This is a genomic window from Anabaena sp. FACHB-1391 (assembly GCF_014696755.1).
In the GTDB taxonomy this organism is placed as follows: domain Bacteria; phylum Cyanobacteriota; class Cyanobacteriia; order Cyanobacteriales; family Nostocaceae; genus Dolichospermum; species Dolichospermum planctonicum.
In genome coordinates this window covers 1-57,671 of sequence record NZ_JACJQS010000019.1, presented here as the reverse complement: position 1 = coordinate 57,671, position 57,671 = coordinate 1, and the positions used below count along the sequence as shown (strand labels likewise).

Annotated in this window: 49 protein-coding genes, 3 pseudogenes and 1 riboswitch (1 of these 53 running past the window's edge); of the genes and pseudogenes, 25 read left to right on the top strand and 27 right to left on the bottom strand. The window is 37.0% G+C overall.

From position 1 onward, the window contains the following. The 18 genes and pseudogenes from H6F62_RS11185 to H6F62_RS11105 form a co-directional block, all read right to left on the bottom strand. On the bottom strand, positions 1 to 1,108 hold the 5' portion of the coding sequence (locus H6F62_RS11185) for a hypothetical protein (protein WP_190372069.1). 44 nt of this gene lie to the left of the window's left edge; only the first 1,108 of its 1,152 coding nucleotides appear in the window; its start codon is at positions 1,106 to 1,108; the stop codon falls past the left edge of the window. Positions 1,109 to 1,815: 707 nt separating this feature from the next. After that, entirely contained in the window at positions 1,816 to 3,048 is a 1,233-nt protein-coding gene (locus H6F62_RS11180; protein ID WP_190372068.1) for a glycosyltransferase family 1 protein, read from the bottom strand. Positions 3,049 to 3,060: 12 nt separating this feature from the next. Next, positions 3,061 to 3,540: a GNAT family N-acetyltransferase gene (locus H6F62_RS11175; RefSeq protein ID WP_190372067.1), complete on the bottom strand. Its 480-nt coding sequence runs from the start codon at positions 3,538 to 3,540 to the stop codon at positions 3,061 to 3,063. 17 nt (positions 3,541 to 3,557) lie between these two features. Continuing rightward, positions 3,558 to 4,649: a DegT/DnrJ/EryC1/StrS aminotransferase family protein gene (locus tag H6F62_RS11170; RefSeq protein ID WP_190372066.1), complete on the bottom strand. Its 1,092-nt coding sequence runs from the start codon at positions 4,647 to 4,649 to the stop codon at positions 3,558 to 3,560. Between the two features lie 35 nt (positions 4,650 to 4,684). Next, positions 4,685 to 5,593 carry a hypothetical protein gene (locus H6F62_RS11165; protein ID WP_190372065.1) on the bottom strand — a complete coding sequence of 303 codons (909 nt, stop codon included), beginning with the start codon at positions 5,591 to 5,593 and terminating at the stop codon, positions 4,685 to 4,687. A 7-nt stretch (positions 5,594 to 5,600) separates the two neighbouring features. Continuing rightward, positions 5,601 to 6,860 (bottom strand): ABC transporter ATP-binding protein, encoded by a 1,260-nt coding sequence (locus tag H6F62_RS11160; protein ID WP_190372064.1) that lies wholly within the window; start codon positions 6,858 to 6,860, stop codon positions 5,601 to 5,603. 158 nt (positions 6,861 to 7,018) lie between these two features. Next, on the bottom strand, positions 7,019 to 7,630 hold the full coding sequence (locus tag H6F62_RS11155; RefSeq protein ID WP_137908344.1) for a retropepsin-like aspartic protease: 612 nt from the start codon (positions 7,628 to 7,630) through the stop codon (positions 7,019 to 7,021). Beyond that, on the bottom strand, positions 7,611 to 7,925 hold the full coding sequence (locus H6F62_RS11150; protein WP_190372063.1) for a DUF2281 domain-containing protein: 315 nt from the start codon (positions 7,923 to 7,925) through the stop codon (positions 7,611 to 7,613). The genes H6F62_RS11155 and H6F62_RS11150 overlap by 20 nt, the downstream gene beginning before the upstream one ends. 12 nt (positions 7,926 to 7,937) lie before the next feature. After that, a pseudogene (locus H6F62_RS20970) lies at positions 7,938 to 8,152 on the bottom strand (ATP-binding cassette domain-containing protein); the annotation flags it as partial. 82 nt (positions 8,153 to 8,234) lie between these two features. After that, entirely contained in the window at positions 8,235 to 8,846 is a 612-nt protein-coding gene (locus tag H6F62_RS11145) for a hypothetical protein (protein WP_242025982.1), read from the bottom strand. A 100-nt stretch (positions 8,847 to 8,946) separates the two neighbouring features. Continuing rightward, positions 8,947 to 9,414 (bottom strand): DUF29 domain-containing protein, encoded by a 468-nt coding sequence (locus H6F62_RS11140; protein ID WP_137908346.1) that lies wholly within the window; start codon positions 9,412 to 9,414, stop codon positions 8,947 to 8,949. Positions 9,415 to 9,439: 25 nt separating this feature from the next. Next, complete coding sequence (locus tag H6F62_RS11135) at positions 9,440 to 9,892, bottom strand: DUF29 domain-containing protein (protein ID WP_190372062.1); 453 nt, start codon at positions 9,890 to 9,892, stop codon at positions 9,440 to 9,442. 91 nt (positions 9,893 to 9,983) lie between these two features. After that, positions 9,984 to 10,622, bottom strand: coding sequence for a hypothetical protein (locus tag H6F62_RS11130; RefSeq protein ID WP_190372061.1), 639 nt, complete (start codon positions 10,620 to 10,622; stop codon positions 9,984 to 9,986). Positions 10,623 to 10,643: 21 nt separating this feature from the next. Further along, the gene (locus H6F62_RS11125) at positions 10,644 to 11,414 is read right to left on the bottom strand and encodes a Uma2 family endonuclease (RefSeq protein ID WP_137908349.1); all 771 of its coding nucleotides are present in this window, start codon (positions 11,412 to 11,414) and stop codon (positions 10,644 to 10,646) included. Between the two features lie 211 nt (positions 11,415 to 11,625). After that, complete coding sequence (locus tag H6F62_RS11120) at positions 11,626 to 12,462, bottom strand: ABC transporter permease (protein WP_137908350.1); 837 nt, start codon at positions 12,460 to 12,462, stop codon at positions 11,626 to 11,628. Positions 12,463 to 12,555: 93 nt separating this feature from the next. Next, positions 12,556 to 12,981: a hypothetical protein gene (locus tag H6F62_RS11115; protein ID WP_137908351.1), complete on the bottom strand. Its 426-nt coding sequence runs from the start codon at positions 12,979 to 12,981 to the stop codon at positions 12,556 to 12,558. Between the two features lie 163 nt (positions 12,982 to 13,144). After that, complete coding sequence (locus tag H6F62_RS11110) at positions 13,145 to 14,380, bottom strand: glycosyltransferase family 4 protein (RefSeq protein ID WP_242025980.1); 1,236 nt, start codon at positions 14,378 to 14,380, stop codon at positions 13,145 to 13,147. 798 nt (positions 14,381 to 15,178) lie between these two features. Beyond that, positions 15,179 to 16,810: a DUF655 domain-containing protein gene (locus H6F62_RS11105; RefSeq protein WP_190372059.1), complete on the bottom strand. Its 1,632-nt coding sequence runs from the start codon at positions 16,808 to 16,810 to the stop codon at positions 15,179 to 15,181. Between the two features lie 141 nt (positions 16,811 to 16,951). On the opposite strand from H6F62_RS11105, the gene H6F62_RS11100 reads away from it, so the two are divergent. After that, positions 16,952 to 18,094, top strand: coding sequence for a cysteine desulfurase family protein (locus H6F62_RS11100; RefSeq protein WP_190372058.1), 1,143 nt, complete (start codon positions 16,952 to 16,954; stop codon positions 18,092 to 18,094). A 94-nt stretch (positions 18,095 to 18,188) separates the two neighbouring features. On the opposite strand, the gene H6F62_RS11095 is transcribed toward H6F62_RS11100, so the two are convergent. Continuing rightward, positions 18,189 to 19,523: a DEAD/DEAH box helicase gene (locus tag H6F62_RS11095; RefSeq protein ID WP_190372057.1), complete on the bottom strand. Its 1,335-nt coding sequence runs from the start codon at positions 19,521 to 19,523 to the stop codon at positions 18,189 to 18,191. A gap of 195 nt (positions 19,524 to 19,718) precedes the next feature. Here H6F62_RS11095 and H6F62_RS11090 point away from each other — a divergent pair, with 195 nt between their 5' ends. The 18 genes from H6F62_RS11090 to H6F62_RS11010 all read left to right on the top strand — a co-directional run bounded on the left by H6F62_RS11090 (position 19,719) and on the right by H6F62_RS11010 (position 38,537). Continuing rightward, positions 19,719 to 20,480, top strand: a complete 762-nt coding sequence (locus H6F62_RS11090) for a DUF1995 family protein (RefSeq protein WP_137908355.1) — start codon at positions 19,719 to 19,721, stop codon at positions 20,478 to 20,480. Between the two features lie 86 nt (positions 20,481 to 20,566). Continuing rightward, positions 20,567 to 21,718, top strand: coding sequence for a DNA polymerase III subunit beta (gene dnaN, locus H6F62_RS11085; RefSeq protein ID WP_137908356.1), 1,152 nt, complete (start codon positions 20,567 to 20,569; stop codon positions 21,716 to 21,718). Between the two features lie 249 nt (positions 21,719 to 21,967). Then, on the top strand, positions 21,968 to 24,349 hold the full coding sequence (locus H6F62_RS11080; protein ID WP_190372056.1) for a phosphoketolase family protein: 2,382 nt from the start codon (positions 21,968 to 21,970) through the stop codon (positions 24,347 to 24,349). 236 nt (positions 24,350 to 24,585) lie between these two features. Then, a complete protein-coding gene (locus H6F62_RS11075) occupies positions 24,586 to 24,915 on the top strand; it encodes a helix-turn-helix transcriptional regulator (protein ID WP_190372055.1) in 330 nt (109 codons plus the stop codon). A 315-nt stretch (positions 24,916 to 25,230) separates the two neighbouring features. Then, positions 25,231 to 25,749: a DUF29 family protein gene (locus H6F62_RS11070; RefSeq protein ID WP_190372054.1), complete on the top strand. Its 519-nt coding sequence runs from the start codon at positions 25,231 to 25,233 to the stop codon at positions 25,747 to 25,749. 5 nt (positions 25,750 to 25,754) lie between these two features. Continuing rightward, positions 25,755 to 26,273 (top strand): DUF29 family protein, encoded by a 519-nt coding sequence (locus tag H6F62_RS11065; RefSeq protein ID WP_190372053.1) that lies wholly within the window; start codon positions 25,755 to 25,757, stop codon positions 26,271 to 26,273. A gap of 5 nt (positions 26,274 to 26,278) precedes the next feature. Further along, positions 26,279 to 26,797, top strand: a complete 519-nt coding sequence (locus tag H6F62_RS11060) for a DUF29 family protein (protein WP_190372052.1) — start codon at positions 26,279 to 26,281, stop codon at positions 26,795 to 26,797. Positions 26,798 to 27,197: 400 nt separating this feature from the next. Continuing rightward, positions 27,198 to 28,223: a type I glyceraldehyde-3-phosphate dehydrogenase gene (gap, locus tag H6F62_RS11055; protein WP_137908361.1), complete on the top strand. Its 1,026-nt coding sequence runs from the start codon at positions 27,198 to 27,200 to the stop codon at positions 28,221 to 28,223. 118 nt (positions 28,224 to 28,341) lie between these two features. Continuing rightward, the gene (gene pyk / locus H6F62_RS11050) at positions 28,342 to 29,772 is read left to right on the top strand and encodes a pyruvate kinase (RefSeq protein ID WP_137908362.1); all 1,431 of its coding nucleotides are present in this window, start codon (positions 28,342 to 28,344) and stop codon (positions 29,770 to 29,772) included. A gap of 132 nt (positions 29,773 to 29,904) precedes the next feature. Further along, positions 29,905 to 30,906: a transaldolase gene (locus H6F62_RS11045; protein ID WP_190372051.1), complete on the top strand. Its 1,002-nt coding sequence runs from the start codon at positions 29,905 to 29,907 to the stop codon at positions 30,904 to 30,906. A gap of 89 nt (positions 30,907 to 30,995) precedes the next feature. Next, positions 30,996 to 31,157, top strand: coding sequence for a type II toxin-antitoxin system HicA family toxin (locus tag H6F62_RS20965; RefSeq protein ID WP_199306414.1), 162 nt, complete (start codon positions 30,996 to 30,998; stop codon positions 31,155 to 31,157). Then, complete coding sequence (locus H6F62_RS11035; RefSeq protein ID WP_190372050.1) at positions 31,154 to 31,603, top strand: type II toxin-antitoxin system HicB family antitoxin; 450 nt, start codon at positions 31,154 to 31,156, stop codon at positions 31,601 to 31,603. The genes H6F62_RS20965 and H6F62_RS11035 overlap by 4 nt, the downstream gene beginning before the upstream one ends. A 236-nt stretch (positions 31,604 to 31,839) precedes the next feature. Next, a riboswitch (cyclic di-AMP (ydaO/yuaA leader) is annotated at positions 31,840 to 31,952 on the top strand. A gap of 158 nt (positions 31,953 to 32,110) precedes the next feature. Further along, positions 32,111 to 32,755, top strand: a complete 645-nt coding sequence (locus H6F62_RS11030; protein WP_137908386.1) for a universal stress protein — start codon at positions 32,111 to 32,113, stop codon at positions 32,753 to 32,755. Positions 32,756 to 33,013: 258 nt separating this feature from the next. Further along, entirely contained in the window at positions 33,014 to 34,225 is a 1,212-nt protein-coding gene (locus H6F62_RS11025; protein WP_190372049.1) for an acetate kinase, read from the top strand. Between the two features lie 11 nt (positions 34,226 to 34,236). Then, positions 34,237 to 34,371: a hypothetical protein gene (locus tag H6F62_RS21200; RefSeq protein WP_268904599.1), complete on the top strand. Its 135-nt coding sequence runs from the start codon at positions 34,237 to 34,239 to the stop codon at positions 34,369 to 34,371. A gap of 154 nt (positions 34,372 to 34,525) precedes the next feature. Beyond that, the gene (gene ftsH3, locus H6F62_RS11020) at positions 34,526 to 36,370 is read left to right on the top strand and encodes an ATP-dependent zinc metalloprotease FtsH3 (protein WP_028090468.1); all 1,845 of its coding nucleotides are present in this window, start codon (positions 34,526 to 34,528) and stop codon (positions 36,368 to 36,370) included. A 281-nt stretch (positions 36,371 to 36,651) separates the two neighbouring features. Then, positions 36,652 to 37,848, top strand: coding sequence for an AAA family ATPase (locus H6F62_RS11015; RefSeq protein WP_137908367.1), 1,197 nt, complete (start codon positions 36,652 to 36,654; stop codon positions 37,846 to 37,848). Further along, a complete protein-coding gene (locus H6F62_RS11010) occupies positions 37,845 to 38,537 on the top strand; it encodes a DUF4276 family protein (RefSeq protein WP_190372048.1) in 693 nt (230 codons plus the stop codon). The genes H6F62_RS11015 and H6F62_RS11010 overlap by 4 nt, the downstream gene beginning before the upstream one ends. A gap of 36 nt (positions 38,538 to 38,573) precedes the next feature. Here the strand turns inward: H6F62_RS11010 and glp are convergent, their stop codons facing one another. The 6 genes from glp to H6F62_RS10980 all read right to left on the bottom strand — a co-directional run bounded on the left by glp (position 38,574) and on the right by H6F62_RS10980 (position 44,641). Then, positions 38,574 to 39,800 (bottom strand): gephyrin-like molybdotransferase Glp, encoded by a 1,227-nt coding sequence (gene glp, locus H6F62_RS11005; protein WP_190372047.1) that lies wholly within the window; start codon positions 39,798 to 39,800, stop codon positions 38,574 to 38,576. Positions 39,801 to 39,822: 22 nt separating this feature from the next. After that, positions 39,823 to 40,749: a phosphodiester glycosidase family protein gene (locus H6F62_RS11000; protein ID WP_190372046.1), complete on the bottom strand. Its 927-nt coding sequence runs from the start codon at positions 40,747 to 40,749 to the stop codon at positions 39,823 to 39,825. Between the two features lie 145 nt (positions 40,750 to 40,894). Then, positions 40,895 to 43,186 (bottom strand): 1,4-alpha-glucan branching enzyme, encoded by a 2,292-nt coding sequence (gene glgB, locus H6F62_RS10995; protein WP_190372045.1) that lies wholly within the window; start codon positions 43,184 to 43,186, stop codon positions 40,895 to 40,897. Between the two features lie 135 nt (positions 43,187 to 43,321). After that, the gene (locus H6F62_RS10990) at positions 43,322 to 43,636 is read right to left on the bottom strand and encodes a hypothetical protein (RefSeq protein WP_137908372.1); all 315 of its coding nucleotides are present in this window, start codon (positions 43,634 to 43,636) and stop codon (positions 43,322 to 43,324) included. 31 nt (positions 43,637 to 43,667) lie between these two features. Beyond that, positions 43,668 to 44,336, bottom strand: coding sequence for a glutathione S-transferase (locus tag H6F62_RS10985; protein ID WP_137908373.1), 669 nt, complete (start codon positions 44,334 to 44,336; stop codon positions 43,668 to 43,670). Positions 44,337 to 44,434: 98 nt separating this feature from the next. Next, positions 44,435 to 44,641 (bottom strand): hypothetical protein, encoded by a 207-nt coding sequence (locus H6F62_RS10980; protein WP_137908374.1) that lies wholly within the window; start codon positions 44,639 to 44,641, stop codon positions 44,435 to 44,437. Between the two features lie 262 nt (positions 44,642 to 44,903). Here H6F62_RS10980 and H6F62_RS10975 point away from each other — a divergent pair, with 262 nt between their 5' ends. Next, positions 44,904 to 45,554, top strand: a complete 651-nt coding sequence (locus H6F62_RS10975) for a hypothetical protein (protein ID WP_137908375.1) — start codon at positions 44,904 to 44,906, stop codon at positions 45,552 to 45,554. Positions 45,555 to 45,641: 87 nt separating this feature from the next. Beyond that, a complete protein-coding gene (locus tag H6F62_RS10970) occupies positions 45,642 to 47,465 on the top strand; it encodes a penicillin-binding protein 2 (protein ID WP_137908376.1) in 1,824 nt (607 codons plus the stop codon). Between the two features lie 29 nt (positions 47,466 to 47,494). Here H6F62_RS10970 and H6F62_RS10965 read toward each other — a convergent pair whose 3' ends face one another. Continuing rightward, complete coding sequence (locus H6F62_RS10965) at positions 47,495 to 48,607, bottom strand: glutamate--cysteine ligase (protein ID WP_137908377.1); 1,113 nt, start codon at positions 48,605 to 48,607, stop codon at positions 47,495 to 47,497. A gap of 186 nt (positions 48,608 to 48,793) precedes the next feature. On the opposite strand from H6F62_RS10965, the pseudogene H6F62_RS10960 reads away from it, so the two are divergent. From H6F62_RS10960 to H6F62_RS10950, 3 genes and pseudogenes are all read left to right on the top strand, one after another. Beyond that, positions 48,794 to 49,470: pseudogene (locus tag H6F62_RS10960) on the top strand (Mo-dependent nitrogenase C-terminal domain-containing protein). A 180-nt stretch (positions 49,471 to 49,650) separates the two neighbouring features. Then, a complete protein-coding gene (obgE, locus tag H6F62_RS10955) occupies positions 49,651 to 50,679 on the top strand; it encodes a GTPase ObgE (protein ID WP_190372044.1) in 1,029 nt (342 codons plus the stop codon). Between the two features lie 281 nt (positions 50,680 to 50,960). Further along, a pseudogene (locus H6F62_RS10950) lies at positions 50,961 to 51,176 on the top strand (Uma2 family endonuclease); the annotation flags it as partial. 122 nt (positions 51,177 to 51,298) lie between these two features. Here H6F62_RS10950 and H6F62_RS10945 read toward each other — a convergent pair. Beyond that, positions 51,299 to 52,429, bottom strand: a complete 1,131-nt coding sequence (locus H6F62_RS10945) for an acyltransferase family protein (RefSeq protein WP_190372043.1) — start codon at positions 52,427 to 52,429, stop codon at positions 51,299 to 51,301. Positions 52,430 to 53,300: 871 nt separating this feature from the next. Here H6F62_RS10945 and H6F62_RS10940 point away from each other — a divergent pair. Then, positions 53,301 to 56,819, top strand: coding sequence for a DUF4347 domain-containing protein (locus H6F62_RS10940; RefSeq protein WP_190372042.1), 3,519 nt, complete (start codon positions 53,301 to 53,303; stop codon positions 56,817 to 56,819). Positions 56,820 to 57,671 lie beyond the last annotated feature (852 nt).

The following is a 57,671-nucleotide window of genomic DNA, read 5'->3' as shown; positions in this document are numbered from 1 at the left end:
CAGGATTAAACTCACTTTGTGCAACAGTAATAGACTGGCTTGCCATTTGTAGCCATTTCTGCTTTTCTGTCATATTAGATAAAGTTAGTAATAATTTGTCGTCATCCATATTGCTAAGATAGCTTAGCCAATTATGTTCTAGGCTCCATTTACCTAGAGGTGTGGAGGTTGGGGCAATAATCAAGACAGGTAGTCCTAAATGACAAAACTCAACAAGCTTGCTTGGAAAACTCGTTGATATCCAAGGCATTGTATTAATATCTAAAGGATAATTTACCAATATAGAGCTTGCGTACTGACTTAGATACTCTATGACATCTGCGTTGTTTTTAAAAGGTTCATGATAGTCTACATTAGGACAATCACTTAACAAACCTTTCACCTCTATACTCATAGGAACAATCAGTAATAGTCTTCCGTTAACCTTTGATAAGGATTTAGCTACTTTTCTAAAGTCAGGAATTTGAGCCGAATATATATTTCCTGCGTAAGCGGTTATAGGGGAAAGCTTAAATTGTTCTTTCCATTCAACAAAAGTATTTCTATTACCTTCAGGTATCGGTAGAAGAAGTTTAATTTTGCTGATTTCATTAATTTGGTATGCTCTTGATAGTTCAAAAGATACTGGCAGTATCACGGTTGCTTGATCGAGAACATATTTCCAATTTTTTTTTACGTAGTCAGCCAACTTATCTGACTTATCAACCAATTCCATTTGATCGTGAAGAATAACAATCAAGGGTATTTGCCAAATTTTTGACAAATAAGCAGAAAAAACAGAATAAGTATCATGAAGTATTGTTAATATTATAGTTGGTCTGCTGACTTTCAAAACTTTTTCACATTCTTGTCGCCAATACCAGAACCTAACTTCTTGCAATTTAGGCACTTGATATCTATAAGGAATCCACCACCACCTGCGCATCGGTATTGGAATAAGCCTCCATTCATCAGGAAATGTTAGACCATCAAAGGATTGTTCGGGTGCAACTATAGATATTTCGTATTTACTCGGTAATCTTTTTAGATGCCTATCAAGAATGACTGGACCAGTTAAACCTTGCCGAGGAGGACTTCCAAGGACACAAAGAATGTGATTATTATTCATGGGATATTAGTTTTTAGCAAATTACGCCTTATGTGAGTTGAGAAACAGGATACTATTCAAAGGTAAATATATCAATTTTCTCCATAAAGGGAGCGGTAGAACCATATTTTTTTAACTGCGATCGCTCGTAGACACATTTTATGCCAATACCTGTTGATATAGTTCAATATACCGTTTTGCTTGTAGTTCTCAACTATATTCTTTAAGGGCGATAGCGAAACGCTGCTGCAAGCAGTTCGCTCAACAATTTTCGCTCATTTTTTCCCCTTAATTGTTTATCTTATAATAAACAACGACCAATTTGAGATTTCATAAATTAGCGATCGCTTTCAATATCAACAAAGCATATCTCAATTACCGCCACCCTAGACGACAAAAGGGTATTTGATAGACTAAATGAATATTCGAGGATGGTTTTCAAGTCTTTGAGCGATAGCGAAGCGCTGCTGCAAGCAGTTCGCCTGTACTGGTTGATATAGATGCTATAATCACATTATATACCCAGTTGCGATGCCTACTGCAACCGAAGCGATCGCCTGACCTGTTGGTATAGTTTTATATATCTTATTGCTTGTAGTTCTAAAGTATATTCTTTAAGGGCGATAGCGAAACGCTGCTGCAAGCAGTTCGCTCGCCAATTTTCACTCATTTTTTCCCCTGAATTATTTATATTATCATAAACAACGACCAATTTGAGATTTCATAAATTAGCGATCGCTTTTAAGATGTTTACTATTTTTTTCCCAAACACGCACAATCATGTCAAAGGTATTTATCTTAGTTAGTTCTTCAATCCTAATTTGGCTATTTTTTATATTATCCATTCTTAATTTTTCATTGTTTAACATATTTACAATTAAATCTCCCATCTGTTCTATATTCAAAGGTTCAAAAATAAATCTTGAATCTCCAATAGTTTCTGGTAGAGAAGTAACTGAAGAACAAATCACAGGAACTTTTAAAGACATTGCTTCTAAAAGCGGAAAACTTCCCGCTTCATATAAAGTAGGAATTACTACTAAAGAACAATTTTTATATAACCAATATAATTCTGTTTCTGGTACAATGTCCACAAAAATAATTTGCTCTGATACCGTTGATTTTGATAAATTGTTTTCTATATTTGGGAAAAAATTGGGGTTCTTTTTACCAGTACAAATAACATTAATAGAGCGATCGTATTTAACTTTAATTAATTCTACTGCTTTAATTAAAGATAAATGATTCTTATGCTCCCAAGTTTGAGCAGGATAAAGGATAAAAGATTTTAAGTTACTATATTTTTGGTTATAAAATTCGGTTTCTTGTTCAGTAGGAGATGCTAATTTTATTTGATTGTAAGGAAGTGGACAAACATAAATCTTTGATTCAGTCAAGCGAAAATACTTGATCAAATCTTGCTTGACATGATCAAAAGATACAACTACACCACTAGCATATTTAAGAGATTTCCAATAATGCTCTGCTCTTGCAGCACGCTCTTCTGGAGTAAAAAATTCAGGAAAATGTAATTCTTGGACATCGTGCATTGTCACAATAAATGGATAAGGTAAATCATAGATTGGTGCTGTTTGATAAGGAACATGAAGTAAGTCAATATCTAAAGAAGAAAACCAGCTATATAAGGGATTAAGAATTAAAGGCAACTGACTATTAAGATTCAATTTATTGATAAATTTAGCTAGGATAAGTCCTAAAATTCTTCCCAAACGTTTAATTAAATTAAACTTATACGTAAATAGAGCTATTTTAGCGGTTGCTTGATATTTATTAATTAATTCAAGACAATCTTTATGTACTTCATTAGTACCTAAAATCACAATCTCAACATTATGATTTTTACTTTGACTTAACAATAATTCAAGCACACGCCAGGCATAGGGAGAAGTTCCTCCTCCATGTATACTTGCACTACCTAGCCAGTAACCTATTTTCATCATAACTATAGTTTCCTAATAGATATCTTTGTACAAAACAACATTATTAATCTTTGTCTCTTCTCTTAAAAATTGAAAACCTATAGACTTATATAATTTCTTGGCAAGGTAGTTGTTGTGGTTTACTTTTAGTAATAGATGTTTATATGAATTTATTTTACAAAAGCATTCTGCATGAGATAAAGTTAAGCGTGCTATTCCTTTACCTTGCCATTCTTGATTAACAAAAACACCATACATTGGTTCAGCATATCCTTCATCCATTCCTCTCAACATATAAAATCCAATTAATTTATCTGATTCTGAACTATCTTGTTTAAGTTCTATACCAAAAAATTTGTCATTAACAGCACTATCAAGTATTTTCTGAATTGATAGCATTTGAAAATCAAAAGGATGGAAATATTTTATATATTCGGAGGAACTATTAAGCAATAGATTGCTTAAAGACTGTGCATCTGAATTATTTAATGTTCTGAAACCAATGTATGGCATAGAAAACTACACTTAACTTAAAAAATAAACTTTTTTAGACTATCACAAATATAATCAATTTGTTCTGGAGACAAATCAGGATAACTAGGAAGATTTATCCCACGCCAGCCAATATCCTCAGCTACTTGATGCTTTTGATACTTTTGAGTATACATTGGCATAGTGTGTACAGGATAAAAAACTGGACGAGTTTCGATTCCTGCTTCTGATAAATGTTCTCTTACTGTATCCCTTTGATTAGCTTGAGAAATCAGAATCGAAATCATCCAATAAGAATGAAACACATCCCCAACTTCCTGATGAACTTTGAATTCTGTATCTTTTAACAACTCTTTGTATAGTTCAGCAATTTGACGTTTTTTTGATAAAATATCATTTATTCTTTCCAGTTGAGCTAACCCAATCGCAGCACAAATATTAGTCATGCGGTAGTTATAACCTATGACATCGTGCCAATACTCACGGTATTTAGCCAAACCTTGTCCTTTAAAATGAACAGCACGCTCAAAGATAGTTTGATCATTGGTGACTAACATTCCTCCTTCACCAGTTGTTATGGTTTTATTCCCGTAGAAACTAAAAGTTGCTATGTCTCCAAAAGTACCGACATGATTACCTTGATATTTAGAGCCTATAGCTTCAGCACAATCTTCTATCAGAAATAGTTTATGTGCATCAGCTATTTCTCTGAGAACTGACATTTCACAAGGATGTCCATATAAATGGACTGCCATAATTGCTTTAGTTCTTGGTGTAATGCTTTTGCGAACTTCTTCAGGAGCTATTTGCCAAGTATCAGGAAGAGAATCCACAAATACAGGTGTAGCTCCTGTGTAAACAATGGCATTAACTGAGGCAATATAAGTTAGAGTAGGAACAATAACCTCATCACCAGTACCGATGCCAAGAGCGACTAATGCAAGGTGTAAGGCAACTGTGCCGTTAGAAACTCCAGTGGCATATTTTACATCAACATAATTTGCAAATTCTTTCTCAAAGAGAGAGACATATTTTCCCTTGGAAGAAATCCAATTAGAATCTAAACAGTCATTAACGTATTTTTTTTCGTTGCCTACAAGTGAGGGTTGATAAACAGGAATTTTGTACATTTTTATTAAGAGTATTTGATTAACTATATTTTGTTTTATTCAAGATCCACCAAGGGTAAAGAAGATAATATTTTATTTCCTTCATCCCAAGAAAGATAAGATAAATTTCCTTTTTCATCACGAGATTCACGAAACTGACTTGCTATATACCCTTCTGCTACCGTCAATTCTTTAATAGCAGTTGGTTTTAAATCTTGACGGACAAAAAAAGCAAAAGCATTGTTACCAACACTATTACATCCTACAAATGAATATCCTTTAGCTTTTCCTAAATTATAAAGTGCTTTTAGAGAAGCTCCTGCATACAGCATGGAATAATGAGCCTCAGAACGAACAAAAGATGGATCATAGGGAATTGTTACAGCTTTATCTTTTCCAAAGATAGAGTTATATTCAATAATCACTATAGCCGGGGCTACAACATCAATAGCTTGCCATACCCAATAATCATTACCGTCAATATCAATTGACAGAATTCCTATTTCTCCTTTTATACCATTTTCAGCAATAATTTTATTAATATTATCTTGATCAATAAATGCTTGAACAGCTTTTAAATTTCGCTGCCAATATATCGAATCTTGCTTAATATAACTAATATTTTCAGGACTTCCATCAATAACTAAACCTGCCCAATTGTCATTTATCAGTAAAAATCTAGTATTGGATTCGGTATAATTCTCAACTCCAAATTCAATAAATATTTTATTAGGTATCTCAATATGTCTTAAAAGCATCTGAATAATCCCATCTTCTCCCCATTGAGAAAACACTTGAAACTCATTATCTTGTAATTCTAATTTATCTAGAGATTGTAATTGCCGAGATTCGATTCTTCCCAAAGTTTCTTGAATTTTAATTAACTTATTTTGTATCGAAATAACTTTATCAAATATAGCTCCCAATAAATTAATTTTTGCTTTAATCTTAGTAATAATATTCATAATTTGCCTATTTTATAGCTAATTCTTTCCAATGAAAATCTACAAGCACTACTCCAAATGCTAGACCTTTATACAAAGCCATATGGCTACCAGTTTCTTCGATCTCAAAACTCATCAGGGATTGGTGATGAGATAAAATTTCGACATTGGGAATATGAGAAGCAACATTAATACTATAACAGCCAGGAGCTAGAAATAGCGGAGGAATTTCAACTTCTGCTAAGTAAACTCCCTTAGAGAGTTCGGGAGACAAATGAAATGACCTATCAACAGTAAAAATTGGAATTCCAGAAGAGTTTATCACCTTAAAACCAACTTCTAATCCATTAATATTCTCTGCAAGTTCATACTCTAAGCAAACTTTTATTGGCTCTCGTACATCAAAAACAGAGCTAACATTTTCTTTTGTATCTAGTAAAGAAACTTTGTTAAACCAAAAGCGCTGATTGTCAAATTTATTAGTAATAATAATCTCTCCAGAATGTTCGGCACCATAGGTTAAATACTTACTAGTTATATGCTCTGCATCCCCCTCTGAATTAACTTGACCATTAACTAGCCAAATAGCCCTTTGGCATAGCGTTGTCACAGTAGCCATGTTATGGCTCACAAATAAAACCGTCCTCCCCTCCTTCCCCACATCTTCCATCTTGCCCAGACACTTCTTCTGAAACGCTGCATCCCCCACCGCCAAAACCTCATCCACAATCAAAATTTCCGGCTCTAAATGCGCCGCCACCGCAAACGCCAACCGCACATACATCCCCGAAGAATAACGCTTTACTGGAGTATCTAGAAACTTCTCCACCTCCGCAAACGCCACAATTTCATCAAACTTCCGCTTAATCTCCTCCTTACCCATGCCTAGAATAGCACCATTGAGAAATATATTCTCTCTCCCCGTCAACTCTGGATGAAAACCTGTTCCCACCTCCAATAAACTCGCCACCCTACCCTTAATTTTAATACTCCCTTTTGTCGGTTCTGTAATGCGGCTTAAAATCTTCAATAGTGTTGATTTTCCCGCCCCATTACGCCCAATAATCCCAACTCTATCACCCTGTTTAATATCAAAGGATACATCCTTTAAAGCCCAAAATTCCTCAAAAGCAGGATTTTCATTCTTAGCTTGCGGATTTAGTAGACTACTAATAGATTTAACCTTATTAGTAATCACATCTCGCAGTGCTGTATAGCGTTCCTGCTGTTGATGGCCAATAATATATTTTTTGCCTAGATTTTCAACGCGAATAACTGCATCTGACATAAGTATTAATTTACCAATTTGAAAATTATTGATTTGACGGCTTATATATCTCAAGATTAAGCTAAATTTAGCATTTAATTATAGAAGTAGCCAAATTACCCACCTATAGTATATTATTAGATAACTTATAACACACTTATTTTATAAGTTGCCAGTAGTTATCCCCTATATTTGAATAGGATTTTCTCCTCAGCTTGTTTAAATTCAATATCAAATAAATCAAACACAACTTCCCTACCTAATAAAACTTCCTGGCAATCCTCATTTTGTAACCAGGCCACAGGAGCAGAAAAGGTATAATCATCAATCTGCATTTCAACTTGTCGGAGTACATATTGTACACTCCCCCCTACTCCCTCTCCATTACTCAGAACTTCTCCTTGAGAGAGGGCATATCCTAAGTCTGTGCCTAAATAAAATGTAATTAGGCTAATATCCGAACCAGAATCTACAAGCATTTCCAGGAGTTTAGAATTTTGAAAAGTTAGACAGACTTCGTATTTTGGCTGCCAATCATGTTTTTTGACTGTTCTAAAACGCACTGGGAAAAACTTCACTGGCTCAACAAATTCGTTCTCGTAGATCCGCTCAGTGATGTAGTCAGAAGATTTTAAGTTCTGAAGGTCAATTTGCTGTGTCATGATTCTATAATCTTGGTGATGAGCTATTACACCATCCTTAGTGTAAATAATCCATTCTCCACGATATTGTTTTAGTTTTCGGTAATTTGCTTTACGCCATTCTTTGGCACTATTGTATTTTTCGTTCATATTTAGCTATAGGAAAGTCAGGAGACAATTGAAATTCATGAATAACTGTATCTGATGCCCAAATTTCATCACCTAAAGGTTTGTTAAAATCATCACTCATCCAAATTTTTCCTCCTTGAAGTCCAGCAATTCGTTTTTGGTTTTTTTGAGTTAGATTAACTTTTTCCGGTTGATATTTGTTGGCAATAAATTCAATGTAATCCAATATTTGTTGTTGGTTTTTTAGGGGTAAATTTTGGATTTTTTGAATTATATTTTCAGTAATTTCTTCTGTTTGTGTAAACAGAACTACCATCCTAAATTATTTTAGTTCAATGTTATCTCTAACGGTCAATTCAGAATCAAGACATATTCCTACCTTCAATAAACTAGCAACTCGACCTTTTATAAATATTTTACCACAGGTTGGTTCTGTCATGCAATGCAACTTAATTTTTTTTTAAAATTAGATTTCCCTGCGCTATTACGGCCAATAATTCCTATTCTATCCCCTTGTTTAATATCCAATTACACATCCTTTAACTATCAATTTGAAAAATATTAACTCGATGAGTTATAGATTCTCATATTAGGAGAAATGATGATAAATTTATCCATAATGTTATTATGCTAAAATACCTAATAAAACTTTACCTAAATCCAGCAAATCATCAGGAATTTTAAAAAGGTTTAGATCTTGATAGATAGTTTTTTCAACTTTATCTAATTTACCAAATTGCCACAAAGTACCAATAGTTACAGCACCATAAAATATATCTTGCTCCGTAACTTGAGATAAAGCAATTAATTCCACTGCGAGTTGAGTAAAACCTTTTGTTAAATCATCTTTTTTTGCTTCAATCACTAATAAATCATGTCTAGACTGTAATAAATAATCTAAAGTTCCTTTTAAGCGATCGCTCACTCTTAACGGATATTCAATTTTTAGCTGACAGTTACAGATAGCAATAATTTCTATTAAAATCGGAGCTACTAAAGTTTCTCGTCTAGCAGTTTCACTACTTAAACTAATCAAAGGTAAAATTTTTCTCATCTTTTCTTTGACGAGTAACAGTTCATCTATAGGTTGATCTGTTTGTGGTAAAGATAACTCTGTTTTAATAAATGAATAATCAAATTCTCTTAAAATATCATCGGTTTCATAGGGTAAATCAAAGTAGGAACTAAAAGTATAAGATTGATCCTCTTGTAAGATTTTGATTTTAGGTATCATCATTTTTTGCTGATAATTTAATTATCATTGTTTTCTTAGATTATAGAATTGCTTGATACAAGCATTTACCCTGGTTTTACCAACTACACATACATCAGTATAATTATACGATATTTGGTTGCCAATTTTCATCTATAGCTTGCTCAGGAGTACAAAATACTTCTCTAGGAAAAACCTCAGCATCCAATCCAGTTTTGACTATAGTAATGTCTCTAGCATCTAGATATGTTTCTGAAAATATCTCTAACCAGAAAGGTTTAAGACTAGGATTTCTTTTTAAAAGTTTCTGAATTTGTTTTCGTTGTTCTATAATTGTACCCTTCCATCCGCGACTATTATATTCTCTTTCTTCTTGCCAATATGCTAATTTTAATAAATGCTCAAATAATACTAGCAATCGGCTTTCTAATTCATACTTTTGAGAGTTGCCCAAATCTTCTAACTCTAGGATTAAGTTTTCCCAATCTAATTGGTCTAAATTCTGATGCTGAATTTTATGAATAGTAGTTTCTATCCATTGATATAAATCTTGATGGTATAAGGTATTTAACTCTTGTTGAGAATCTAACATAATTGATTATTTAGATTGCTTGTGATCATGGCAACCATTCAGGATTGAGAATTTCTGTTAAGGAATAAGGACAATTTTCAGGGAATATTTCTGGAGATAGTTCAGATTTACGAATGGCATTGTTTCTAGCTTTGATGTATATCTTGTTTAGGATTTTTGTACAATGGTTATAAAGAACTTTAGACTCCAATAATAAATCTAATTCCAGCCTAAAGTTATCAATTTCTTTTTCCCAACCTCTCCCTGACCAATGTTTTTCTGAACTCCAATAATTATACAATAGTAGATGAATTAAAAGTCTCAATAAATAACTTTCTACTTTAAGCCTTTGTTCGTTTCCCAATGCAGCAATTTCCTCAATTAAATGTTCCCAGTCAATATTTTCTAAATCCCGATTTTGTAGTTGGTTAAGGGTAATCCCTAACCATTCAGGATAATCTTGTTCATAAATCTGGTAATTTGCTTGTGTGGGTTGCATTTTACTTACTCAGCTACATCAGCTACAATTTAAATATTGATCGTTAACAGGAATCTCTATAAATTAATTTCTTGTTCTGCTAGTAACTATTTTAGCTAATTCTACTGATTTGTTTGAGATTCAACTCTAACTCTGACTTAATTAGACTCACAAATACACTAATAATTTTTTCTGGTTGATTGATATAATACTCATCTAAATCAACTATCACTAGATTACCAGTTAATTGTAAGAATACCCATTGATTACCATTCGTAACACAACCATAAATATTTTCAATATTATTTCCCTCCGATTGATTTAATTGAGCAGCAGCAATCATTTCAGCAATACATTGAGCGAATCCTTGTTTAAGATTATCATTTTTTGCCTCCACCAAAGCAATCACCGGAGATGTTACATATAACTGTTGAGATGATAGACCGATTAAGAAATCGCAAAATCCATTTAAACCTTGCTCAATATTAACATTAAAATCAATTCCAGAGAATAAACTAATTTTATTATCTAATAATCTTCTTACTTCAATTAAAACAGGTGCAATAATCATTTCTGATTTGGCTTTTTCTGTACTAATTGCTTGAGCTAAGGGAATATTATTTTGTAAGTATTTGATAAAAAAAGCATCAACTGTTAACTCGTCGAAAGCAGGGAAAACATTTGTTCTTTCTTCAATATTAATGCCAAAGATTTTAGTGATTCTTTCTAGAGTAAAGTCACTATAAGCCATTTCTTATAACCTTAATTTTGCTTATAAATTAATTCCTTGTTCTGCTATTAACTGTCTTAGTTTAGCTAATTCTGCTTCAGCTAAATCTGCCCGTTGTTTTTCTCTTTCTTCTGGTGTAGGCAACCAGTTATTATCTTGATCATACCAACGTAACCACTGTCTGGTTAATCCTTGATATTCTCCTTCCCATAATCCTAGACCTAATTCTGCTTCTTCTAACCATACCCCTAGTCCATTAATAGATAGCGGTTGATAACGGTTCATTACTAACCCAAAGCAGTGGAACTCGTTGGTATAGCGGTTGTAGACAAAATAATAGGGGATTCTCAGAATTTGCTCATATACTGTCCATTTATTGGGAGGTTGATTAATTTCCCGTAAGTTTTTACCTAAGTTTTTACCTAAGTCTTCGTTTTCTGTTCCTGGTGATATTAGTTCTACTACTACAAAGGGATATGTTCCTTCACACCAGGTAACATAACTTAATCTCAGTTCTGTTTGTTCAGAAAAACGAGATACTCCTAATACTGCAAACCAATCTGGTCTTTTATACCATTGTGTATGCTTAATATCATAGTATAAGTTTAGGTCGCTGGCTGTAAATACATTATCTTCTGCATAAGAAGGTGGACGAAAGGTACTACGCAATAATTCTGGTTGTAAAAGGTGAAATTCGTCTGGCAACCCTGGCTCCTCTGGATCTTCACTAGGTAAATCATACATCGTTGGCAGTGTTTGTTGAGGAGGTAATGGCTCATAGCTAGGTTTGCTATACACATCACTTTGATACATTGTTAATTATCTCCTGTATTTAATCGCTGTTGCCAAGATTCAACTATCTGCTTAATTGTCTCTTCTAAGGAAATTGTCATATCCCAGTGAGGATAATGATCACGCATTTTTGTTAAATCAGAATAATAACAAATATGATCTCCAATCATAAAATCTTTCAGGTTATATTTTTTGATTTGAATAGTATATCTATCTACTTGAGAATTTGATCTTAAATCACATCTGCAAAAGTTCGTTCCATCTTGCGGAAATACCAAATCCCACTTACTAATAATAAAAACACTAATCCCATGGAGAGAATAAAACCTGGCAAATACAACTGGGAGTTCCCACCCAAAATTGCCCAGCGGAAACCATCAATTACTCCTACCATTGGATTCAAGGAATATATAAACCGCCACTGCTCAGGAACAATGCTACTACTAAATCCTACTGGTGAAATATATAAACCAAATTGGACAATAAATGGCACAATAAACCGAAAATCTCGATATTGGACATTTAAGGAAGCTAACCACAAACCTGCCCCCATGGAAGCAGCAAAGGCAACAGCAATAAACAATGGTAAAGTTAAAATCCGCCAACTAGGAACAAAGTTATACCATGCCATTAAAGCCAATAAAATCATTCCAGAAATCATAAAGTCTACAAAGCTCACTACTACCGCACTTGTAGGAACTACTAATCTAGGAAAATAGACTTTAGATAGTAAGTTAGAATTTGTAATTAAACTATTACTACACTCTGAGAGTGAGTTGGAAAAGAATTGCCAAGGTAACATAGCAGAAAATACAAGAATTGGATAGGGCGCACCTTCTGAGGGTAATTTTGCCAATTGTCCAAATACTACTGTAAATACTACCATTGTCAAAAAAGGACGAATTAATGCCCATGCAATACCAATGGCTGTTTGTTTATATCTAACTAATATATCTCGCCAAGCTAGGAAATAAAATAATTCCCTATATCGCCATAAGTCTTGCCAATATTGCTTTTCTGTGCGCCCTGCTTCTATGATTAGTTCTGGCTGAGAAGTTGTTTGTTTCATGATTTTGACTTAGCTAACCTCGCTTTTACCATCATTTGAGCCAGATAAGCTCCATCTTGTCCAGATCCTCCACAAATGAGTGCTTTTTTCATATCAATTCATATTTGAAAAATCTTTCACACTGTTACCATTAAGTGTGCGGGATTGCCTGTAGGTAAACTCTCCCACGGAGGGATTACGATGGGGATCAATCACACCTGTGGCTTGTTGCCACATTTCCGCTGAAGCAAGACATAACTCATATTTGGATTTAAGTTTGTGTACATGATACCATCTTGTTTCCTGGCACTCTTGACACCAGAAAGCCTCTAACCACTCACCTTCTAAGGAAACTGTGGTTTTAGCCGCCACTAAAATCATCGCTTCTCGTCGGGCTATACCCCGCGCCTGTAGTTGTCCGGGTTTTTCGGCAAATAGTCCGTATTTTTGGCTAACACTATCCATATAGCAGTTATGGATTGGACAGTATATGGCTCTACGCTGAGAACGCTTCCGATTTTTGTCACACCTTTTTTGCACTTTGGCCCCCTGATCAATAACTAAACAATAGATCGCAAGAAGGTTGCATGGGAGGGACTGAGATCAACATGACCATCGAAGCCCAACTCCTGATTCTAGTCTCAGATATTTAATTTTTTTAGAGCGGTTAGATTGTAGTTATATATACTCTTGGAAAATCAGGTTAATTGCTGTGGGAGCAATTTCCATCCCTAGAATAGTTTAGCACGTTGATGTATTGTTTGGCTATAATTTCTGGCGTAAAATTTGATTGCAAATATTCGCGGGCGGACTGACCCATTTTTTCTGCAATTTGGGGATGGCTACTTAATTGGAGAATAAATTCAGATAAAGCATTACTATCTCCGTTCTCAATGGCAATACCAAATTTACCATCTGCTATTAGCTCTGGCAAGTAGCAAGTTTTTGGACAAACAACTGCTATGGGTCTTCCGGCTGCTAAAGCTGGGTAGAGTTTGCTGGGAGCAACTAAACTTTCTAAACCCTCTTCTACACTAACTAATGACAAGTCACAAGCTGTCAGGGAATATGGTAATACGCTCTTTTCTTGATAGGGGAGAAAGAGAAAGTTTTTTAGTCCTAAACGAGCTACGTCTTGAATAAAGCTTTCCCTTTTGGGGCCACCACCTATACAAACAAACTGAATAGGCTGGTTTTGCAGTTGTTGAGCAGTTGCTAAAATGGTGTCTAGATCATGACACCTGCCCATATTACCAGAATAAAGAACTGTAAATTTGTTGACTAAATTATGTTTTTTGGCAAACCAGTTGTTTTCTTTGGCTATGGGGACAATGAGTTTGGGATCTCCCCAACTGTGAATCACCGAAACTTTGTCAGCTACTTCTGGACAGATGGCTATCACTCGCTCTTTCATAGCAGGACTTAGGACAATAATGCCTTGAGAACTTTGCCAAACCTTGCGGTTGATTGCTCGCCAAAATTTTACTAACCAGTGATTTTTGGCAACTACTCCCAGGGCGATCGCAATATCTGGATATAGGTCATAAATTAAACATACATAAGGAAATTTCCATAATAAATGACTAAAATATCCTGCTACTGGTAAGAATGGAGGTGCTGAAGTTAATAAGAATACATCTGATTTGCCATAGTTCCTAAGAATATGCAGAAAAGCCCGCAGTGTAAATAAAACTCCTCCCACAGCTTTACCACGAATTCTGCCACTCCACATCTGGGTAGACCGGGATCTACGCACGAGAACATTACCTCTTTGTTCTGATGCTGGTGCTTCAGATGTAGTAAACGCGTACCCCGGTTGTCCTGTGAATACTTTAATGGTTACTCCTTGTTTCTCTAGCTCATTCACTAATTCCTCAATCAACTGTCCTGTGGCCGCATAGTCGGGCGGGAAAAACTCTGTGATCACAGATACACTCATCCAATTACTGCCAAATTCAGATAATTGAGACCCATGAACTTGATTCAATCTATTAAAGGAAGATCTTAATGGCATCTTACTGATTAAGTTATTTGCTACCATAAACACTTTACCATATAAAACCTGATGATACACATAACTATAACATAACTATATTATTTATACACATAAAGATTTCCCCGGTCTAGTGATTGTTAAATTGAGAATCTTTGTCAAAGTTTTTGGCATATACAACACTGCTTTTATTTAAAAACTACACCCAAACTCCTACAAAATTTACAGTCAAAAAACTTACAGTAAAAAAGGTTATAGGGTTTAACTTTTTTATTCTACCGTTAACCAAAGTTCTGTCAAGGTACTTGAAGCTTGAAGCTTATTTTACGTTTTTGTTCCCGAACTCCGATACAAAAAAGCTAACAGCCTAAGGAACTCATAAAAATCCATATCAGCTATAGCTTTAGCTAACTTACCATTTGCTAATATTCCAGATACATTCAAATCTTCTATCCCTATCACCGCTTGGTTTTTGCTGATATAAACTGTATATTTGCTTTATTCGAGCTGATTTTTATTTTTACATAGGTGATTGTAAATTACGTTAATTAACCTTATGTATACACCTAACACTATCACGAAAACAATCCAAGTTAACTTAAAAAAAGTTAATATTTTTTGGATACTTTGATTATTCAGTATAATGTACTACCTTTTAAGACAAAATAAACCCCGTAATAAATAAGAGATAAAAATCCGCTTTTCTCCGACCTCTTTATTGTCTGCGATTTGTTAAAAAAATATTTACCAAATGATGATTCCCTCCCATTTGGCTAAGGTTTTATCACTAATTCCTGGTATTTTGCCAACATCTTTGAAAGAAGTAAATTTTTGTTGTTGTCGGGCTATAATTATTTTTTGGGCTAACTTTTTACCAACTCCGGGAAGAGTTTCTAATTCTGCTTGAGTTGCGGTATTGAGGTTAATTTTAGTCGGAGTGGAAATTGTCGAAGATGATGGTTTTTGTATTTGGGGACATTGTTTAACTTCTGCGTCTATTTTAGATTGGATATTTGCTGGTAAACCTGTTTTTATTTTACCATAGAGCCGATTAAATTCGCGCTGAAAATGATTTGCTACCGTAGGATTTTCAATGACAATTAATATTTCATCATTGCCATGATTAGCAGCTTCAGACCAATTATGTGAACCTGTAATTACAGTTTGATGGTCAATAACTGCAAATTTATGATGTAATAAATCACCTTGGGGTAAAATGGGAACTCCCACGGTAGAAATCGGATTTTTCCAAGGATGATTATCTACTTCATCTTGACAGTTATCACTTAAAGAAAATCCCATCATATCTAAAGCTTCACTGTAGGGACGATAAGCAAATTCTGGTTCAATTAAAGCCCGAATTTGGACTTTTTGATCATGCAGGTTTTCGAGGGTATTAGCAAGTTGTTGATCAGAAAATACGAATAATGCTAAATCAATGGTTTTTCTACTTGCGGATAAAGTTTGATTAATTAAACCATTACTGCTAATATTCCAGGGTTGAGTGGGAGAAATTGGGGAAAAATTAACTGTGATTTTGCTATTACCTACAATGATTGTTTTGGGTTGACGGGGAGGTTTTTGAAGTCCGAATTTACTATCTAGTTTTCCTCCTATACCGTCACCCCACATAATATTAAACTCCTGGGTGAGTAAAGTTGCTAATTCAGGACTATCAATTTTGAGTAAATTATTATTATTTCCTAAACTACTAGGATTTGTAAAATCTCCAGAGGTATCACTCAGGGTAAAATTTGCAGAAGTAATAATCACAAAACGATGATCAACAACCACAAATTTATGGTGCATTAAATTACTACCTTTTGAACCATCCGCAGTATCATCTATTGCAGGAATTTGGGCATTTTTAATAATTACTAAAGCATCTCGTTGACTAATTTCTTCTGATGTGATTTGATGATCTTGATTGAGATCAACAAATTTCTGAAAATCTTGATATCGTTCTTGTTCCCTTTTTCCTAATTTGGCTATTTCTGCGGAAGTGAAACTACTCCAAGGACGAGAATAATTACTTTCTAAAATCAACCTAATTTTTACGCCGTCTTTTTGTTTTTGTGCTAATATTTGGGCAACTTTTGGTAAACGCAACTGTTGTACAGCTATATCAATAGTAGATTTAGCTTGAGAAATAGTATCCACAATTTGCTTTTCTAAATCGTCCCCTAAGCGAGTTTTTTGACGATAGATTTCCCGATATTCGGAGGATTGAGAATTATTGAAGTAAACTTGAATTAAAGGATCTTGTGGTAATGGTGCTAAAAGCTGATTTCCTGATTTAACTCGTTCACAAATAGTCAGGGTGAATAGCAACAAAAATATACAGGAAAAATAGCGGATTTGTGGGAAAATAGACACAGCAATCTAATTAAAGTAAATTACAGGGATTTGAATACGATTTTAATATAATAATTAAATCACAATTGGCGACTTGGTGCGAAACTTTTACCTAAAAAAGACAATGAGTAAATTATTACTCCCACTCAATGATTAATTTTTATGCAAGTATATCTAGACTATAGTGCAACTACTCCCACTCGTCCAGAAGCGATCGCTATGATCCAGACAGTCTTAACTCAACAGTGGGGTAATCCTTCTAGTTTACATGAATGGGGCAACCGTGGCGCATTGGTTTTAGAAACAGCGAGAATGCAAGTTGCGGGGTTAATTAACGCTGTTCCTCAAGGGATTATTTTTACTTCTGGGGGAACGGAAGCGGACAATTTAGCGATGATGGGGGTGGCGGGATGTTATCATGTTCCCCAGCATATAATTATTTCCAGTGTAGAACATTCGGCTATTTCTGAACCGGCGAAAATCTTAGAAAATTGGGGTTGGGAAATTACCCGTTTGGGTGTAAATCATCAAGGAAGAGTCAACCCCGAAGAGCTAAAAGCAGTATTGCGAGATAATACAGTATTGGTATCTGTGATTTATGGACAAAGTGAGGTAGGAACAGTCCAACCTATTGCTGAATTAAGTAAAATAACTGAAATGCACGGTGCTTTATTTCACACTGACGCGGTGCAAGTTGCTGGACGTTTACCGATAGATGTACAGGATTTACCAATAGATTTACTAAGTATATCTAGTCATAAATTATATGGTTGTTTGGGAGCAGGGGCTTTATATGTACGTCCGGGGGTGAAATTAAAACCGTTGTTGGTTGGGGGTGGACAGGAGGCCGGACTGCGTTCAGGGACGCAAGCAACCCCAGCTATTGCTGGGTTTGGGGTAGCTGCGGAGTTAGCAGCACGGGAATTAGAGACGGAAAGGGTGAGATTAATGGAATTACGCGATCGCTTATTTGCTATTTTAGCAGATATTCCCAGTTTAATACCCACAGGAGACAGAACTAACCGATTACCCCACCATCTTAGTTTTTATTTAGCAACTGCGGACGGGGAAAAAATCAGCGGAAAAACTTTGGTACGTCAGTTAAATTTAGCAGGTATTGGTATTAGTGCTGGTGCTGCTTGTCATAGCGGAAAATTAAGCCCCAGTCCGATTTTATTAGCAATGGGATATTCTGAAAAAGCGGCTTTGGGAGGAATTAGATTAACTTTAGGAAAACAAACAACAGCAGCGGATATTGACTGGACAGCAATGGTTTTAAAACAGGTTTTACAGAGGTTGAATTAAGAATAACCAGGAAAAGTCAAAACTCTATTGCTCAAAATGTTATTCTTTGCGTGATATACATTCATAATATTCAGCAATGCAGTCAAGTCAGTTATTACCTACCCTTACCAGAACGACGCGGTGCTGAAGAACCAGAACCAGAACCAGAACCAGACTTTTTACCTCCTGCTGTTGTCCGTGACGAAGGCTGTTGAGGGGATTTTTGGGAAACAGAACGAGGACTGCGCGAAGTACCACCAGCAGGGGCTTTACGTCCGTTAGGAATGGGTTCAGCTTTAATTTCCGGGTTGACAGCAAAACCAGCGACGACTTCTTTCGGTAAACGCTGCTGAATTAGTTCCTCAATATCCGCTAATAAATGATGTTCATCAACACAGACGAGGGAAATCGCTTCACCTTCTGCTCCAGCGCGTCCAGTCCTTCCAATGCGATGTACATAATCTTCTGGTACATTCGGTAAATCATAGTTAATGACATAAGGTAATTCGCTAATATCAAGACCACGGGCGGCAATATCCGTTGCTACTAATACCTGTAATGTCCCTGCTTTGAACTTACCTAGGGCGTGGGTTCGCGCTCCTTGACTCTTATTACCGTGAATAGCCAGTGCTTGAATGCGGTCTTCACCCAACTGCTTCACTAACCTATCAGCACCATATTTAGTGCGGCTAAACACTAATACCTGATACCATTTATTTTCTCGAATTAAATGGGAAAGTAATTGTCGTTTCCGCTCCCGGTCTACATGATAAACTTTCTGTGATACTGTGGCTGCGGTGACATTCCGACGTGCTACTTCAATCATTGTCGGGTTATTTAGTAACCCTGCTGCGAGAGTTTTAATTTTATCAGAGAATGTGGCAAAAAATAACAAATTTTGCCGCTGTTTGGGTAAAAGCGAGAGAATGCGCCGGATATCATTAATAAAACCCATATCTAGCATTCGGTCCGCTTCATCTAATACCAACACTTCCACACGAGATAAATTCACAGTTCCCTGTTGAACATGATCTAGTAGTCGTCCGGGGGTTGATACTAAAATATCTACACGGGTTCTCAATTTCTGTTTTTGGGGACCAATACTGACTCCCCCAAACATGACCATGGAATTGAGATTTAAGTATTTACCATAGTCGCGGACGCTTTCTTGTACTTGTGCTGCAAGTTCTCGCGTAGGGGTAAGAATTAATGCCCGAATTGTTGAAAATCCGTTAGTATTGTTTTGAACCTTGTGAGTAGATAACTTATGTAGCAGCGGTAGAGTAAAGCTGGCGGTTTTACCAGTACCCGTTTGCGCTCCAGCTAAAATATCACCACCGGATAATACTACAGGGATAGCCTGTTTTTGAATTGGTGTAGGCTGATTATATCCTCGCTCAGTGACAGCACGGACAATTTCAGGGGACAAGCCGAGATCAGAAAAAGACATATAACTCCAGAAATAACATCGGCCTGTCGCCGGTCACGGCTTCAGTCTTAGGCGGACGAATGGTTTAAAATACTCAATGGGCAGCAAGCACCAAGACTAGGGGCAAATGCCATAATCCCCTATGATAGCAGAATTCAATAACTATAGTGAGAGAATTAAATATTCACCCAGCGACTTTGTAAGACTTTGTAAACTATGGCTGAACTACCTAAAACCCTAGAAGATGCGATCGCTCAGTCCTGTGAAGCGGTAAAATCAGCTGTAGCTGATGGTATAATGCGGATTCAAGTTGAGTTATTATTTCCAGAACTCAAATTCATGACAGTTGCAGAACAGTTTCTCCCTTTATTTACTGAATATGAATCCGGTCTAAAAGTCTTCTTTGCTGACGCGGGTGCGGCTGCTTTAGCTCGTCGTGACTGGACATCAGCAGAGTCTAACTTAGGCATTAATCTTGTACGCGAGAAAATTTTAGATATCGGTACAGGTAGGGCTGCTTCCTTAGCAGCGAAAATTCAGCCAGAAGATGAAATTTTCCTGTTTATTGCCCCAACTTCGGTAGAAGTACCACAATTAGAAAAGCTGTGTGAAATTATAGGGGAACGCCCGGTAATTATGTTAACTCCCCGGTTGGAAGATTCTAGTATCGTCGGTATTGGTTACACAGCCAGGGAAACCCGTCGTCGCTTTATTAGTACCATTGAATCTTCTTACTATATCCGTGCTGTAGATGATCAATCTGCCCTATTTCGTTGCTATCCTGGACAATGGGAAGTATGGTTAGAAACAGAGGGAGAATATCAAAAAGTTGCGGAACTCCCTAAAAAACCATCTGGTGACGAATTAGACGCGATTCTTATGGGGGGACAAAAGGAAAACACCAGCGACGGGACACCTACTAAAAAACCCAGTCTATTTAAGAGTTTACAGCGGTTCATTAAAGCTTTAAGCAATTAGAATCACGTAGTGATGGGAAAATTGGTGAATACCTAATTACCCATTACCAATTACAATAACCAATTCCTCCATTATTGAATTTAAAGATGAAATTAATTTGTTCCCAAAGTGATCTCAGTAGTAATCTTTCCCTTGTCAGCCGTGCAGTTCCATCTCGACCAACCCACCCGGTACTTGCTAATATATTATTACAGGCCGATGCCCAAACTAATCAAGTTAGTTTAACAGCCTTTGATTTGAGTTTAGGTATTCGTACTAGTTTTAGTGCTGAGGTATTAGAAAGTGGGGAAATTGCTCTCCCGGCCAAACTACTTGTAGATATCACCTCTCGTTTACCAGAAGGGGAAATCACCCTTGATGATCAATCAGGGGACAGCAGTGGAGAAGGTATACTTGTAACACTAAAACCCAGAAGTGGACGTTATCAAGTGCGGGCTATGGGTGCGGAAGAATTTCCCGAATTACCCGTAATTGAAAACGCTGAAGCAATTACCCTTACCACTGCGGCACTTATTGAAGGCTTAAAAGGTTCTTTGTTTGCTACTAGTTCAGATGAAACTAAGCAAGTTCTCACAGGTGTACATTTAACATTAAAACAGGATACATTAGAATTTGCGGCTACCGATGGACACCGTTTAGCAGTCCTAGAAACCACAAATGAGCGTTCTGTTGAGGGTAGCGAACAAGTAGAAGTGACAGTACCAGCGAAAGCATTACGGGAACTACAAAGAATGTTAGGGCATAATTCCGCATCTGAAGAAACAGTAGATGTATATCTTGATCACGGTCAAGTTGTATTTGCTTGGGCATTTCAACGTTTAACAAGCCGGACATTAGAAGGACAATACCCCGCTTATCGGCAATTAATCCCCCGACAATTTGAACGACAAGTAACATTAGAAAGAAAGCAATTTATCAGCACTTTAGAACGAATTGCTGTGTTAGCAGACCAGAAAAATAATATTGTCAAAGTTAGCATTGATAATGCTAATCAAGAAATTACTTTATCTTGTGAAGCGCAAGATGTAGGTAGTGGAACAGAATCAATACCGGCGCAAATTTCGGGAGAAAATATAGACATTGCTTTTAATGTTAAATATCTCATGGAAGGCTTGAAAGAACTACCATCTTCAGAAATTCAAATGCACCTAAATCAAAGTTTAACTCCAGTTATTTTCACTCCCTTGGGTGGTTTAAAAATGACTTATTTAGCTATGCCCGTACAACTGAGAAATTAGATTTTATTTGTTAGAGAACGTATGTTTATCCGTTCCCTAACTTTTTTCTAATTCCCCTTGATAATATCTACTCTTGACGAGAAAAATTTTATTGCTTTTTCACCTTGGTACTAAAAATAATCCATGGTGCCATTGTCATTATATGATAATTATCAGTCTATTAGTCCCAAAAAATACTTAGCTTGTCCTGAAGAAACAATTATAGTTACAATAACCCTGTTCGGTGCAAATACCTTTTTGGAGTTGATAATGACATTAATAACCACAACCTCACCTCAGCCGTTGACAGACACAGAAATCAGCAAAATTAATGCATATTGGCGTGCCGCTAACTACCTTTCTGTTGGACAAATATACCTGCTTGATAATCCCTTACTGAAAGAAACCCTCAAACAAGAACACGTCAAACCCCGACTATTGGGACATTGGGGAACTACTCCAGGACTAAATTTGATTTATGCCCATTTGAACCGAGTTATAAAAAAATACGACCTCAACGCCATTTATATCGCTGGACCAGGACATGGTGGACCGGGACTTGTCGCCAATACATACCTAGAAGGAACATATAGCGAATATTACCCTAATATCTCTCAAGATGCTGAAGGAATGCAAAAATTATTTAAGCAATTTTCCTTTCCTGGTGGTATTCCTAGTCATGTCGCTCCTGAAACCCCCGGTTCTATCCATGAAGGGGGAGAATTAGGCTATGCTTTAGTTCACGCTTATGGTGCAGTATTTGACAACCCTGATTTAATTGTAGCTGCGGTTGTGGGTGACGGAGAAGCGGAAACTGGACCTTTAGCTACTAGTTGGCATTCTAACAAATTTATTAACCCTGTTACTGATGGTGCGGTGTTACCAATTCTGCATTTGAATGGTTATAAAATTGCCAACCCTACAGTATTAGCACGGATACCTGATGCAGAGTTAGAAAGTCTATTTATCGGCTATGGTTATAAACCATACTTTGTTGAGGGTGCAGATCCTACGGAAGTCCACAAACAAATGGCGGCGGTGTTAGATACAATCATTCCTGAAATCCAGGGTATTCAACTAGAAGCGCGAGTACATGGGGTTCAACAAAGACCACAATGGCCAATGATTATCCTCCGCACTCCTAAAGGTTGGACAGGTCCCAAGGAAGTAGACGGGAAGAAAACAGAAGGTTATTGGCGATCGCACCAAGTCCCTTTTAGTGATATAGCTGGTAAACCGGAACATCTGCAACTATTAGAAGATTGGCTCAAAAGCTACAAACCAGAAGAACTATTTGATACCAATGGTCAACTGATTCCCGAACTCGCAGAATTAGCTCCCCAAGGTCAGCGTCGCATGGGAGACAACCCCCACGCAAATGGCGGAATTTTGCTGCGTGATTTGAAAATGCCTGATTTTACCAACTATGCCGTAGAAGTACCTAAACCAGGAACAATTAACGCTGAAGCAACAAAAGTTACTGGTAAGTTTCTCCGCGACATCATGAAACTAAACGACGAGAGCCGTAACTTCCGCGTTTTTGGTCCTGACGAAACGGCATCAAATCGTCTAGACCCTTTATTTGAAGTGACAAATCGCGCTTGGGATGCGGAAACTCTCCCCGAAGATGACCATTTAGCTCCCGACGGTCGAGTTATGGAAATCCTCAGCGAAACCAACTGTCAAGGGTGGTTAGAGGGATATTTGTTAACAGGTCGTCATGGTTTCTTCTCCTGCTATGAAGCCTTTATTCACATCATTGATTCAATGTTCAACCAACACGCTAAATGGTTGAAAACAACTCGTCATATTACCTGGAGAAGACCAATTGCATCTTTAAATTATCTTCTCACTTCTCATGTTTGGCGGCAAGATCATAACGGTTTTTCTCACCAAGATCCGGGTTTTATTGATCATGTAATTAATAAAAAATCCGAGATCATTCGTGTTTATCTTCCCCCAGATGCGAACACCTTGCTATCAGTAACCGACCATTGTTTAAAAAGTCGTAACTATGTCAATGTGATTGTAGCAGGTAAACAACCCGCATTACAATATTTAGATATAGATTCAGCTATTAAACACACTACTAAAGGTTTAGGAATTTGGGAATGGGCTAGTAATGACCAAAACAGTGAACCAGATGTAGTTATGGCTTGTGCTGGGGATATTCCCACCTTGGAAACCTTAGCAGCAGTGGATATTTTACGTCAAAATTTCCCAGATTTAAAAGTGCGAGTTGTGAATGTTGTTGATTTAATGACACTACAACCAAAAAGCGAACATCCTCACGGTTTAAGTAATAAAGACTTTGATACAATTTTCACAACTGACAAACCAGTTATCTTTGCATTTCATGGTTATCCTTGGTTAATTCATCGTCTCACTTATCGGCATACAAATCATCAAAATATTCATGTCCGTGGTTATAAAGAAGAGGGAACAACAACCACACCTTTTGATATGGTGGTCATGAATGATCTAGATAGATTCCACTTAGTTATGGATGTCATTGACCGTGTACCAAAGTTAGGTTATCAAGCAGCTTATGTTAAGCAAAAATTGCAAGATAAGTTGATTTCACATCAGCATTATATCCAGAAACACGGTGAAGATATGCCAGAAATCCGTGATTGGACTTGGCCATATTAATAATTGAGTCATTCTGATTTTATTGGTAAGGGTTTAGCACTGCTAAACCCCTACACATCTAGGGCTTGTGTAATCTTGTAAAAGATTATTGCTCTTGATGCTAGAATGTAAAGACCAGGGTTATAAAAATATCTTTCTATGATTCAAAACACCTCAACAAACTATTGATTTAATTTACCAGCGATTACAAACAGCAATCCAAATTTCACAAACTAGACAATCATGAGATCAAGATTATGTTAGATTATACAATCAGTTTTGGCAACATATTTCAAGATTTAGGATTTGCTAATGCAGAAGAAAAACTAGCCAAAGTTAAATTAGCTTCTGTTATTGCTGATATTTTAGAACAACAACAAATCACACCTCAACAAGCCGCACAAATTTTAGGATTAGAACTTGAACAAATAAATAATTTAACTAACGGTATTCTCAAAGATTTTACAATTGAAAATTTATTAAGTTATTTAATTAAATTAGGTCAAAATGTAGAAATAATGGTAACAAATCAACAGCCAGATAAATCTCAACCCAAAATTAATGTTGTCTATCAAAAAATTGCTTAATGCTAGTTGATGTTTAATTTTTGAAAAAATCTGATATAATTAGATCAAGCCTTTAGTTATAGGTTGAGATGATCATGGAAACAATCACTAAAAAAATATAAAAAAATATATTTATTGGCAAGACGAGGATATGTTTATCGCTTACTTAGAAGAATCTCCTGATTATTGGACTCAAGGAAATTCCTTAGAACAACTCCAGGAGAATTTATTGGACTTATATCACGAATTTGACCATAATAATATTTAAAAATGTTACAAAACTCTTAATTTTTCTTTATTGAGATTAGTAAATTTCCAAGTTGAGGTAAATCAAATATGACACAGGAATTAATAGACCTCAGAAATAGTATCTTAGAACAACGTTACAGCGATGCTTTGGCTATTGTTGATGAATTAGAGGGGATGAGTAAACAAGCCATTTTACGGAATATTCAAGCATTTTTGAGAATTTTGTTAATTCATTTGATTAAAAACCAAATAGAAGACCGATTAACTAATTCTTGGGTTGCTTCTATTCGCAATTCATTGATAGAAATTAAAAAAATAAATCTCAAAGAAAATAAAAAATCCTATTATATCAATCAAAATGAATGGGATAGTTGGTTAGAGGATGAAATTGAATTAGCAATAGCTGACGCTAGTTTAGAAGTCATGAGTGGAAAATTCAAGCGTCAGCAACTTTCCCAAATGTTAAACAAACCACAATTAATATTAACTGCAACTGAGTTAATTAACCTTACCTATAATTATCAAATTAGAGAATTACCAGATATTATTGATGATTATTTAGGTAATTTACCCGGTGGTGAAGATTGGAAGTTAGGGAAAAGGTAATCAATATGACCCAGGAATTAATAGACCTCAGAAATAGTATTTTAGAACAACGTTATACCGATGCTTTGGCTATTGTTGATGAATTAGAGGGGATGAGTAAAAAAGCCATATTACGACAAATTAAATCTTTTTTAAAAGTGTTGTTAATTCATTTGATTAAAAATCAAATCGAGAAAAGATTAACAAATTCTTGGGTTGCTTCTATTCGTAATTCATTAATAGAAATTCAAGATATTAATCTCAAAGAAAATCAAAAATCCTATTATATCAATCAAGATGAATGGGATAGTTGGTTAGAAGATGCAGTTGAATTAGCTATAGCTGATGCTAGTTTAGAAATAATGAATGGAAAATTGCCAAGACAACAAATTTCCCAAATGTTAAATAAACCACAATTAATATTAACTGCAACTGAGTTAATTAACCTTACCTATAATTATCAAATTAGAGAATTACCAGATATTATTGATGATTATTTAGGTAATTTACCCGGTGGTGAAGATTGGAAGTTAGGGAAAAGGTAATCAATATGACCCAGGAATTAATAGACCTCAGAAATAGTATTTTAGAACAACGTTATACCGATGCTTTGGCTATTGTTGATGAATTAGAGGGGATGAGTAAAAAAGCCATATTACGACAAATTAAATCTTTTTTAAAAGTGTTGTTAATTCATTTGATTAAAAATCAAATTGAGAAAAGATTAACAAATTCTTGGGTTGCTTCTATTCGCAATTCATTAATAGAAATTCAAGATATTAATCTCAAAGAAAATCAAAAATCCTATTATATCAATCAAGATGAATGGAATAGTTGGTTAGAAGATGAAATTGAATTAGCTATAGCTGATGCTAGTTTAGATGTTTTCGGTGGGATGTATAATGAATTTCAATTAGCGGAAATGGTCAATAGAGCAGAGGTAATTTCTATCGCTAGGAAATTTTTAGAATTGACTTATGTATATTCTGTTAAAGATTTACCAAAAGCTATTGCTGAACTTTTAGTTCAGTTACCCGGTGGTGAAAATTGGAAGTTAGGGAAAATGTGAAATATTAATTTAATATACATACAGCAGTTACCGCTATTATAAAGTACAAATATTAGTGATAAAACTCTTGTGGTGCGGGCATCTTGCCCGCATAATATGTACCTCACTCAAGCTAAACTTGCTGTAAGACTTACTCACAATTCAGGAAGGAATTAACCACGAAGGAACGAAAAAAACGAAGATCAGAGGGTTTTAGAAATATTTTCGGTAAGTCATAACAAATATACAGATATTTCAATAATGTATCGGATCATGCAAATAACCAATGACTAATAATTAAACCTTAAAATATGCCAGTTAAATCAACTTTATGCCTTTTGTAACTGTAAGAATTAACTAAGTCGGACTAGAATTAACCCGGCCAGTTATTGCTGAAGTTCCTAATACGGGAGGTTTAATTTTGACTAAGTTGAAAGTTGGTATTAATGGATTTGGTCGTATTGGTAGACTTGTGCTACGCGCTGGTTTGAATAATCCTCATATTGAGTTTGTAGGAATTAATGATTTAGTTCCTCCCGATAATCTTGCGTATCTTCTTAAGTATGATTCTACTCACGGTAGATTAAAAAGTCAGATTGAAGCTAAAGAAGACGGTATTATTATTGACGGTCATTTTATCCCTTGTGTATCTATGCGAAATCCTGCGGAACTACCTTGGGGTAAATTTGGTGTAGATTATGTTGTTGAATCTACGGGACTTTTTACTGATTATGCTGGGGCTGAAAATCATCTTAAAGCTGGTGCAAAACGGGTTGTAATTTCTGCACCAACAAAAGAACCGGAAAAAGTAAAAACTATGGTGATGGGTGTAAATCATCACTTGTTTGACCCCGTTAAAGATTTAATTGTCTCTAATGCTAGTTGTACTACAAATTGTTTAGCCCCTATTGCTAAGGTCATTAATGATAATTTTGGTTTAGCTGAAGGTTTAATGACTACGGTTCACGCTATGACGGCAACTCAACCTACGGTAGATGGTCCTAGTCGTAAAGATTGGCGTGGTGGACGAGGTGCGTCTCAAAATATTATTCCTTCGGCTACGGGGGCTGCTAAAGCGGTGGCTTTGGTATTACCAGAATTAAAGGGTAAATTAACTGGTATGGCTTTTAGAGTTCCTACTCCTGATGTTTCTGTAGTTGATTTAACTTTTAAAACTACTAAAGCTACTTCTTACAAAGAAATTTGTCTAGCAATGAAAAAAGCTGCGGAAGGTAATTTAATTGGTGTGTTAGGTTACACAGATGAAGAAGTAGTATCTACAGACTTTCAGGGTAATTGTCATTCTAGCATTTTTGATGCAGGAGCGGGAATTGAACTTAATTCTAATTTTTTTAAGGTTGTGTCTTGGTATGATAACGAATGGGGTTATTCTAACCGTGTTGTTGATTTAATCTTATCAATGGCGAAAAAAGAACAATTAATTTAGATAATTATTCATTGTTAATTGTTAACAATCAATTAGCTTTGTTTGCCTATCCATAATTAATTGTTGTAAATAAGGGCTTAATGGGGTGTGCTACTTTACCATTATTCCTTACACAATTATGCGTCGCACTAAAATTGTTTGTACTATCGGACCTGCTACATCTTCACCTGAAAAATTAGAAGCTATAGTCAGAGCGGGAATGAATATGGCGCGGTTAAATTTTTCTCATGGTGCTTATGATGCTCACGCTCAGGTTTTTCAAAATTTACGGCGTATTGGTAATGACTTAAACAAACCTATTGCTATAATGCAAGATTTGTGTGGTCCAAAAATTCGTTTAGGAAAATTACCACCAGAAGGGTTAATGTTAGAGCCTGGTAGTGAAGTGACATTTCTTTTACAAGAAAAGGGTGAAAGTGTTGATGAGTTACCCTTACCGCTACCAACTTTATTCGCTATGATGCGATGTGGTGAACCAATTTTAATTAATGATGGTCGAGTAAAATTAACCGTTACTAGTCGTGACGCTGATAAAATTCGCGCTCATGTTAATATTGGCGGTTTGGTTTCTTCTCATAAAGGTGTAAATTTACCCGCAACTCCTTTACCTCTAAGTTCGATTACCGAAAAAGATTTAATGGATTTGCGCTTTGGGATACAATTAGGTGTAGACTGGGTGGCGGTTTCTTTTGTACGCTCTCCTCAAGACCTCGAACCTGCACGGAGAATGATTGAGGGTGCTGGTTCAAAAATTCGTCTAATTGCTAAAATTGAGAGAGCAGAAGCAGTAGAACAGTTAGATGCTATTCTAGAAGTTGCTGACGGAATTATGATTGCTCGTGGTGATTTAGGGGTAGAAGTACCTATTTATCAAGTTCCGCTAATTCAAAAAGAAATTGCGCGTCGTTGTAATCAAGCTGGTAAACCGGTAATTACAGCTACGCAAATGCTAGAATCAATGATTAGTGCGCCAGATCCTACTCGCGCTGAAGCTACAGATGTTGCTAATTCTATTTTAGATGGCACAGATGCGGTTATGTTATCTGGAGAGACAGCCATGGGTGAATATCCTATTGCAGCAGTGCAAACGATGCACAATATTGCACTACAAACAGAAACAGCATTACAAGAGGGAAATAGACATTCTTGGGTACCGAAAGCCGGTAGTTTGACAGTGACAGAATCAGTGTCTCAAGCGGTATGTCGCATTGCTTATGAAACTGGTGCTAAAGCAATTTTGTGTAATACCACGTCGGGAAGTACAGCCAAACTGGTTTCTAAATACCGTCCCAGCACACCAATTATTGCCCTTACCTCTGATTGTACCGCCTACCGTCAATTGGCTTTATCCTGGGGTGTAGAACCCCTACTCATTCAACCTGTTCGCAATGCGGAAGAAATGTTTATTAATGTGGTAGACACAGTTGTCAATAGTGGTTTAGTTAAGGAGGGAGATAAGGTTGTGATTACCTCTGGTGTCCCCATTGGTACACCTGGAACAACCAATTTAATTAAAGTGCATTCTATTGGACAGCCAATTATGCCTTGACACCTCTAAAATGGGTAGTTGATAATTCCTAATTGGGAAATCCTAATTCCCTAATTCCCTGTTTCCTGTTCCTTGTTCCTTGACCACTGACCACTGACCACTGACTACTGACCACTGACATTGGAGTATGTTATGCCTAAGAACTTACTAGAAGCACTACGGGCAGTAACCGTTGTGGTAGCGGATACCGGAGACATTCAAGCGATTGAAAAGTTTACACCTCAAGATGCTACTACCAATCCCTCACTGATTACTGCTGCGGCGCAAATGCCCGAATATCAGGATATAGTTGACCAAACGCTGCTTAAAGCTAAAAAAGATGCTGGTGTAGGTGCTAGTCAAGCACAGGTGGTATCTCTGGCTTTTGACCGTTTGGCGGTATCCTTTGGATTAAAGATTTTGCAAATTATCCCCGGTCGTGTGTCTACAGAGGTAGATGCGCGGTTATCTTATGATACAGATGCAACTGTAGCAAAAGCCCGGAATTTGATTGGTCAGTATCAAGCCGCTGGTGTTGCCAAAGAGCGGGTTTTGATTAAGATTGCAGCTACTTGGGAAGGTATAAAAGCTGCGGAAATTTTGGAAAAAGAAGGTATTCACTGTAACTTAACTTTACTGTTTGGTCTGCATCAAGCGATCGCCTGTGCGGAAGCTGGTGTAACGTTGATTTCTCCTTTCGTTGGTCGGATTCTTGACTGGTATAAGAAGGATACAGGCCGGGATAGCTACCCGCCAGCGGAAGATCCAGGTGTATTATCTGTCACCACCATTTATAACTACTTTAAGAAGTTTGGTTATCAAACTGAGGTGATGGGTGCTAGTTTCCGTAATATGGGCGAGATTACTGAATTGGCTGGTTGCGATTTGTTAACTATTTCTCCCGGTTTGTTGGCAGAATTGCAAAATACTGTAGGGGAATTACCCAGGAAACTTGATCCGGCAAAGGTAGCGGATTTATCAATTGAGAAAATTTCCATTGATCAAGCGACTTTTGAGCAAATGCACAATGGCGATCGCATGGCTTCTGATAAACTAGCAGAAGGTATTGATGGTTTTACCAAGGCTTTGATTTCCTTGGAACAACTATTAGCTGAAAGATTGACTCGTTTGGAAAGTCAGAAAGTCACCGCTTAATCAATGTCGGTGCTTTGAAACCCCTGTAGAGATGTTCTATGGAACGTCTCTACATCTGTTTTTAGTTTTTGATGATAGTGTAATAAATTGTGGTCGTTGTCAGCACGGGAAAAAGGGGAGGTTCTCGGCGGCGTTTTCTCAATGATGCGGGAGTGATTATTACGTTGCATAAACCCCATCCTCAAAATATTCTCAAACGATATCAGATTCAACAGATTATCGAGATTCTCCAAGGGGAAGAATTGCTATGAATAACATGATGCAATACAAGGATTATTTCGGGTCTATTCACTATAGTGATGACGATAAAATCTTCTACGGACAGGTGGAATATATCCGCAGTTTAATTAGTTTTGAAAGGGAAGATGTAGTTAGTCTCAGGGCTAGTTTTCAGGAAGCAGTTGATGATTATTTGGCTCTATGTGAAGAAAAAAGTATTGAGCCTGAGAAGCCGTTTAAGGGTAGTTTTAATGTGCGTGTAGGTAGCCAACTTCATCGTCAAGCGGCCTTATTTGCTCAACAACGGGGGGTGAATCTGAATAATTTGGTGACTGATGCACTGGAACGTTATTTGAAGGGGGAATCGTTGGAAAATGCTTCAGGAATTACGGATATGAGATACACTGTTAAAACATCCTCTAAGCAATTTACACAGGGAGCAGCACAGGATAATCTCAGTCAATCTAAATTACTTTGACAAAATTTCCAGTTTCCAATGATGCGGAATGTGGGTTTAATCACCAATTATGGCTAAATTATAACTTGTGAATTTTGGCTATATCAAAATAGTTTAAATCATTAAATATGGGGAAAATTGGAAAAAATTATAAATCAAGCTCTTGAATACAAGCGTATACTCAATATTCTTAAACTTGACTTTATCTCAACCTAGTGTAATACTGTCACTATATTTTTAGTGGGTAGCTTAATTCAAATTCATCAAAACTGAATTTGGAGCGGAGGAACCAAGTATTTGGGGCTAATCTTATGAGAGACACCTTCCAGTCTTAGCCCGTCAGCTAACTCCGTCAGCAATGGAAGGAACTCCCAAAATCTTGGCTGTAATACCAGTTATGATTGGGTCTTCCTTAATAAATTCTAGATTTTAGATTACAGATAAATCTAAAATTTAAAATTGTCATCCCCGCTTCTCATTGGTCAATTGTTTCAAGGGAGAGAAGTTAAAACTGTGAAAATTAAACCAATATTGGCACGTTTACAAAGTGCTATCGGTCGTGATGACCTAATTGAACAAATGGTTTTACTGCCAGGAACTCAAAAATCATGTTCTAAAAAAGGTTCAAAGGCGAAATCAGCTAATCTAATTGTTGCTTATAATGGTTCTCCTCAAAGTCATACAGCCTTAGATATTGCTTTTTGGATTGCCCACCAAACGACTTTAGCTACTAACTATCAAGTTACAGTTCAAGCTGTTTATGTAGTAGAAGAAAACTTGAATCATCAGTCTCTTGATATCTTCAAAGTTCCTGAAAATCAAGCTCAATTAGAATATCAATTGGGGAATATATCAAAGTCAGTTGCATTGGGATTAAATCGCTCAAAAGGAACAGCAATTTTACCGCAGTTAGCAAGAGAATCTAGAACTTCTCTCCAGGAAGCAGATAGAATTATTTGGCAAGCAAAAACTCTCGCTGAAGAATGGCAAGGTTCATTTAGTTCTCATCTGCGCTTTGGTAATGTTGCTAAAGAACTTAAAAAAGTTGTCCAATTAGAAACCGCTGATATTCTGTTTTTAGGCTGCAAATCTACGGATCATCCCATGATTGAAACATTAGGTAAAAATTTCCCTTGTGCAGTGTTAGGTATTCCCCATTGTCTTGATAAATAAGTAGGTTGGCGTTAAAAATTTTCGTTATGACAAGGGAACTCTTAACTGGGAACTCTTAACTGGGAACTCTTAACTGGGCAACTTTACTTTTCGTTACTTATGTCGGTTTTTTTCCGTTCACCTACTTAATCTCTTTTTTCAATGACTGGGAATTAAATTGAAATTATGAAAAAGTCACTTATACTTTAAGTGGCTTTTTTATCAATTCCTAACTTAAATTTGTCGCGGTAAATCAGTACAGGGCGTAAATCTGAATTTATGAAAATACTTGTCCTCAATGCCGGTTCTAGCAGCCAAAAGAGTTGTCTGTATGACATGACAACCACAATTCCTCCTCTAGCACCCCAACCCCTCTGGGAAGGGAAAATCAACTGGACTCAAGACAAAAATCAGGCGGAAATTACAGTTAAAACGGCTATCGGTGCAACTCTACAAGAAACTATTGTCAGTGATTCCCCGCAGGTACAATTTGCTTATTTGTTGTCTACTCTCATACATGGTGCAACTCAGGTAATTGATGATTTATCAGTGATTGATGTGGTAGGACATCGGGTAGTACATGGTGGTCAAGAGTACAAAGAATCTGTAATAATTACTGAAGATGTCAAACAGGCGATCGCTCGTTTATGTAATCTAGCGCCAGCACACAATCCAGCCGCTTTGGCAGGTATTGAAGCTATGGAAAAAAGTTTGGGCAATATTCCTCAAGTGGCAGTTTTTGATACTGGATTTCATAGCACCTTACCAGATGCAGCCGCCATCTATCCAATCCCATATAATTTCGCAGAAAAAGGTATTCGCCGTTACGGCTTTCATGGCATTAGTCATCAGTATTGTGCTAATCGGGCTGCGGAAATTATTGGTCAAGATTTACCATCTCTGCGGATAATTACTTGTCATTTAGGTAATGGTTGTTCCTTAGCGGCCATCAAAAATGGTTGCAGTATTGATACAACCATGGGATTTACCCCCCTAGATGGTTTAATGATGGGTAGCCGCAGTGGTTCAATTGATCCAGGTATTTTAATTTATTTATGGCAACAGTATAATTACTCCAGTGAAGAATTAGATAATATGTTAAATAAACTTTCAGGATTACGAGGTATTTCTGGAATATCAAGTGATTTAAGGGATGTGATAGCCGCCAAAGAACAAGGTAATAAACGCGCCCAATTGGCTTGGGATATGTACGTACATCGCCTCCGGTCTGGTATCGGCGCGATGCTGGCTAGTTTAGCAGGACTAGATGTATTAGTTTTTACTGCTGGAGTAGGAGAAAAATCCGCAGAAATACGTTTAGCTGCTTGTGAACCCTGGGGATTTTTGGGACTGAAAATTGATTTAGAGAAAAATCAACAACAACCTATTGATATTGATATTGCTACATTTGACTCAACGGTGCGAGTTTTAGTTATAGAAACTCAAGAAGATTGGGCAATAGCGCAACAATGTTACAAATTGCTGCAATAAGCTGCAATAATATGACAATGGCACTAAGCCAGACGGTACAAACAGAATTAGATTACCAGAAAAAAATTGATGGGTTAGTGGTCAGTGGTGATTGGCCTTTCTTTGTCTGGTGGAGAATGATTACAATAGAAGTCCCACTATTCTGAAATTTTAGACTTGTGGAGGATAGAAGATCATTTGTAGCATGACAAAAGGACTATTTTGAGATATCTTAAGATAAGTTAACATAATTATCATAATGTCCTCTTCCTTAGAGAAGCTACGTATAAGCAGCAAACAAGTACAGGAGAAACAACATCGGTGAATAATAAAAAATGGAGAAATACGGGGCTGTACGCGCTCCTTTTTATAGTTGTCATTGCGCTAGGAACAGCATTTTTTGACAAACAACCTCAAAACAGAGAGACATGGCGCTACAGTCAGTTTATCCAAGAAGTTGAACGGGGTAGGGTTGAGAGAGTTAGTTTGAGTTCCGACCGCTCTACAGCCCTGGTAACACCCAAATATGACGAAAAGAAAAAGATCGTTACTTTAGTTAATGACCCTGATTTAATCAATACCCTCACAGCTAAAGGTGTTGATATTTCCGTACTACCTCAAGCAGACGAAGGATTTTGGTTTAAGGCTCTCAGCAGCCTATTCTTCCCTGTGTTGCTGCTAGTTGGTCTATTTTTCCTCCTCCGTCGCGCTCAAGGCGGTCCTGGTAGCCAGGCCATGAACTTTGGTAAATCTAAAGCCAGAGTGCAAATGGAACCCCAAACCCAAGTTACCTTTGGAGACGTGGCGGGTATTGACCAAGCCAAATTAGAACTAAACGAAGTTGTAGACTTTTTAAAGAATGCTGATCGCTTTACCGCCATTGGTGCGAAAATCCCCAAAGGTGTACTTTTAGTTGGACCTCCTGGTACTGGTAAAACCCTGCTTGCACGGGCTGTAGCTGGAGAAGCTGGTGTTCCTTTCTTCTCAATTTCCGGTTCGGAATTTGTGGAAATGTTTGTGGGTGTGGGTGCTTCCCGTGTCCGTGATTTATTTGAACAAGCGAAAACTAATGCTCCTTGTATCGTCTTTATTGATGAAATTGACGCGGTAGGTCGTCAACGGGGCGCTGGTTTAGGTGGTGGTAATGACGAACGGGAACAAACCCTCAACCAGTTACTAACGGAAATGGATGGTTTTGAAGGTAACACTGGCATTATTATTATTGCTGCTACCAACCGTCCTGACGTATTAGACGCAGCTTTATTACGTCCCGGTCGTTTTGACCGTCAAGTAGTCGTAGACCGTCCTGACTACGCGGGAAGAAGCGAAATATTGAGAGTTCATGCCCGTGGTAAAACTTTATCTAAAGATGTAGACTTGGATAAAATCGCCCGTCGGACTCCTGGCTTTACTGGTGCTGATTTATCTAATTTACTCAATGAAGCCGCAATTTTAGCCGCTCGTCGGAATTTAACTGAAATTTCGATGGATGAAATTAATGATGCTATTGACCGCGTATTAGCAGGTCCTGAAAAGAAAGACCGGGTAATGAGCGAAAAGCGGAAAACTTTAGTAGCATACCATGAAGCAGGTCACGCCTTAGTCGGTGCTTTAATGCCTGACTATGACCCTGTCCAAAAGATTAGCATTATCCCTCGTGGTCGTGCTGGTGGTTTGACTTGGTTTACTCCTAGTGAAGACCGCATGGACACTGGTTTATATAGCCGTGCGTATCTGGAAAATCAAATGGCCGTGGCTTTAGGTGGTCGTCTCGCTGAAGAAATTATCTTTGGTGAGGAGGAAGTGACGACAGGTGCTTCTAATGATTTACAGCAAGTGGCCAGAGTAGCTAAACAAATGATAACTCGCTTTGGCATGAGCGATCGCTTGGGTCCAGTAGCCCTTGGTCGTCAACAAGGAAATATGTTCCTGGGTCGAGATATTATGTCTGAGCGCGATTTCTCGGAAGAAACTGCTGCTGCTATTGATGAAGAAGTGCGGAAGTTAGTAGATACTGCTTACAGTCGAGCTAAGGAAGTTTTACTCGATAACCGCAAGGTTTTAGATGAAATTGCTCAAATGCTAATTGAAAAGGAAACCGTAGACGCTGAGGAATTACAAGCAATTCTTGGTAATAACGATGTGAAAATGGCTGCTTTTGCGTAATTTTTCCTAAACTTTTTAAAAGGGTAATTCTGGTTTTTCTGGAATTACTCTTTTCCTTGTTCTCTTTTGCGAATTGCTAATCTATAGAACTCATATTTGATTCTTGAAAAAAATTAGGTATTGTAGGGTGCGTCATACTGCATAAATTCTCTCAATCAACAGATTTGTAATATCTGACGCACCCTAAGTATCTTTTCATAAATCAAATATTATTCCTATAGCATAATAAGTACCTAACAGCCGTTTTTGTTACCTTAATTCAACGTAATCAGTAAAACTATATGAAATTAGACTTTATAGAATATTGTCAAGATAAAGATTTGCCAAGTGAGTGGTGTTTAAATGGTTGTCAATTAGGTAATGTAAACTTGATTGTTGGCAAAAATGCTTCTGGCAAATCGAGAATGCTTAGAAGTATTAAATTTTTATCAGATTTTCTATCTGGTGAAGAAAAGCTCAGTAGACTTGATGGTAGGTTAAGAGAGTGGAAACTAACTTTTGATTCTCATAACGGAGACAATAAAAAAGTCTACATATTGAAAGTTGAGAATAGTCTAGTAATTGAAGAAAGTTACACTATTGGATCTAAATTTTATCTCATGAGAGATAAATCAGGTGAAGGCAAAATTTGGGCTAAACAATTAGAAAAAGAAATTGATTTTCAAACACCTACTAATGAAGTCGCAGCTTTCCATCGAAGAGATTCTATCCAGCATCCTTTTTTTGAAGAAGTTTACACTTGGGCAAATTTATTGAGGTATTACGAATTTGGAACAGATTTAGGCAGAAGTAGTCTTGATGCAATTAATACCGAAAGCGTTGCGATAATCAAAAAAAATATAGACTTCAACAATAAAAATCATGTAATTCGCATATTCAAATTAGGAGAAAAAGAGTTAGGAGAAAGTTTTATTGAATCTATCAAATCAGATATGTTATTTGTTGGTTACAGAATAGATGAAATTGGTACAAAAACGCCATCAACTTCGATTTTTCAAGAAGATAAATCCTATTTACCAGAGGTAAAACTGCAATATCTTTATGTTCAAGAAAGTGATTTAAAAGATCAAACTGAACAATCAATAATATCTCAAGGGATGTTTAGAGTATTATCTTTAATTATTCAAATAAACTACTCACTATTAGCTAAAAAGCCTAGTTGTATCTTAATAGATGATATTGGGGAAGGACTAGATTTTGAAAGGTCATCAGCAATGATTAAATTACTGGTTAATAAAGCAAAAACTGGTTTAGTTCAGTTAATTATGACCACTAATGATAGATTTATTATGAATGGTGTTCCTTTGGAATGTTGGTCAGTAATTGAGAGACAACCAGGATTAGCTAAACTTCATAACATACATAATTCAAAAGAAATATTTGATGATTTTAAATTTACTGGATTAAACAATTTTGACTTTTTTGCAACTCAATTCTATATAGAGGGGTTTGGTAATGAGGAGAATATAGAACAGTGAAAAAATTAGCTATTTTTGTGGAGGGTAAAACGGAACAAATTTTTGTCCAAAAGTTGCTAAAAGAAATTGCTGGCCAATTACATATTTCTAGAGAAATTAAATATAGAGAAAATAGTAACTCGGCTCAAGTAATAATGAAAGATACTGTTACTTCTGCAACAAAATTTTATGTTTTAATTTATAATTCATGCAATGATGAAACTGTTGTGTCAGATATGAGAGAACTATATAATTCTTTATCTATAGAAGGATATGAGAGAATAATAGGACTAAGAGATGTTTATCCAATACCTATAGCTGAAACATCTAAACTGCAAAGAGGTTTAAATTATTCTTTACCAAAAGGATCAATTCCTATAAATATAGTGCTTGCTGTTATGGAAGTAGAAGCATGGTTTTTAGCAGAATATAATCATTTTATCAAAATAGATACCAGTTTAACACCAGATAAAATTCAAGAAATTTTTGGTTTTAATCCTAAGAGTGATGATATGGAACAAAGACCTCATCCTGCTGATGATATAAAACAGATTTATAACTATGTAGGTAAAGGTTATAACAAGAGTGAAAAACAACTCAATAGACTTGCATCTAATTTAGATTACGAGTTTCTATATATCCACCTTGCTAATAATGTTCCTAGTCTGGGAGAATTTATTGGGTATATTGACAAATTCATGATCTCTTAGGCAGTATGCTTAGTGGTGCGGAGAGTTGATTTCCTTTTATCCTATTTGCAAAACTAAAACTTCTTCTCCTGGAGTAACTAAGGTTTTTCTTACTGGTAAAATGGCTAAAGCATTAGTTTGAGCTAAATTAATTAAGTTCCCCGAATTTAAATTACCACTTGTTTGCTGAAACTCATAAATACCATCATTTAATTTTAAATTACCCCAAATATAAGTTTCCATTTTTCCGTTAGATTTTAATTCGCAATGAGATTTCACTTTGATAAATTTACTTTCCCAACCCTGATTAATTCCTGAAAGTTTTTTAATTGTCGGTTCTACAAATCTCCAAAATGTGACTAAAGCCGAAACAGGATTTCCTGGTAAACCAAAATAAAGAGAATTAGGAAATGTAGCAAATGTTAAAGGTTTTCCTGGACGCATTTGCACAGCACAAAAATGAATTTCTGCTCCTAAAGATGTTAATATATTAGTAATATAATCATAATCACCTACGGAAACTCCACCAGAAGAAATAACTATATCACTATTATTAATTGCATAATTGATAGTCTCTGTCAACGCGCTAGGATTATCCTTAATAATTCCTAATGTTAACACTTCTGCACCCAAATTACGTACTAAAGCTGCTAAAGCATATTGATTAGAATCTACTATTTGTCCGGGTTTTAGAGTTTGTTTTGGTGTTACTAACTCATCACCGCTAGAAAAAATCGCCACCCGTCGACGACGGAAAACACTGATTTTCGGTAATTGTGCTGCGGCTAAAATCGCAATTTCCGCTGCATTGAGGGTAATTCCCGCTGGTAAAAGTTCTGTTCCTGCTTGATAAAAGTCTCCTTGTTTTCTGACAAATTCTTGGGGTTGAGGTCTAGCAAAAATAAAAACTTGATTCTCCTGTAAATTAGTTTTTTCCTGCATAATTACAGTATCTGCACCTTTTGGGATTATTGCACCAGTGAAAATTCTGGCTGCTTGTCCTGGTTTAATAGTATTTTGAGGTTGATATCCTGCGGGAATCTCTTCGACAATTTCCAAAATTGTGGGATTTTCAGAAGTGGAATGTTTCACATCTTCATAACGTACAGCAAAACCATCCATTGCGGAATTGTCCCAATGAGGAAAATCTAAAGAACTAATTACAGGAGTTGCTAAAATTCGGTGAAATGCTGTCAATAAATCCACAATTTCCAGATCATGTTCTTGATTTAAAGGTTGGACATGATTGAAAATAATCGTTTCTGCATCTTTGACTGATAACATAGTAAATAAATCTGTTATTTGATTACTTTTGATAAATTAAAAATACCGAACCAATAGGACCTAAATTCTCGACATATATTTTATTATTATAAAACAATCCTGGAGACATTCCCCCATCAAATAACATTCCTTCCTGAATTGTCCCTAAACAGTTATTTCTAGCAATTCCTGTTAAAACATTATCAAATTGATGGGGTAGTAATTCTTGATTGTTAGCAGAAACTTGAATAATAGAATTAGCTTTCACATCATTGACCAGGAAAATTACAAAACCTTTACTGGTAATCGCAACTAAAGAACGATTAGTAGCACCTTGACAAGCAAATTTTCCTAAAGCTTGACAAATATCTTTGAATTTTCCTTGATTATAAAATCTCCCATTACCCCCCACTATATTATAATTGAGAATATTTGTTCCTCTTCTTCCAGTTCCCATGGTGGCTTGACGTTGTTGAGGATTTCCTGATGATATTCCAAAGGAAGAACGTCTATTTTTAAATACTCCTGAATATTCAACACCGCGAGAAATATTTAAACCTTGAGGTTGATTTTTTGGATCTATATAGTCAGCATTAATGGCTGCAATTGGTGATTTACCATTTAATTTAGAATTACTATCAGTGATAATTTCTCGAAACTGTTTTGGTACATATTCTCTGCGAAATCTTCCCCTAGAATCCTTAGCATAAATCTGATGATCTAAACCGACATTGACTTTAAAATCTAACTTGGGAGATTGAGGATTAAAAATAATTACATGATTAATCCCTTTTTTATATCTTTCTCCATTATTATTAGTCTGAAAAAACTCAATACCAAATTGAGGATTTTTACCAGGACAGTTAACAGACTTTTTCGCTTTTGAATTAGCTATGACACCCTCTGAACCTGATATTAAAGCCGCTGTTATTGTCGCAATAGATATTAAAAATAATTTATTTGTGTTCATATTAACTCTAGATAATTTAGTTATTATCTAATCATAAGCGATCGCTTTTTGGAAATACAGTGAAAGTATTCTTCTTTTAAATCAGATAAAGCATTAATATAACCGCTAATAAACACATAGGGTGAGCAATGCCCACCCTAAACAACTAGCCTATCACTTGTGCTGAATTCTGTTTATCCAACTTGAGCATCAACACACCCAAAGGAGGTAAACACAAATCTAAGGAATAAGGACGATTATGCAAAGACCAATCATCAGTCCACTTACCACCTAAGTTACCCATGTTACTACCGCCATACTGACGGGCATCACTATTGAACAACTCGGTATAAAAACCCTGTTCTGGAACACCTATGCGATAGTGGGAATGGGGTTGGGGAGTAAAATTACAAACCACAATGATAAAATCACTGGAATTTTTGTCACGACGGATAAAAGAAACTACACTATGGCTGTTATCAGTACAGTCAATCCACTCGAACCCTGCTTGGTCAAAATCTTGACTGTATAAAGCAGGTTCAGAACGGTAAAAATAGTTAAGAGACTGGAAAAAATCTTTTAACTGTCGGTGTGGTTCATACTGTAATAAATGCCACTCTAAATCAGCCCAAACATTCCACTCACTCCATTGTGCAAATTCCATGCTCATAAACATGGTTTTCTTACCAGGGTGAGCAAACATATAAGTAAATAAACAACGGATATTAGCTAACTTTTGCCATTGATCACCCGGCATTTTACCGATCATATTACTCTTGCCATGGACGATTTCATCGTGGGACAGAGCTAACATGAAATTCTCACTGTGGTTATACCACATACTAAAGGTAATGTTGTTTTGATGGAACTGACGAAACCACGGGTCCATACTGAAGTAATCCAGCATATCGTGCATCCAGCCCATATTCCACTTTAAGTTAAAACCCAATCCCCCTGTATAGGTAGGCCAGGATACCATTGGCCAAGATGTGGATTCTTCTGCAATGGACAGTACACCAGGATAATAACTAAACAGCAGGTGATTAACTTGACGTAAAAAATCCGCAGCTTCTAAATTTTCTCTACCACCGTATTCGTTGGGCAACCATTCCCCTGCTTTCCGGCAATAATCAAGGTAGAGCATGGAAGCAACAGCATCAACGCGAATGCCGTCAATGTGGTATTTATCAAACCAGAATAGGGCATTGGCCACCAAGAAATTACGGACTTCATGACGATTGTAGTTAAATACTAAAGTCCCCCATTCCTTATGTTCACCTTTGCGGGAATCAGCGTGTTCATACAAGTGACTACCATCAAAGAAGGCTAAACCATGACCATCTTTAGGGAAGTGACCAGGAACCCAGTCTACAATTACACCGATGCCATTTTTATGACATTCATCCACAAAATACATAAAGTCTTCGGGAGTACCAAAGCGGGATGTAGGCGCAAAGTAACCAGTTACTTGATAACCCCAAGAACCATCAAAAGGGTGTTCGGCAATGGGTAGAAGTTCTAAGTGGGTATATCCTAATTCCTTGACGTAGGGAATGAGTTTAGCTGCTAATTCCCGATAAGTCAGAAACCGGGCGCCGGTTTTTAGTTCGGAAACCACAACTACAGCTTCATTTTCCCCATTGGGTAATTTGGCTGGTTCAGCACTAGCAGCGTGTAACCAAGACCCTAAATGGACTTCGTACACGGAAATAGGTTGGCTGAGGGGGTCAGTATGTCGGCGCTTTTCTATCCAGTCTTCGTCATTCCAGGTGTAGGAATTTAAGTCTGTAACAATAGATGCTGTTTTCGGACGTGGTTCTTGCTGAAAACCGTAGGGATCAGATTTTTCGTAAATATGTCCTTCAAAATTTTTGATTTCGTATTTGTAATGTTCTCCTACACCGATTTCGGGAATAAATAATTCCCAAACCCCTGTGTGTCCTTTCCGCATTTGGTGTTTGCGTCCATCCCACAGGTTAAAATCTCCTAATACAGAGACGTTGCGGGCATTGGGTGCCCAAACCGCAAAATAAACGCCTTTAATACCATCTACTTCTGTAGTATGCGCTCCCAATTTCTCATAAATGCGGTGATGATTGCCTTCACTAAATAAATGCAGATCAAATTCTGTTAAGTGGGCAGAACGGAAGGCATAAGGATCATTCACAACCCGCTCATGTTCCCCTTCTTTAATCCGTAACTGATAATTTTTCAGTTCTGCGGTTTCAATGGTACATTCAAAAAAGTGAGGATCATGCACTGTGTCCATTGGGTATTCTTTCCGCTCTTCTGGAACTACCACCCATACAGCACTGGCATTTGGTAGGTATGCTCGCACTGCCCAAACAGTTTTACCATTTTGCTCGATGAGATGAGAACCCAGGATTTCAAACGGATCATGATGTTGATTGTGAACGATGCGATTAACCTGTTCAGGGGCGACCGTGGTTATGGACATGAAGCTACCTATGTGATATACGATGATTAGCTAAATCTAATTTTTATCTCTTTATATTCTCGCATCTTTAGTCATTAGTCATTAGTCATTGATTATTGATCATAAATATTACTTATTGTTTATCCCTTTTCTTCACTAAATATTTAAAAATGGGAAAATTTGTAATAATACCTTCCGTATTTGTAACAGAAAAAATTGATCGCGGATGGTAGCATTTAACCGTGGTGGCGGACTAATTTCCATTTGTGCTTCTAATTGGGCATATTCGGCCGGCGTAACCACTTTACCATCAATGGGCGATCGCGCTGCTAAAATAATTTCTGTTCGCAATATCTCCTCTGGTATATCTTCTTGTGGTGGTAATGCCATTACCGTTTGACCATAATGACCTACTAAAACGACCAAAACACTAGTAGTAACACTCAGAATAAAAAAAAGTATGGGTTTCATCTATCAAACCTTCCGAATCCTGCTTTAATTTCTAAAGTCCTGGTGGTAATGGTTCAGAGCATAATTGGTGGATATTGATAATGCGTGCAAAAACCTGCGGATATTGCTGACGATAATCAGGAATTAGTGCTAAAGGACTCAACAAAGCTGCTGCGGCAATATCAGCTATACTCAAACGGCCACCCACTAAATAATCGCTATTTTGCCAATACATAGATAATACTGACAAAGCATTGGCGAGTCTTTTTTGAGCTAATTCAACAGTAGTATCATTAATACCATATTGTTGTCTAACTATTTTAATCACCATTTGGCTAAATAGTGATGGGTCAATTGCTTTACCCTCACCAGCGCGAAATTGATAATATACAAACCTAGTAGCCGTACCTATGCTTTCATCTAACCAATCTTCTAACATCGCAGCTTGACTTTGCTCTGCTAAATCGGTTAAAAATAGAGGAGGTTCAGGTTGATAACTTTCTAAAAATTTGCAAATTTCCGTAGAGTCAGCAATAGCTTCAGGTTGTCCTATAATTTGGGGTAATAGAACAGGTAGCGTCGTTAACCCAGTTAACGACTTTACCTTCAAGATATGTAGCCCTGGGGTGAGATCTTCAGTTTGATAACTAATTCCCTTATAACCCAAGGCTAACCGAGCTTTGCGACAATAATGGGATGTACTAAATTGCAGTAGCAACATACATTGACATTATTCTGATTACTGGCAAAACCAACAAGAAGAACTTACTCTGGGCAAGAATTAAATCCAGCCCAGGAGTTAAGACTCACAATCCTATACTAAGGTTTTTTGGGAGTCGCTGTAGGAGATGTTGTCGCTGTGGGAGATGTTGTCGCTTTAGGGGTAGCACCAGTATCTGCTGGTTCACCACCCGCTGTTGCTGCTGGAGAACTAGGAGTAGCGGTTGGTCCACCGCCACCTTCACAAGCTCCAAGCATGGTAGCAAGACTTAACATAAGAGCCAAACCAAAAACTTTTGTCTTCATAACTCCTCTTTCACCAATTGTGGGCATAAAATATTTCGCCTGTTGAATAAGATACCTTATTTATTGATTTTTTTTAACGGCTTTCTCATTACATATTTCAACCTATTATGTTTCGTAACACTTCTGTGGGTTATATGTAATACGAACTAATCGTAATTTTTGCCTTCCTCAAGGTTAGAATAGCTCCAACTTGATCTAGAAATGTAACTTTAGGCAAGATATCATCATCATCGAAGATAGAGTATTTACCATTAGAAAAATTATGGTTCTTGAACGTAAATCAGCCGTTTTGGCAAAAAATACTTGGTTCTGGCGCAACTCTCCTTTGTTAAATAGACGACGTTCTCGGAGTCTTGATAAAAAAATACAGAGTTCCTCCCGACTTGCTAGGGAAGCGACAGCACTCAAATCCCCCGTTACTCAGGATAGTTGGCTCAACTTTTCCGTATTTGGCAGAAATAATACAGCAATCCGAGAACGACGTAAAAAACCCATTGCTTATACCCAAGAGCAATCAAGTACCAGTTTACATGACATTAGTGATACTGGAACTATACCTGTATGGTTGCTACGTCTATATAAAGTCAATCGCTATTCGTCAGTTTTAGCATTTGTATTAGTGGTAGCGGCATTAATAGTTTATGGTTGGACAGTATATTCCCAAGAGCTTTGGAGTCAGTCTTACCGCAAATTTAAAAACCTACAACGTCATGAGCGACAGTTAAATACTGCTAATGCAACACTGACTAGCAAGATGGCACAAGAGGCAGAAAAGCCTGATACGGAATTGGTATCACCCACCTCTGAGAAAACAATTTTTTTACCACCGAAATTTAGTAATTATCCTCAGTCGTCATTATCAACTTCCCAACCAGACCCACAACCAGAACCTCCATCTCCACTGGGATATTAAAATAATTAATAATTGATACAGCATTGATGTAAAATCTGCTGTAATTGTCTATTGTTAATTGTTAATTATCAAACATAAGTTATGGCAATGCGAAAGCTATCAAGTCAAAAAAAATTCGGAAATTTACGTAATTTAGTATTCAGACGGGAACGAAAGTTCTTTAAACAACCCCCACCGGTAAATATTGCTCCGAAAATACCAGAAAACAGCCCCAACACCAAATTACGACTGTTAGCTGTATGGGGTGTGTTAATGATTGCTATGGTAGGGTTAGCATTGAACTTATATCAGCTACAAATTGTTCAGGGAAAAAAATTGACTCAGAGGGCGCGAAATCAGCAAATGGTCAATTTACGCCTGTACATTCCTCGTCGTCCAGTGGCAGATAGAAATAATAATGTGTTAGCTATTGACCGCCCCGTATATAATTTATATGCCCATCCCAAATTATTTGATTATTCTCAGGAGAAAATTGCCGAAAAAATAGGTCTGATTATTGGTAAAAATAAGGACGAACTAGTTAAAATATTCCAAAGTAAAAGTAGTGGTATTTTATTAGCTTCTGGTGTATCCGAGGAAATTTCTGATAAATTGATATCATTACGTTTAAATGGGTTTGAGTTTATTCAAAAATACTCCCGATTTTATCCCCAAGATGATTTGGCGGCAGATGTGATAGGCTATGTTAATCTTGACCGTCGTGGCCAAGCCGGTGTAGAATACAGTCAGGAGAAGTTGCTAGAACGCCCTGGACAAACGGTGCGAATGAGTAAGACTGGTAATGGGTCATTAATGCCAGATTACGCGACTCAGGGACTACTGCATTTTGATGATTTGAAACTGCAATTAACTATTGATAGCCGTCTACAACGGGCAGCGCGTACGGCTTTAAAACAACAGATGACTAAGTTTAAAGCCAAACGAGGTGCAGTAATTGTCATGGATGCACTTGATGGTTCTTTGCTGGCTTTGGTTTCTCAGCCTACTTATAATCCCAATGAGTATGCTAAGTCTGATATTTCCTTATTTAAAAACTGGACTGTAGCTGATCTTTATGAACCGGGATCAACATTTAAACCTGTAAATGTGGCGATCGCTTTAGAAAATGGTATCATTAAACCAGATGATATATTTGAAGATCCTGGTTCTATCCAAATTGGTACACATACTATCAAAAATGCCGAAAAAACTGGTTATCGTCAATTGACTATTCCTCAAATTTTACAAACTTCTAGTAATATTGGCATGGTAAGAATGATGCAACGATTAAAACCATCCATATACTACAATTGGCTAGAACGTTTAAGACTAGGACAAAAAGTTAAAACAGATTTACCTTTTGAAGTCAGCGGTCAATTAAAAAATCAAGAAAAATTTATCTCTTCAGCTATTGAACCAGCAACTACATCTTTTGGACAAGGCTTTTCTCTGACTCCCTTACAATTGGTACAACTGCACGGAGCATTAGCTAATGGTGGTAAATTAGTTACACCTCATGTAGTTCGAGGACTAATTGACAGTCAAGAACAGATACACTATTCAGTTAATCTCCCAGAACCAAGACAAGTTTTTTCACCTACAATTACTCATCATGTTGTAGAAATGATGGAAACAGTAATTAATGAAGGTTCTGGTAAAGCGGCAAGAATTTCAGGATATCGTATTGGTGGAAAAACGGGAACAGCCCAAAAAGCCAGTCCTAATGGTGGATATATTAAAGGTGCGCGAATTACTAGTTTTGTCGCTATTTTACCTGTGGAATCTCCCCGTTATGTGGTTTTTGCAATTGTAGACGAACCCAAGGGAGAAAATGCCTATGGTTCTACAGTAGCTGCACCCATTGCTAAAACTGTTATGGAAACACTAATTCCCATTGAAAAAATTCCCCCTAGCACCCTAGAGAAGAATTAAAAATGTAGTATTGCTAATTACAGCAGTTTTCATCTTTGTGATAATTTGTGATAGGTCTCCTTGAGAGTTAATTCAATTGAACCTAAATTTTCAAATAACTGAATTAATTCATGGGATTTTGTTTTCTGCTCTGATAAAATGACTTTTAGTGGGGCTAAAAATTCAACGTCCGAATCATCTTTAAGGGCAATTTCCGCAGTTTGTAAAAGTTTGGTAGAATTAAGGAAAATATCTTCATTTTCAAAGCCATATTTTGCCGAAATTTGATGTAAGTTAGTATCAGGTATAATGGCTCTGCCTGGTAAAGTTTCATCTAATACTAAACCTTTTAATAAAGCTAATAAACCTGCATAAATAGCGAAATTATCACAACTATCACAGGCTTTAAATTCTATCCGTCCCACTTCTGAAGGAATGCGGGCAATTTTTGTTAATGAGGGAACACTTTTGATTATTTCTTCTGCTGTTTCCACAAAAACTAATGCTGCTGATCTTTTTCCAGTTCTGATAAATGTCCTCACTGATAAACCTGTCCATAAATCACCATCATAAAAAGGGGAACTATAACTAAAAGGAATGATATAAGGACTGTAATAGGTCAACTTTTTACCAATATCAATTAACTTTTCAGTAGACAAATTTTCCCAGGAAATATTCAAATCTGGTCCATAAGAAACCATGTAAATATGAGCAGTTTGTTCATCTGGATAAGCTTGTAATTGTCTAATTTCAAAATCATTTAATGGAGGTTCTGGCTGAAATACGCAAGTATAGGGGTTAAAACTGGCTAGAACTGGCGAAAAACCAAAATTAGCAGCAACTTCACAGAGTAAATTAAAACTGGCTGTTAATTCATCAATTGCGCCTTGAATAGTAGAATGGATAGTGGTTCTAATTTCAATCCCTTTAGCTAAACAGTCAATTACTTCTTCAGACTCGCTAAATCTTTCAAATCCTTCAATATACCAACGCTTTTTCTTAATTCCAGCATCACCAACTCTTAATTGTGGGTAGTCAGTGGCATAAATGGGTAATCTATCAATAATTTGCTGAAAATCGGCAAATTTTGTATTATGGAAATCGGCGAATTTTCCTTGATGATTAAGAAAAGCCACTTCATGTTCAATACCAAAAGAAAACATACTTTACACCTGATTTATTATAAATATAACCAATTATACCCATAATTTATGCCGTTGCGAATAATATGAAAGCAGGACTAGAACTTTAAATCCCTGATTTCTCAAAGAAATCAAGGACATGAGTAATTATTGTCTATTTCAAGATAGCTGAATATTGACTAAGAAAATTTTGAGGCGTGAGTTATGATGATCAGTGTTGCTCAAACTCCTTACAGTAGTGAACAAATTATTGCTTGGTTGCGTGGATTACTGACAATTGCTTGGGCAGATGGTAATTTTGATGCTCAAGAACAGGAATTAATTACTAATCTGACCAAAAATGAATTAACCCCTACGGTGGAATGGGATAGCCTAGAAATAATTGGAGTTGATGAATTAGCGGCTATATTGGGTAAAGGTACACCCATAGCGGAAAATTTTTTGCGGACAGCGGTAATGGTAGCGATCGCTGATGGTATATACTCTCCTAGTGAAGATGATCTACTTCAGCAATTATGTCAAAAATTAGAACTGCAAGAAAATTTACTCACAGCCTTACGTCATACCCTAGAGGATAGCACACAAACCCAAGATTCCCCACCGGCTGGACTTCAACCCCCCCCAACATCTGATGTTTTAAATCCCTTGCGTCAATGGTTAGACGGGTTAGATATTCAAGATCCCAGAGTAGCGCGGTTTTTGTGTAAAATGATTCCTTCCCAATGTCCCTTTGAAAGAGATGTAACTTTATTTGGCCGGAAAATAGTTCATATTCCCCACTTTGTAAAATTAACCCCCTTTATGAACAAATGGTAGGTTTACGCTTCCGCGCTCTTTCATACTTAGCAGATGACTGTGGTGAGGATATTACACCTTATATTTAAAGTTAATAGCATTTCCCATCCTCATAGGTACAAAATAGGTACAAAAATAGAGAAGTTCACCGCAGATAAAAGCAGATAATTTTGTACCTGAGTGGACTAGAAAATGGTATATTACCGAATTACCGAAAAATATATTGGTAATTTTTCAAAAAGAAAATGACAACTGACAACTGACTAATTATGCAATTTATAGACCAATCAGTAATTGAAGTAGAAGCAGGTAAAGGAGGTGATGGTATTGTCGCTTTCCGCAGAGAAAAATATGTACCCGCAGGGGGTCCTTCTGGAGGAAATGGGGGCAAAGGTGGTTCAGTAATTTTTGTGGCTGATACCAACCTCCAAACCTTACTAGATTTTCGATATAAACATCTGTTTAAAGCCGAGGACGGAGAACGCGGTGGTCCAAATAATTGCACTGGAGCAGGGGGGAAAGATCTAATTATCGAAGTTCCCTGTGGTACTGCTGTTTATGATGCGGTAACAAGTGTTTTACTATGCGATATAGTTGAACCTGGACAAGTTTTTCGAGTTGCGGAAGGTGGAAAAGGTGGACTGGGAAATCAACATTTTTTAAGTAATCGTAACCGCGTTCCCGAATATGCACTTCCTGGTTTAGAAGGTGAAAAAAAGGTATTACGTTTAGAGTTGAAACTGTTAGCAGAAGTGGGAATTATTGGTTTACCAAATGCTGGTAAATCTACATTAATTTCTTCTTTATCGGCTGCGCGTCCCAAAATAGCTGATTATCCATTTACTACCTTAATTCCTAATTTGGGTGTAGTCAAAAAACCCACAGGTGATGGTACAGTTTTCGCCGATATTCCTGGTTTAATTGCGGGTGCTTCCCATGGAGCGGGTTTAGGTCATGATTTCCTACGTCACATTGAACGGACAAGGGTTTTATTACACTTAATTGACGCGACAAGTGAAGATGTCATTGCTGATTATCATACCATTCAAGAAGAACTTAAAGCCTATGGACGAGGTTTAGCTAAACGTCCGCAAATTTTAGCTTTGAATAAAATAGATGCTGTTGATAGGGAAACCGTTGATTTGCAAGCTTTAGCTACACAATTAAATCATCTGGCCTTAGCCCCAGTTTTCATAATTTCGGCGGTAACTCGCACTGGTTTAGATCCTATGATGCAGGAAATTTGGCGGATTTTAGATGAGATTAATGTGTTGGCAGCCCAGGAAGTTGCGGTTTAATTGGTGGCTTGATTTTGTTAAGTAAAGTCACAAATATTGTGTTAACTGACTCAAAATGTAGGAATTAGTTTTACACTAATTCGGGTATCTAGTTTGAGAGTTCCAGTATTTCTGGAACTTCTCGGCGTTTAGTGAATAAAATTATCATTTTTACTAAAACTAACATCCAAACAACTCCTAGAAATTGCTAAAATAGGAGTAGAAAAAGCCATCGAAACAGATGAAACCACAGTTACAGATTGGATAAACGAACAACTTGCAGCCTTGGGAGTTGAAATATCATGACTATTGCACAAGAAACACTCTACTATTCACCCGCAGAATATCTAGAACTAGAAGTAAATTCAGATATACGACATGAATATATTAATGGATTAATTATACATAAGACAGGTGGAACACCAGATCACAACCAACTTGCTGGCAATTTTTATGCCATACTAAATTTTGCTCTTAAACGTCAACCCTATCAAGTTTTTGTTACAGACCAACGGCTTTAGCTGCTATTGCTTGTCAAATTTTGCTGGAAGATATCTATGATCAAGTAGATTTTGAGGTGAAAGAATGAATTTATTACAGAATTTGGACAGGCAAGATGCCCGTCCCACAAGAGTTTTATTTAGACTTTAATAAACCAGCGTTTCTGATACATCAAAACAGCAACACTATACCAAAATAACAGGGTAACAAGTGCAAATAAAAATGAACCGTTGAAATTTCCCGCCCAAGATGCAAAAATATTTTGATAAATCCAATTATAGATACTAATGGCATTTTCACCTGTACCAATTTGGGTTTTCACTGTAATTTTAATTAGAATTACCGAAGCCACAAAAAGAGCGATCGCATTTAGTCCCATAATTTCCAAAGGTTTACTCCAGCGTTTTATTAACCTCACTTCTATCAACTCATAACAAGCTGCTAATAACATTAATGCCCAACCAGTGGTAAATAAAACATAGGAACTCGTCCAAATTTTCTTATTAATGGGAAATGCCACATCCCAAATAATTGCAATTACTAAACAACACAAACCAAATAATACTAAATCCATGCTAGTTTGGGAATTAGCCTGTTTTTTATCTTTGAGCCATTGTCCAGTAAAATACCCAGCTAAAACGCTAACTATGGCTGGAATAGTGCTAAAAAGTCCTTCAGGATCTCCCATAAAATTAAATCCATCACCTTTATATAAATGTGCTTTGGGAATAATTAATCTATCAATAAACGCACCAAAATTACCTTCCCTCGTCAGCACTCCTGCACCATAATTAGGAACAGGAATATACATCATTATCAGCCAATAACCAATTAGTAATCCTCCTGCTACTAGCCATTGATTTTTCTGAGGTAATTTTAAAACTATCAAAGATGCAAATAGATAAGTTAAAGCAATTCGTTGTAATATCCCCATCAAGCGGATACTACTTAAATCAAATGTCCAAATACCTTGATTCCAAAAACCATTTAACAGTAAACCCAAAATAAATAAAATAGCAGCCCGACGGAGAATACGTAAATAAACTGCTTTGTTAGGTTTGTTCTCTGCTGTATATTTTGACAGAGAAAAAGTCATTGCTACACCAACAATGAATAAAAAGAAAGGAAATATTAAATCGGTGGGTGTACAACCGTGCCATTGTGCATGACTCAGGGAACGATAAACATCATCAGCGACTCCTGCCATATTAGCAAGAATCATCGCTGCAATGGTAATACCACGAAACACATCAAGTGAACTCAGACGCATAGACAGAATATCTTATTAGGGAACAGGTGCTACGCCACGGGGATAGGTGACAGGGAACAGCTTTTTGAGTAGGGTGTGTTAGCGACTAGTAACGCACCATTTTAAATCATTGACATCATCAGAAAATCCCCCTCCTCATCCTGTACATCCTTTCATCCTGGATATCCTGATTCTGACATAAATTAGGTGACAGGTGACAGGTGACAGGGAACAGGGAATAGGGAACAGCTTTTTGAGTAGGGTGTGTTAGCGACTAGTAACGCACCATTTTAAATCATTGACATCATCAGAAAATCCCCCTCTTCATCCTGTACATCCTTTCATCCTGGATATCCTGATTCTGACATAAATTAGGTGACAGGTAACAGGTGATAGGTGACAGGGAACAGCTTTTTGAGTAGGGTGTGTTAGCGACTAGTAACGCACCATTTTAAATCATTGACATCATCAGAAAATCCCCCTCTTCATCCTGTACATCCTTTCATCCTGGATATCCTGATTCTGACATAAATTAGGTGACAGGTGACAGGTGACAGGGAACAGGGAATAGGGAACAGCTTTTTGAGTAGGGTGTGTTAGCGACTAGTAGCGCATCATTTTAAATCATTGACATAATCATAAAATCCCCATCTTCATCCTGTACATCCTTTCATCCTGGATATCCTGATTCTGACAAATGTAAAAACATGAATGTTACCAGAGTATTATGTATATGACACTAATTAACACACATTAAATTTTAAAAAATACGGTTGTACTTCTGACTTTAATCAATTACCATCATATTATGACAAGGTTTTATTACGTGAAGTTGCTCATTTTCTACCCCATATAACAAAAACCAACAGTACCAGGTGCAAAGGAAAAAATTATGTCTAATAACTCTTTTCTCCGTCAAACCGCAACAACAATTGTTTTTATTGATGCCTCCCTTTCCGACTATCAGACCCTCCAAGCAGGAATTATCGAGGGCGTAAAAACAGTTATTATTTCCCCAGATCAAGACGGAATTGAGCAAGTTAGCCAAATTTTACAACAATATCCCCACATCACCACCATTCACATCCTTTCCCACGGTGCGCCTGGATGCTTATATTTAGGCAATAGTCAACTAAACTTAACTAATATTCATAATTACACCCAACAATTACAACAGTGGCAACCTCAGAATATTTTATTATATGGTTGTAACGTCGCTGCCGGAGACGCTGGGGCAGAATTTATTCACAAATTACATCAAATTACCAAAGCCACCATTAGCGCCTCCACCACAAAAACCGGCAATGCAGCATTAGGGGGAAATTGGCAGTTAGAGGTGAACATTCCCGTTACAGAGACGTTCCATGGAACATCTCTACATTTGTCAGATATTGTTGCACACACCCTCCACAACTACCAGGGAGTATTTGCACCCACATTAGTGGGCAATTATGATACATCTGGCTTGGCTACTGGTGTGCAAGTAGTCGGTAACTATGCTTACGTATCTGATTGGACTTCAGGACTACAAATCATTGATATCAGCAACCCCTCTACCCCCACCCTCAAGGGCAATTATAATACATCTGGTGGTGCTAGAGGTGTGCAAGTAGTGGGTAACTACGCTTACGTAGCTGATGATTCTTCAGGACTACAAATAATTGACATAAGCAACCCCACAAACCCCACCCTCAAGGGCAATTATGATACACCTAACGGGGCTGTAGGTGTGCAAGTAGTCGGTAACTATGCTTACGTAGCTGATTGGTATTCAGGACTACAAATCATTGATATCAGCAACCCCACTACCCCCACCCTCAAGGGCAATTATGATACATCTGGCTATGCTTATGGTGTGCAAGTAGTCGGTAACTATGCTTACGTAGCTGATGAGTATTCAGGACTACAAATCATTGATATCAGCAACCCCACTAACCCCACCCTCAAGGGCAATTATAATACATCTGACTATGCTATAAGTGTGCAAGTAGTCGGTAACTATGCTTACGTAGCTGATGATGGTTCAGGACTACAAATAATTGACATCAGCAACCCCACAAACCCCACCCTCAAGGGCAATTATAATACATCTGGCTATGCTAGAGGTGTGCAAGTAGTCGGTAACTATGCTTACGTAGGTGATGGGTATTCAGGACTACAAATCATAGACGTGAGTGAGTTTATTAACAAAGCACCCACCAGCCTCACACTCTCCACCAGTACAATTGCGGAAAACCAAATTATTGGTACAGTAGTGGGTAATCTCACCACCACAGACCCAGATACAGCAAACACCTTTACTTATAGCTTAGTCACCGGAGACGGTGCAACAGATAATAGTTTATTTACCATTAGCGGAAATCAACTTACCACCAACTTTGTCTTTGACTTTGAAACCAAAAACAGTTACAGCGTTCGACTCAGGACAACAGACCAGGGTGGGTTATTCTTTGAAACACAATTAACCATTGGAGTCACTGACCTTAACGATAACGAAAGTTTCACCACCACACCCCAACAAGATATCATAGATGCTGACCATGGAGAAGACACCATCACCAGTACATGGGCTAATTTACAACAAAACGACACCATCAAAGGTGGTAATGGCACAGACACCTTAATTATCACCGGAGGAACAGCTAATGCTCTTATCTCCATAGATACCAGTAACACCACCAATCAATTAGATATTCCTGGGACAACAGTATTCGGATTTGAACGCTTTGATTTAACTAGCTTTACAGGTACAGTCAGTTTTGATGGTACTACTGGTAATGATTGGATTAAAGCAGGTACAGGAAACGATGATTTAGGTGGTGGAGATGGTAATGACACTCTCAACGGGGGAACAGGTGCAGATTTATTAATCGGTGGTAAAGGTAATGATACTTATGTAGTAGATAATGTGGGAGATATCATTGCTGAAGTTTTAAATCAAGGTATTGATACCGTTGAATCTTTTATCACTTGGACATTAAGAGCCAACCTAGAAAACCTAACGTTACAAGGAACAACCGCTATTAACGGTACTGGTAACACCCTCAATAATACCATTACAGGTAACACTGGTAATAACGTTCTTAATGGTGGTGCGGGCGCTGATACCCTCATTGGTGGTTTAGGAAATGATAGCCTTATTGGTGGTGCTGGTAATGACTCCTACTATGTTGACAGTACAGCAGATATCATCACAGAATCAGTAAATCAAGGAACTGATATTGTTTTCAGCACCGCAGCAACTTACACCCTCAGCGCCAATGTAGAAAACCTAACGTTACAGGGAACAACCGCTATTAACGGTACAGGTAACACCCTCAATAATATCATTACAGGTAATACAGCCGATAACGTTCTCACTGGTGGTGCGGGTGCTGATACTTTAATTGGTGGCGCTGGTAATGACTCCTATTATGTGGACAATACAGCAGATAGCATTACAGAAAACCTGAATGAAGGAACTGATATCGTTTACAGTAGTGTAATTTATACTCTCAGCACCAATGTAGAAAACCTGACGTTACAGGGAACAACCGCTATTAACGGTACAGGTAATAACCTGAATAATATCATTACAGGTAACGCAGCCGATAACGTTCTCACAGGTGGTACGGGCGCTGATACTATGATTGGTGGTGCTGGTAATGACTCCTATTATGTGGACAATACAGCAGATATCATCACAGAATTAGTAAATCAAGGAACTGATAGTGTTTTCACAACTGTAACCTATACCTTAACCCCCAATACCGAAAACCTAACGTTACAGGGAACAACGGCTATTAATGGGACAGGTAATGACTTGAATAATATCATTACAGGTAACGCAGCCGATAACGTTCTCATTGGTGGTTTAGGAAATGATACCCTCATTGGTGGCGCTGGTAATGACTCCTATTATGTGGACAGTACAGCAGATATCATCACAGAAAACGTGAATGAAGGAACTGATAGCGTTTTCACAACTGTAACCTATACCTTAACCCCCAATACCGAAAACCTAACGTTACAGGGAACAACCGCTATTAACGGTACAGGTAATGACCTCGATAACAGCATTACAGGTAACGCAGCAGCTAACATTCTCAGAGGTGGCTTCGGTAACGATACCTTGTATTTAGGTTTAAACGATAATGCTGTAGATAACGTTAATTACGTTCTTGGTGATGCTACAGATACAGTTTACCACTTTGTGCGCGGTGTCGGTGGCGATAAACTGAACTTTACAGGTATTGCCAGTTTTGATGTAATTACATCAGGTAATTCTACATTAGTGCGGGCTGGGGATGGTATTATTGGTAATCCTGGTTTTGGTACTGGTCAATCATTAATGATTTTATCTGATACATCAGGATTTAATAGCACCAATGCGAGTTTAAACCTGTTCGGAGGTACTTTCCTATTTAGTTAATAGCTTTGTTGGGTTGAGAAAACCCAATAACTTCGGGACTTTCTTGTTAGGACTTTGTTGGGTTACGTTGTGGCTTAACCCAACCTACAATTATCACAAAACGCAAAAGAACCGCGAAAAATTTGATTTTCAGGTGTTGACAAAGGATTTTAAATATGTTATCCTAAGCTTGATAAGGAAGAACTATCTTAAATTTTAAAAGTAGGGTGTGTTAGCTATTCGTAACGCACCATATTAAATCATTGACATCATCAGAAAATCCCCCTCCTCATCCTGTACATCCTTTCATCCTGGATATCCTGATTCTGACATAAATTAGGTGACAGGTGCTACGCCACGGGGATAGGTGACAGGGAACAGCTTTTTGAGTAGGGTGTGTTAGCTATTCGTAACGCACCATATTAAATCATTGACATCATCAGAAAATCCCCCTCCTCATCCTGTACATCCTTTCATCAGTTGACAGGGAACAGCCAACAAAATGCAAAAAAAACCGCGAAAAATTTGCTTTTTAGGTGTTGACAAAGGATTTTAAATATGTTATCCTAAGCTTGATAAGGAAGAACTATCTTAAATTTTAAAAGTAGGGTGTGTTAGCGACAGCGTAACGCACCATATTAAATCATTGACATCATCAGAAAATCCCCATCTTCATCCTGTACATCCTTTCATCAGTTGACATGATAAGGAAGAACTATCTTAAATTATTTATAGTAGGGTGTGTTAGCTATTCGTAACCCACCATATTAAATCATTGACATCATCAGAAAATCCTCATCTTCATCCTGTACATCCTTTCATCCTGGATATCCTGATTCTGACATAAATTAGGTGACAGCTGACAGGGAACAG

Excerpts from the sequence above, each read along its gene's own strand:
- H6F62_RS11180 (WP_190372068.1), bottom strand. The coding sequence starts at position 3,048 with ATGATGAAAATAGGTTACTGGCTAGGTAGTGCAAGTATACATGGAGGA.
- H6F62_RS11175 (WP_190372067.1), bottom strand. The coding sequence starts at position 3,540 with ATGCCATACATTGGTTTCAGAACATTAAATAATTCAGATGCACAGTCT.
- H6F62_RS11170 (WP_190372066.1), bottom strand. The coding sequence starts at position 4,649 with ATGTACAAAATTCCTGTTTATCAACCCTCACTTGTAGGCAACGAAAAA.
- H6F62_RS11165 (WP_190372065.1), bottom strand. The coding sequence starts at position 5,593 with ATGAATATTATTACTAAGATTAAAGCAAAAATTAATTTATTGGGAGCT.
- H6F62_RS11160 (WP_190372064.1), bottom strand. The coding sequence starts at position 6,860 with ATGTCAGATGCAGTTATTCGCGTTGAAAATCTAGGCAAAAAATATATT.
- H6F62_RS11155 (WP_137908344.1), bottom strand. The coding sequence starts at position 7,630 with ATGAACGAAAAATACAATAGTGCCAAAGAATGGCGTAAAGCAAATTAC.
- H6F62_RS11150 (WP_190372063.1), bottom strand. The coding sequence starts at position 7,925 with ATGGTAGTTCTGTTTACACAAACAGAAGAAATTACTGAAAATATAATT.
- H6F62_RS11145 (WP_242025982.1), bottom strand. The coding sequence starts at position 8,846 with ATGATGATACCTAAAATCAAAATCTTACAAGAGGATCAATCTTATACT.
- H6F62_RS11140 (WP_137908346.1), bottom strand. The coding sequence starts at position 9,414 with ATGTTAGATTCTCAACAAGAGTTAAATACCTTATACCATCAAGATTTA.
- H6F62_RS11135 (WP_190372062.1), bottom strand. The coding sequence starts at position 9,892 with ATGCAACCCACACAAGCAAATTACCAGATTTATGAACAAGATTATCCT.
- H6F62_RS11130 (WP_190372061.1), bottom strand. The coding sequence starts at position 10,622 with ATGGCTTATAGTGACTTTACTCTAGAAAGAATCACTAAAATCTTTGGC.
- H6F62_RS11125 (WP_137908349.1), bottom strand. The coding sequence starts at position 11,414 with ATGTATCAAAGTGATGTGTATAGCAAACCTAGCTATGAGCCATTACCT.
- H6F62_RS11120 (WP_137908350.1), bottom strand. The coding sequence starts at position 12,462 with ATGAAACAAACAACTTCTCAGCCAGAACTAATCATAGAAGCAGGGCGC.
- H6F62_RS11110 (WP_242025980.1), bottom strand. The coding sequence starts at position 14,380 with ATGAGTGTATCTGTGATCACAGAGTTTTTCCCGCCCGACTATGCGGCC.
- H6F62_RS11100 (WP_190372058.1), top strand. The coding sequence starts at position 16,952 with ATGCAAGTATATCTAGACTATAGTGCAACTACTCCCACTCGTCCAGAA.
- H6F62_RS11095 (WP_190372057.1), bottom strand. The coding sequence starts at position 19,523 with ATGTCTTTTTCTGATCTCGGCTTGTCCCCTGAAATTGTCCGTGCTGTC.
- H6F62_RS11090 (WP_137908355.1), top strand. The coding sequence starts at position 19,719 with ATGGCTGAACTACCTAAAACCCTAGAAGATGCGATCGCTCAGTCCTGT.
- dnaN (WP_137908356.1), top strand. The coding sequence starts at position 20,567 with ATGAAATTAATTTGTTCCCAAAGTGATCTCAGTAGTAATCTTTCCCTT.
- H6F62_RS11080 (WP_190372056.1), top strand. The coding sequence starts at position 21,968 with ATGACATTAATAACCACAACCTCACCTCAGCCGTTGACAGACACAGAA.
- H6F62_RS11075 (WP_190372055.1), top strand. The coding sequence starts at position 24,586 with ATGTTAGATTATACAATCAGTTTTGGCAACATATTTCAAGATTTAGGA.
- H6F62_RS11070 (WP_190372054.1), top strand. The coding sequence starts at position 25,231 with ATGACACAGGAATTAATAGACCTCAGAAATAGTATCTTAGAACAACGT.
- H6F62_RS11065 (WP_190372053.1), top strand. The coding sequence starts at position 25,755 with ATGACCCAGGAATTAATAGACCTCAGAAATAGTATTTTAGAACAACGT.
- H6F62_RS11060 (WP_190372052.1), top strand. The coding sequence starts at position 26,279 with ATGACCCAGGAATTAATAGACCTCAGAAATAGTATTTTAGAACAACGT.
- pyk (WP_137908362.1), top strand. The coding sequence starts at position 28,342 with ATGCGTCGCACTAAAATTGTTTGTACTATCGGACCTGCTACATCTTCA.
- H6F62_RS11045 (WP_190372051.1), top strand. The coding sequence starts at position 29,905 with ATGCCTAAGAACTTACTAGAAGCACTACGGGCAGTAACCGTTGTGGTA.
- H6F62_RS11035 (WP_190372050.1), top strand. The coding sequence starts at position 31,154 with ATGAATAACATGATGCAATACAAGGATTATTTCGGGTCTATTCACTAT.
- H6F62_RS11025 (WP_190372049.1), top strand. The coding sequence starts at position 33,014 with ATGAAAATACTTGTCCTCAATGCCGGTTCTAGCAGCCAAAAGAGTTGT.
- H6F62_RS21200 (WP_268904599.1), top strand. The coding sequence starts at position 34,237 with ATGACAATGGCACTAAGCCAGACGGTACAAACAGAATTAGATTACCAG.
- H6F62_RS11015 (WP_137908367.1), top strand. The coding sequence starts at position 36,652 with ATGAAATTAGACTTTATAGAATATTGTCAAGATAAAGATTTGCCAAGT.
- glp (WP_190372047.1), bottom strand. The coding sequence starts at position 39,800 with ATGTTATCAGTCAAAGATGCAGAAACGATTATTTTCAATCATGTCCAA.
- H6F62_RS11000 (WP_190372046.1), bottom strand. The coding sequence starts at position 40,749 with ATGAACACAAATAAATTATTTTTAATATCTATTGCGACAATAACAGCG.
- glgB (WP_190372045.1), bottom strand. The coding sequence starts at position 43,186 with ATGTCCATAACCACGGTCGCCCCTGAACAGGTTAATCGCATCGTTCAC.
- H6F62_RS10990 (WP_137908372.1), bottom strand. The coding sequence starts at position 43,636 with ATGAAACCCATACTTTTTTTTATTCTGAGTGTTACTACTAGTGTTTTG.
- H6F62_RS10985 (WP_137908373.1), bottom strand. The coding sequence starts at position 44,336 with ATGTTGCTACTGCAATTTAGTACATCCCATTATTGTCGCAAAGCTCGG.
- H6F62_RS10980 (WP_137908374.1), bottom strand. The coding sequence starts at position 44,641 with ATGAAGACAAAAGTTTTTGGTTTGGCTCTTATGTTAAGTCTTGCTACC.
- H6F62_RS10975 (WP_137908375.1), top strand. The coding sequence starts at position 44,904 with ATGGTTCTTGAACGTAAATCAGCCGTTTTGGCAAAAAATACTTGGTTC.
- H6F62_RS10970 (WP_137908376.1), top strand. The coding sequence starts at position 45,642 with ATGCGAAAGCTATCAAGTCAAAAAAAATTCGGAAATTTACGTAATTTA.
- H6F62_RS10965 (WP_137908377.1), bottom strand. The coding sequence starts at position 48,607 with ATGTTTTCTTTTGGTATTGAACATGAAGTGGCTTTTCTTAATCATCAA.
- obgE (WP_190372044.1), top strand. The coding sequence starts at position 49,651 with ATGCAATTTATAGACCAATCAGTAATTGAAGTAGAAGCAGGTAAAGGA.
- H6F62_RS10945 (WP_190372043.1), bottom strand. The coding sequence starts at position 52,429 with ATGCGTCTGAGTTCACTTGATGTGTTTCGTGGTATTACCATTGCAGCG.
- H6F62_RS10940 (WP_190372042.1), top strand. The coding sequence starts at position 53,301 with ATGTCTAATAACTCTTTTCTCCGTCAAACCGCAACAACAATTGTTTTT.